The sequence below is a fragment of the Streptomyces sp. NPDC101178 genome (assembly GCF_044767965.1).
Lineage (GTDB): Bacteria > Actinomycetota > Actinomycetes > Streptomycetales > Streptomycetaceae > Streptomyces.
The window spans coordinates 267,548-325,218 of record NZ_JBIWOZ010000004.1 but is presented as its reverse complement, the minus strand read 5'-3'; the positions used below and the strand labels follow the sequence as shown (position 1 = coordinate 325,218).

Genomic DNA, 57,671 nt, shown 5'->3' with positions numbered 1-57,671 from the left:
CTTGTGGAAGGTGAAGGCGCTCGGGTACGGGGCGGACTGGGCGCGGATCAGGCGCTCCAGGTCCTCCGCCGGCCAGTTCCAGTCGATACGGATGTCCTCCTCGGCCCGCTTGTGGAAGAAGCTGGCCTTCGAGCGGTCCTGCGGGGTGAACTCGGTCCGCCCCGAGGCGATCAGGCCCAGCGCCTCGGTGGTGACCGGGGCGATGAGGTCGACCGTACGGTGGAAGAGGTCGGTGGTGGTGTCCGTCGGACCGACGGCTACCGAACGCTGGACGACGATGTCTCCCGCGTCCAGCTCCTCGTCCATGAGGTGAGCGGTGACGCCGACCTCCGGCTCCCCGTTGATGAGCGCCCAGATCAGCGGCGAGAAGCCCGCGTAGGCGGGCAGCAGGGAGTCGTGGATGTTGAGCGTGCCGTGGACCGGCAGGTTGTAGATCTCCGGCGGCATCCACGTCCGCCAGTTGTTGGCGACGATGATGTCCGGGGCCACCTCCTTGAGACGCTCCACCAGGTCACCGTCCGGCCGGTTGCGGATGATCACGGGGATCCCGTGCTTCTCCGCCAGGTCGGCCACCGAGTCGCTCCAGATCTTCTCGTAGGCGTGCTCGCTCTTCGGGTGTGTCACGACGGTCACCACGTCGTGCTCGGAGTCCAGCAGCGCTTGCAGGGTGCGGTGCCCCCAGGTCTGGTAACCGAACATGACGACCCGCATGGAGGTGCCTCCTTGGAAGAGCGATGACCGGCGACTCAGTAAAGCAAGGCTTACCTAAGAGCACAACGCCCCATGATTCACGGCGGGGTTGAGAGGCCAGGACGGCCGGAATCGCACCCTCACGTCGACAGGTGGGGGTCGGCGGGTTAGCTTGGCCCGGCCCGCTCTCCGGCCGCGCGCCGTGGGTCCGACCGCGACGGGGAGGGACCTCCCATGCTCTGTACGAGGCTGACGAACGCCCGCTTCCTCACGCTCGACCCGCGCCGTCCGGTCGCTCATGACCTCGGTATCTGGCGCGGCCGGATCGTCGGCGTGGACGAGGCGGTGACCTCGCTCCCGGCCCGCGAGGTGGTCGACCTCCAGGGCGCCACCGTGCTGCCCGGCTTCATCGACAGCCATGTCCACCTGGCCTGGGCCGGGTTGAAGGCCCGTACGCCGAGCATCGCCCCGTGCGAGCGGATCGACGACATCCTCGCCGCCGTCGACGAGGCCGCCCGCCGTCCCGCACCTCCCGGCGCCTGGCTGGATGTCGCCGGTTACGACCAGCGGGCGCTGGGCCGCCATCTGACCGCCGCCGAGCTGGACCGGGTCAGCCACGGCCGCAAGGTCCTCCTGATGCACGACTCCGGACACGCCTGCGTCGTCAACACCGCCGTCCTGGAGCTGCTGCCGGCCGAGGTGGAGCACGAGGAGGGCTTCCTGGCCGAGAGTGCCATGACCGCCGCCCGCCGGCTGCGCCTGCCCTACTCCCAGGAGGAGCTGGCCGACGCGATCGAGCACGCCGCCCGGGGCTGCCTCGCCGAGGGGATCACGGCCTGCGCCGAGGCGGGCGTCGGCGGCGGGCTGCTGGGCCACAGCCCCGTCGAACTCGGCGCCTACCAACTCCTCCGCGACCGGGGCCGACTGCCTCTGCGCGTCCAGCTCATGGCATCCGGCGACACCCTCCGTACCCGCGCGGCCCACGCCGACGACGGCTTCACCCAGGGGCTGGACCTCGGGCTGCGCACCGGATTCGGCGACGACTGGCTCTCGCTGGGCGCACTGAAGATCTACACCGACGGCGGCATGATGGCGCGCACGGCCGCGCTCACCTCCCCGTACGAAGGAACGGACGGCGGCACCGGCCGGTTCCAGGACGATCCCGAGCGGCTCACGCGCCTCATCATCGACGGCCACCTCGCCGGCTGGCAGCTCGCGATCCACGCGATCGGGGACCGCGCCGCCGACCTCGCGCTCGACGCCTTGGAGCGGGCCCAGAAGCGGAAGCCCCGGCCGGACGCGCGCCATCGCATCGAACACGCCGGGCTGATCCGCCCCGACCAGCTGCCCCGCTTCGCCGCGCTCGGCGTGAGCGCGGTGGTCCAGCCCAACTTCCTGCGGTACTTCGGCGACGACTACGCGACGGTGATGGGGGAGCGGCGGGCCGGCTGGATGTACCGGGGCCGGGGCTTCCTGGACCACGGCGTCACCCTCGTCGGCTCCTCCGACCGGCCGGTCACCGACGGTTCGCCGCTGCGCGCCATCCAGTTCATGGCCGAACGGACCTCCCTCTCCGGCCGGCTCATCGGCGGCGACGAGGCTATCGGTGTCGCGGAGGCCGTACGGGCCTACACCGTCGCCGGCGCCCACGCCTGCCGCTGGGACGAGGTGGCCGGCACCCTCTCGCCGGGCAGGCGAGCCGACTTGGTGGTCCTCGGCGACGACCCGCACCGGGTGGACGTCGGACGGATCGGTGACATCGAGATCGTGACGACGTACGTGGACGGGCGGGACACCCGGGAGACCGCCGGGACCTGAGAGGCCCGGGTGCCAGGCCCCGCCGCCTTCGTCAGAGGATCTCCGGCAGAGGCGATCCTCGCCAGGAGATCTGGGAATCACCTCCTTTTTCGTGTTATTCAGGGTGAATAGGGACATCGGCCCCGTAGGTTGGGGAGAACCGCCACTCGACTGGCGTCCCACGTCACCCCGACACCGCAACCGGACGAGCGCCGGGCCACCGTGTTCCACCGGTCGCCCGGCGCCCCGCGCGCCGCTGTTCACGAACGAGGAAAGGCAGGACAGGTGAACGTGCTTGGGATCATCGCCTCCGGTCTGGCCGCGCTGTTCATCACGGTCGCACTCGCCAAGGGTGTCCGCCGTACGGCGCTCCGCTCCGGCGCCGGCCGCGCGCCGGACGGGCGCCCCTCGCGCGCCGGGGTGGTACGGAGACTGGGCGGCGCGACGGTCGTCCTCGGTGTCGGTGCGGCTGCCGCCGCCGGCACGGCACTCGGCGCGGCGGACGGCTCCGGACGGGCCGTCACCGGACTGCTGGCCGGGGCCGGGACCGTCGCCGTGCTGGGGCTCGTCCACGATGTGCGGCCGCTCGGGGTGCCGGTGCGGATGGTGGTCCAGGCGGCCGCCGCCACGCTCGCCGTCTGCCTCGCCGGCCTGTCGCCTGTGGCAGGCGTCCTGGCCGTGGTCGGGATCGTCGCCGTCACCCAGGCCTTCGCGCTGCTCGACACCTCCGACGGAGCCCTGGCGGCCGTCGGCGTGGTCACCGCCGCCGGGCTGCTCACCTGCGCCGCCGTCGACGGCCGGTCCGGCCTCGCCCTGCCGCCCGCCGTCCTCCTGGCGGGGCTCATCGGCTTCCTCCTCCACAACTGGCACCCCGCGCGCATCCGCCCCGGCGCCTCCGCCTCCCTCTTCACCGGCTTCGTCCTCGCCACTTCCGGCGCGCTCATCCACGTGGCGGCCCCACCGGAGCGTGCCGCCTGGGCCGCGCTGCCCGTCCTCGCGACCGTCGCCCTCGCCGACACCGCGCTCGTCCTGATCTCCCGCCGCCGCGCCTCGCGCCCGCTGCTCCAGGACTGCGGCGACCACATCGCGCACCGGCTGCGCCGGATCCGGGTCACCGTGCCCGGCACGGCCGTGCTCCTCGGCCTGTGGGCGGGCGTGGCGGTGGTGATCGGCACGCTGGTGTACGCGGGCGTGCTGCACCCCGCGCTCGCCCTCGTACCGCCGGTCTGCAGCGCGCCGGCCGTCCTCGCCCTGCTGAGGATCCCGGCGTACACCGCTCCGCCCAGGCCCGCCGCCCGCCGCCCGGCCACCGGCACGACGGCACCGACCGCACCAGCCGCGCCGGCCGGCACCTCACCAGCGACCGCCGCACCGGCCAGGACGACCGCCGGCCGCCCCACCGTGCCCCCGCCGCCCACCGGTCGCCCTGCCGTCGGCGTCACCGCCGACCAGAGCTGACCCGAACACGCCCACCCGCGCCCCTCACGCCCGCCACCGGCCGAGCGCGGCCCGGGCCGCCGTCCGCGCGTACGGGGACACCATCAGGAACGGCGCCCACGGCCAGGTGTGGCGCAGGCAGTACACCCACCACTGGCGCGGCGGCAGCTCCGTCACGGAGGTCACCCGGCGCAGCGCCTCCCGCACCCCGATCCCCGGCTCCCTGGAGCCGGGGACGCCCGGGCCCTCTGCGCACACACCGACGGCCCGGGGCGCGACGACGGCGGGTACCCCGGCCCGCCGGGCGCGGAACCCGTGGTCGTAGTCGCCCATCCGGTGACGGAACACCTTGTCGACGTCCCCGACCAGGTCGTACGCGGCCCGCGAGAGCAGCACCACCCGGCCGTCGTACGTGTCGCACGGCTCGGGCCGCTCCCCGCCCGGCTCCACCAGTGCGAGCGACCGGCCGCGCCGTCCCGAGTACACCGTGACGCCGTCCGCACCCCGCACCGCACCCACGACGACCGCCCCGGACCCGATGGCGTCCGCCGCGCCCAGGAGCTGGACCAAGGCGTCCGGGAACAGCTCGACCCGGTCGTCGAGCCAGAGCTGATGCGTCCACCGGTGGCTCGGGCCGCCCGGCCGGCCGCGGTGCGACCCACCTCCTCCGCCGCCGCTGCGGCTGTTGCGGCTGGCGATGCGCATCGCCTGGTTGCGGGAGACATCGGCGCCCACCGTCATGACCTCGACGGTCGGATGGAGGAGCCGGACGGCCTGCGGAGTGCCGTCGGTGGAGCCCGCGTCCACCAGGTGCACACCCATCGTGGCGTGGGCCGGGAGGCCCTGCTGGTTCGCCAGGGCGCTCAGCGCCGACAGGGTCCTGGCGCGCCGGTTGTGACTCGTCATCAGCACGGCCAGGTGGACGGAGTGCACGGCGGAGCTCCTCACTGCACGAATCTCATCATTCATGCATGAAAGCTGATAATCCGCATAGGCTGAGTGGGTGAGCGCCGCACCGATGGAGTACCCCTTTCCCCCGGAGCCCGGTCCTATGGCCCCGGACCGGACCCGCCGGGCGGTGCGCGCGGTGGCGCTCGTGCTGGCCGCGCTGAGCGTGCTGACGGTGGCGCTCACCTCGACGGTCCGCGCCACCGTCCTGTCGCCGGACTACTACCGGTCCGTCCTGGACGAGGAGTCGGCGTACGACCGGCTCTACAGCGAGGTGCTCGTCGACCCGGCGATCGCTCCCGTCACCCGTGACCTCCTCGCCCATCTGCCGGTGCCCGAGGCGCTCGTGACCTCCAACATCAAGGTCGTCCTGCCACCGGAGACGGTCCGCTCGCTCACCGACCAGCAGATCCTCGCGCTCACCGGCTACCTGCGCGGCGACACCGACGAACTGCGGCTCGCCGTCGACATCGACCCGGTGCTCGCCAACCTGGCCGACCTCGCCCGGATCTACTTCGGTGATCTGGTCGCCGGCCTCCAGGGCCAGGAGGAGCCGGACTTCGCCCGGTTCACCGACGACCTCGCCACCTCCCTCGAAGCTCTCAGACAAGGCCGCGCGCCCACCCTGCCCACCCTGCCGCTCACCGACGACCAGGCCGCCCGCGCCACCGACGCCCTGCTGAGGCTGGTGCCGGAGCTGGACCGGACCCAGCTGCGCCCGGAACTCGAAGTGGCCCTGGGGCGGGGTGACGTATCGTCCGCGCTGGCCACAACCGCGGCCGCCGCACTGGCCGACGGGTCACGCACCGCGGCCGCCGACCTGCGCACCACGCTCCAGGGCGGTACGTGGGACCTCACCGCGACCCTCGCCGCCGCGGGCAACGACCTGGACGCCCTGGAACAGGCGCGCGAACGGGTCCAGTGGCTGACCTACCTCCAGATCCTGGCCACCGTGCTGGCCCTGGCGTCCCTCGCCACGCTCTGGGCCACCGGCTCCGGCGTCCCGGCCCGGCGGCTGATGCGGCTGGGCCAGGCCATCGCCTGCGGCGGAATCCTCGCGGCGGCGGCCGTCCTGCTCACCCGGCCGGCCACCGGAGGCCGCTTCCTCGCCACCGAACCCTCCTGGCCGCCGAGCGTCACCGCCCTGGCCGAGGACCTCCAGCGCAACGCCGTGGACCAGGTGGTGACCACCGGACTGACCGCCGCGCTCACCGCCCTCGTCGGCGGAACCCTCCTCACCGCCGCCGGCTGGGCCTTCCTCGTGCGCCCGCGCACGCTCCCGGCGCCCACCGCCGTGCGCGGTGTGGCAGCGGGCGTCACCTGCGCCGCGCTGGCGGGCGCGCTGCTGGTCCCGCCCGTACTGGGCCCGTCCGCGCCCCGCCGTTGCCAGGGCAGCTCCGAACTCTGCGAGCTCCGCTACGACGAGGTCGCCCACCTCACGGCCCACAACGCCATGTCCACCACCGCCGACCGGTTCATCGGCCCCCTCCAGGACCCCGACATCACGACCCAGCTCGACACCGGCGTCCGGGCGCTCATGCTGGACACGTACCACTGGGAGACCCCGCAGGACATCGCCGCCCGGCTGGACAACCCCGAGTTCACGCCGGAGCAGCGCCGGCTCATCTCCTCCGCCGTCGACAAGGCCAACCCGCCGCGCGAAGGCCTCTGGCTCTGCCACAGCGTCTGCCGGGCCGGCGCGATCGAACTGACCCCTACCCTGAAGGACATCGGCGACTGGGTCCGCGCCCACCCCACCGAGATCGTGACGCTGATCGTCCAGGACGACATCGGCGCCGAGGAGACCGCGGAGGCGTTTGGCCGGGCCGGGCTCGACGACCTGCTCCACACTCCCTCCGAGGACCCCGGCGAACCGTGGCCGACGCTGGGGGAGATGACCGACAGCGGCCGGCGGCTGGTGGTGTTCGCCGAGAAGGCGGACGGCCCGGCGCCCTGGTACCGCAACTTCTACCGGTACGGGATGGAGACCCCGTTCGCCTTCCGCAGCCCCGCCGAGATGAGCTGCGAACCGAACCGCGGCGACACCGGCAAACGCCTCTTCCTGCTCAACCACTTCGTCACCGACGGAGGCGGCAGCAGGCTGGACGCGGGCCGGATCAACTCCCGTGACTGGCTGCTGGAGCGGGCCCGGAACTGCGAGGCGGAACGAGGCAGTCCGGTCAACTTCGTCGCCGTCGACTACACGACCGTCGGTGACGCGCTCGGAGCGGTGGAGGAGTTGAACGACCACCGTGCGCAGAAGCGCCGGTGACGTGGCGTCAGCAGGTCGGGCAACGGGGTTCCGGGGGAACTCCGGGGCTGGTGCCGGAGGCACATGAGACGAACTCCGGGGCGGGTGTCAGAGGCACATGAGAGGCTACGTCTCCAGCGGCCCGCACTTGCGGACGGAGCCGCACGACGGCCGACAGAACGGGGAACCAGCGCACATGACCGCTCCGAGCGATCCCGCACCGCCCGGTGCCCCCGCGCCCGTCCCGTCGCCCGGCGCCGCGGCCTCCTCGGGAGGGCCCGGACGGCTGCTGGCCGTGAGCGACCTCCACGCGGCGGTCACCGACAACCGGCCCATCGTGGAGTCCCTCCGCCCCACCTCCGACGCCGACTGGCTCATCGTCGCGGGCGATGTGGCGGAGCGCCCGGACGACATACGGTGGGCGCTCGGCCTCCTCGCCGAGCGTTTCGCCAAGGTGATCTGGACGCCCGGCAACCACGAGCTGTGGACCCTGGACAAGGACCCGGTCCAACTGCGCGGCCAGGGCCGGTACGAGCACCTCGTCGAGCTCTGCCGCGAGCTCGGCGTGATCACGCCCGAGGACCCGTACCCGCTGTGGCCGGGCCCGGAGGGGCCGGTGGCCATCGCGCCGATGTTCCTCCTGTACGACTACACCTTCCGCGCCCCGGGGACGCACACGAAGGAGGAGTCGCTGGCCGTCGCCCACGAGTCCGGCATCGTCTGCAACGACGAGTACCTCCTCGACCCCGACCCGTATCCGACCCGGGACGACTGGTGCCGGGCCCGGGTCGCGGAGACAGAGCGCAGACTCGCCGCGCACGACCCGGAGATCCCGCTGGTCCTGGCCGGGCACTGGCCGCTGGTCCGCGAGCCCACGGACGTGATGTGGTACCCGGAGTTCGCCCAGTGGTGCGGCACCGTGCTCACCGCCGACTGGCACCGCCGGTTCAACGTCGCGGCCGTCGTCTACGGGCACCTCCACATCCCCCGTACGACCTGGTACGACGGTGTGCGCTTCGAGGAGGTCTCGATCGGCTACCCGAGGGAGTGGCGCGAGCGGGGCCATCCGCGCGGCCTCCTGCGCCAGATCCTCCCGTACGAGCGGGAGTCCGCATCCTCGGCCCCTACCGGCAACACCACCTCCGGAGGTTCCCTGTGATCGAGCGGATGCTGCCCGGTGACGTCTCCTGCGCCGCGACGCGCGAGGAGATCGTGGCGGACGGAGTCCTGTTCCCCGAGGAGGAGGAGCTGATCGCCCGGAGCGTGACGAAACGCCGCAACGACTTCGCGACCGCGCGGGCCTGCGCACGGCGGGCCATGCGCCCGCTCGGCCTGGAACCCGTCGCCGTACTCCACGGCAAGCGGGGGATGCCCCTGTGGCCCGACGGGATCGTCGGCAGCATCACGCACTGCGACGGATACCGGGCGGCGGCGCTGGCGCGCGCGGCGGACGTGCTGTCGCTGGGGGTCGACGCCGAGCCGCACGCTCCGCTGCCGGAAGGCGTGGGGGAGCTGGTGGTGCGTCCCTCGGAGCGCGAACGGTTCGCGGAGAAAGCCGGGGAGGCGGGAGGCGTCCACTGGGACCGGCTGCTGTTCAGCGCCAAGGAGAGCGTCTTCAAGACCTGGTATCCGCTGACCCTGACCGAGCTGGACTTCGACGAGGCGGACCTGACGTTCCACCGGGAGGACGACCTGGCGGGCGGCGGCGCGGCGGGCGGCACCTTCACCGCCCGGCTGCTGCGCACCGATCCGGCCGTGCCGCCGGTGCTGGACGGGACATGGCGGGTGGAGGACGGCATCGTCGCCACGGCGGTGCTGCTGCGGCCGGACTGGAAGGATTCCTGAGGAGCGGCTCTCAGGATCCCTCAGGTGCGGCGAGCGGCCGTCCCAGCCGGACGTTCCACCGGCCCGACCGGCCGCTCAGCTCGGTGAGGACCAGAGGCGCGACGTCCAGCCGCCAGAACGCCTCCACCGGCAGGACGAGAGCGTGCACGACGGCGGCCCGTACGACGGCGGGCTCGGCGACCGCGAGGACCCTCGCCGGCTCCCGGTCGCCGGCCCCGTCCCGGTCGCCCGCCCCGTCCAGCCAGCCGCCCACCCGCTCCGCCAGCGCCCGCAGCGACTCGCCCCCGTGCGGAGCCGCCGAGGGGTCGCCGATCCAGGCAGCCACCGCGTCAGGTTCGGCGGCGCCCACCTCGTCGAGCCGCCGGCCGCTCCAGCGCCCGAGGTCCCAGCCGCTGAGCGCCTGTTCGGTGCGGGCGGTGAGACCGAGCGCGGCGGCCGTCCCGAGGCACCGCCCGGAAGGGCCGCTCAGCACCGTGCCGGACGTCGGCACGGCGGCCGCCGCCGCCCGCGCACTCCGCTCACCGGCCCGGTCCAGCGGGGCGTCACCGTCGAAGCGGGCCTCCCGGAGCGCCGCGTTCATCGCCGGTGAGACCAACATCACCCGTACTGTCATGTTCCTGCCTCAAATCGTTCGGTGAAGACCCCAACGCCCTTGAACAGTGGGCGATTCGGGGCCCGAAGCTCCGCAGATTGCACCATGGCGGTGCCTGCGTACAGGCGGTATGGTCACGTCGAACTTGACGAGGGTGTGACGGAAGTCCGGTGAGAATCCGGCACGGTCGCGCCACTGTGTACCCGTACCTGTGCGGGAAGTCAGACCCAGCACCTTCGTCCGATGCACCACGACAGGGACGCGTGTTCCCACAGGAGGTTCCGCCATGGCGCAGTCCGCCGCTCCCGCAACCGGCGCACCCGCGATCACCCCGATCTCGGCGAAGGCCATCGCCCCCTGGGCCGTCTTCGTCGGCATCCTGGCGCTCGTGCTGCTGTACTTCGTCGGCGCCGAACAGGGTGCCACCGCCCTGATCTCGGGCGAAGGCGTCCACGAATGGGTCCACGACGGCCGTCACCTGCTCGGGTTCCCCTGCCACTGAGCCGCCTGCGGTATCCCGCAGGCGCGTGGTCAAGGAATCCAGGGAACCAGGAAAACAGGGAACGCCTCGTGAACTCCATATCTGTCAGAGCTCTGCTCGTGCGCGGCATGATCGCGGGCGTGATCGCGGGTGCGCTGGCGCTCGCCGTCGCGTACTTCCTCGGCGAGTCCCAGGTGGACGCCGCCATCGCGCTCGAAGAGGCGCACAGCCATGCCGACCACGGTGGTGGTGAGGAGGAGGAACTGGTCAGCCGCACCATGCAGGCGACCGGCGGCCTCGCCACCGCACTCCTGGTCTTCGGCGTCGCGGCGGGCGGGATCGCCGCGCTCGTCTTCGCGTACGCGCTGGGCCGCATCGGCGCCTTCGGCCCGCGCGCCACGGCCGCGCTGATCGCGGGAGCGGCCCTGCTCACCGTCTACATCGTGCCGTTCCTGAAGTACCCGGCCAACCCGCCGGCCGTCGGCAACCCCGACACCATCGGGCAGCGCACCACCCTGTTCTTCCTGATGGTCGCCCTCAGCGTGCTGCTGGCCGTCGCCGCCGTGATCATCGGCAAGCGGCTCGCCCCGAGCCTGGGCAACTGGAACGCGTCCATCGCGGCTGCCGCCGGCTTCGTCCTGGTGATCGGCCTCGCCTACGCCTTCCTGCCCTCGTTCGACGAGGTCGGCAAGGACTTCCCGGGCACGCTGCTCTGGAAGTTCCGGCTCTCCACGCTCGCCGTCCAGACCGCGTTCTGGACCGGCTTCGGCCTGATCTTCGGCTACCTCACCGAGCGGCTGCTGGTCTCCGCGAACGGCACCGACGCGCCGCGCGTGGCGACGCCCGTGGGCTGACCGTCCACGCTTCCGTCCTGTACAGAACCCGCCGGGGTGCCTCCGGCGGGTTCTGTCGTCTCCGGGTCCGGTGGAGGGGACAGCACGGCTACGGGTACGGGGGCCAGCTGGGGTAGCGGCGCTAACGTGGTGATGTTAGCGTTGATTTCAACGGGATCCACGGAACCGCCGCGACCCCTGTCGCCAGGAGTGATGTCATGACCGAACGGACCGAGACCCATACCCAGTCGGATGCCCGGCCGAAGGCCCGGTCCGAGTTCGAGCCCGAGGCCGTGTCCACCGCCGGCACGTCCCGCCGGGTGGCCGTGGTCACCGGCGGATCCCGGGGCATCGGCCGGGAGAGCGCCCAGCGGCTCGCCGCCGACGGCCTCGCGGTCGTCGTCACCTACGCGGGCAACCGGGCAGAGGCGGAGGCGGCCGTCGCGGCCATCACCGCGGCGGGCGGCCAGGCGATGGCGCACCAGGCGGATGTGGCCGACGAGGCCGCCGTCGCCGGACTCTTCGACGCCGCCGAGGAGGCGTACGGAGGTGTCGACGTGGTCGTGCACGCGGCTGGCGTGATGGCGCTCGCGCCGCTGGCCGAGCTTGACCTCGGCGAACTCGACCGGATGTACCGCACCAACATCCGCGGCACCTTCGTCGTCGACCAGCAGGCCGCGCGGAGGGTGCGTGCCGGCGGGGCCGTCATCAATTTCTCCAGCTCCGTGCTGTCGCTGGCCCTCCCCGGCTACACGGCCTACGCCGCCACCAAGGGGGCCGTCGAGGCGATGACCCTGATCCTCGCCCGTGAGCTGCGCGGCCGGGACATCACGGTCAACGCCGTCGCCCCCGGACCGACCGCCACCGCCCTCTTCCTGGACGGCAAGGACGAGGAGACCGTCGCGCGGATGGCCGCCCAGCCTCCGCTGGAGCGGCTCGGCACGCCGCAGGACATAGCCGAGGTGGTCTCCTTCCTCGCCGGCCCGGCCCGCTGGGTCAACGGCCAGGTCCTGCGCGCCAACGGCGGCATCGTCTGAGGGGCCGGGGCCCGCCTTGATAGCGTCCTCGCGATGAGTACGACGAACACACGGACCCGCATCCTCCAGGTGGCCGCCGAGCTGGTCGGCGAGTCGCCGGACGGTGACATCTCCACGCGCGCCGTGTGCGAGGCGGCCCAGGTCGGAGCCCCCGCGCTCTACCGCCACTTCGGGGACAAGGAAGGCCTCCTGTCGGCCGTCGTCGACCACGGCTTCGAGCGCTATCTCGCGACGAAACGGCAGCGCGACGAGAGCACGGACCCGGTGGAGGACCTGCGCCGCGGCTGGGACACCCATGTCGAATTCGCCGTCCGCAACCCGAACCTCTACCGCCTGATGAACTCACCGGCGATGCGGACGCCTCCCGCCGCGGCGCTGGAGTCGCACCGCATCCTGACCCGCGACCTGGAACGGGCCGCCGCCCAGGGCCGGATAAGGGTCGCGCCCGAGCTGGCCGCCCAGATGGTCATGTCGGCCAATGTGGGGGTGGCGCTGATGCTGGTCGCCCGCCCCGCGACCTTCGACGACGCCGACCTGTCCCGCCGGGTGCGCGACGCGGTGCACACCTCGATCCTCACCCCCGACGCGGCACCGGGCGCGCCGGAGAAGGCCGAAGTCCCCTCGGCCGCAGCCAGGTTGAGCGCTCTGCTGCGCCAGGCGCAGGGTTCGGGGCTCAGCACCGCCGAGGCGGCGCTGATGAAGGAGTGGCTCGACCGGGTGGCGAACACCGGCCCGGCGGACTGACTTCGCACGCCGTCAGGAGGAGCTGGGGGAGGAGGCGTCGCGCTCGCGCAGGCCGTCCTCCATGAGGCGGGCGGTGGTCTCGACGATGCCGGCAAGGTCGTCGCGTACGTCGTGCTGCTTGCTGCCGTACGGGCCGTACGCGGTCACCGAGAGGAGCAGGTCGCCGTTCCGCAGCACGAGAGTGCGGCCGGGGCGGCCCTGGTCATCGGTCGGTGTCGCGTACGCGGCGTCGTGCACCCGCTCCGGCCCGCGCCCGTGCGCCCGGTCGAGGTCCTCCTTGACGCGGTAGGCGTGACGGGCGGGTTCGGCGTCCTCGTACACGGTGGCGGTCGCGCCGAGCGTCCACGACGCCCCGTCAGGGCCCGTGAGGCCGGCCAGGCAGCCCGTCTGCCGGTAGCGGGGCCGGCTGCCGTTCTCGCCGATGTCCTCCCGGATGTCCGGGTCGGCGGAATCGGTGGTCGAGCCGACGGCGAACCCTTCGGCGAGCCGCGCGCCCGTGAGCAGTGCGCACGGGCGGCCGGTCCAGCTGTGCACCCCGGGTGAGCGGGCGGCGGACGTGCCCGAGGCCCCGGCTCCGGTCCGGCCGCTCCCGGAGCAGCCGGACACGGTCGACGCCGCAGCCACCGCCACCGCCACCGCCGCGATCAGCGCGGCCGCCCGCACCCGTCCTAACTCCGCACCCCTGGATCCGCGCATCCCCCGCCCCTTCGTCCCGAAAGGCTCATTATCGGTTGCTCGTACCAGTGGGTAAAGGAGGACAGGGCCGCTCCGGATCGGCGCGGCCCCGTCGTCGGACGCGTCGTCGTGCGCATCCTCCTGCGGGCCGAGGTCAGCTCTCCCGGGGCCCGAAGTCGCCGTCGAACGCGGCGGCCATCCGCAGCTGCGTCGCCGCCTCGGCCCGCCGCCCCTGGCGCTCCAGCGTCCGGCCGAGCATGAGGCGCGCGTAGCTCTCGACCGGGTCGAGCTCCAGGACCGCGCGCAGCTGCTCCTCGGCCCGGCCGAGCCGGGCGGAGTGGTAGAAGGAGCGGGCCAGCAGCAGCCGCGGCGCGACCTGCTCCGGCGCCTCCTCGACGAGCCCGCCGAGGATCCGGGCGGCCGTGAGGTACTCCTTGGCCTCGAAGAACATCTGCGCCCGGTCCCACCGGTCGGCGGCCGTGCCGAACTCGTAGTAGGTGTCGTTCACGTGTCCTCCTCGTCATCGTGCGGGCCACGAGCCCGGTGCCGATCCGCCGGGCCTCCCGCCATCCGTTCAGCCAGCACAACACCGCATAATGGTTGAACATTCCACTAAAACTTTGGCGTGGATGCCGACGCTCCATGCCCGTACGGGAATAGGTTGAGCGCCATGAGCAATCTCGATCGCCAGGCCACTCCCTCCGTCTGCGGAGGGCGCGGCTTCGTCGTCGCCGAGCCGGTCCGTGAACTCCTGAATCCGCGCCGCGTACCGCTCGGCGAGTCCACCGAGGTGCGCCGCCTGCTGCCCAACCTGGGCCGCCGCATGGTCGGCGCGTGGGCGTTCGTCGACCACTACGGGCCGGATGACATCGCGGACGAGCCCGGTATGCAGGTGCCACCGCACCCGCACATGGGCCTGCAGACCGTCAGCTGGCTCCACGACGGTGAGGTCCTGCACCGCGACAGCCTGGGCAGCCTGCAGACCGTACGCCCCCGCGAACTCGGCCTGATGACCTCGGGCCGCGCCATCAGCCACTCCGAGGAGAGTCCGAAGCCGCACGCCAGGTTCCTCCACGGGGCCCAGCTCTGGGTGGCCCTCCCCGACGCCCACCGCAACGTCGAGCCGCACTTCCAGCACCACACGGATCTCCCCACCGTGACCGCCCCCGGCCTCACCGCCACCGTGATCCTCGGCGAACTGGACGGCGCGGCCTCACCCGGCACGGCCTACACCCCGCTCGTCGGCGCCGACCTCACCCTGACCGGGGGCGCCGAGACCCGCCTCCCCCTGGACCCGGACTTCGAGTACGCGGTCCTGTCGATGTCCGGAGAGGCCGAGGTCGACGGCGTACCGGTCCTGCCCGGCTCGATGCTCTACCTCGGCTGCGGCCGCACCGGACTACCGCTGCGCGCCCTGTCCGACGCGGGGCTGATGCTCCTGGGCGGCGAGCCGTTCGAGGAGGAGATCGTGATGTTCTGGAACTTCATCGCCCGGTCCGGTGAGGAGATCGTCCAGGCGCGAAAGGACTGGGAGGAGGGCTCGCGGTTCGGTGAGGTGCGCGGCTACGACGGCGCCCGCCTGCCCGCCCCGGAGCTTCCCGCCACTCCGCTGAAGCCCCGCGGTCGACTGCGCTGACCTGGGGAGACCTGAAGAACGGTCAGTCGCGCTCCCACCGGCCGCCGCCGTGACGGGCCCCCGGGTCCACGGCCTGCCCTGCGGCCGAGGTCCGGAGGTCTGCGGGATGTGACGGAAGGTGCACCGAGTCTCGTGTTCAAGGTTGTGCGTCAGGGTTCATTCGGATCGGTGCTGACGGAGTGAACCCTTCCGAGTGGCTTGTGAGTCTGCTGTCCGACGGTGACTCCGGGCCTGAGCTGGTAGCGGCCAGGTTGAGGCCGACGCCTCACCGTGCCTGCCGCGGCCTGATCCGCAGTCGCACGCCGAGAGCGCCGTAGCCCGGGAAGCAGCTGTGCCAGGTGGAAGCTGCCCGCCCGGCGAGCGCCGAGGCCATCACTCGCCGGGGTGGTGTCGGTATTCCGTACGTCGCGCAGTCCTGGCCTCCGCGCACAGGGCGGAGGCGGCAACGGGCATGCCCGGCATGGTGGTTCTACCCGGCTCCGGACCTCGACAGGGCTCTCGTGTGGCCGCGGGCCGGATGGTCCTGCGCGGCGGGCGGCTCGGGTGCGCGCGTGGTCTCGTCGCTGGTGACTCCCGATGGCCGGGAGCCCCACCTCGTAGGAGATACGCATGCGTGCAGCAGTTGTCACCGTCGCTCTTGTTGCGGCGGTGTCCTCGGTCATCCCGGCTTCGGCCGGGGTGTGGGCCGCCGCCCCGTCATCCGACCGGACCTCCCAGGAGAGTTCGGGACCAGGGGAGGCCGGGCAGCGGGCGGCCGCGGACGGTGACCTGACGGTCATCGGACTGACCAGCGGTCAGCGACTGGTGGAGTTCCGTACCGGCGAGCCCGCCAGGCTGTGGCAGCTGGGCAAGGTCAGCGGCCTCAAGAAGGACACCAAACTGGTCGGCATCGACTTCCGGGTGCAGGAGGGAAAACTGTATGGAGTCGGTGACAAGGGCGGCCTCTACACCCTGAACACCCGCAACGCCAAGGCTGCCAAAGTGTCGCAGCTGACCGTCGCCCTGGCAGGCACGTACTTCGGGGTCGACTTCAACCCGGCTGCGAACCGACTGCGTGTCATCAGCGACACGGGCCAGAACCTGCGTCACAACATCGACGACCCGGCCGCCCCGCGCACCACGACCGTCGACACCCCGCTCACCAACCCGACGACGCCCCCGTCGACGGCGAAGGGGGTGACCGGTGCGGCATACACGAACAACGACCTCAACGCCGAGACCGCGACGTCCCTCTTCGACATCGACACGACGAACGACCGTGTCTCGCTCCAGTCGCCCGCCAACTCCGGCACCCTCGCCCCCACCGGGAACCTCGGCGTCAACGCCGGTCCGAACGCCGGATTCGACATCTACTTCTCCCACCGGACCCGGACCAACCACGGCTTCGCGGCACTCAGCGTCAACGGCGCCTACCGCTTCTACGACATCAACATCCTCACCGGACAAGCGGTGGGCGTCGGCGCCTTCCCCAAGGACCACCAGGTCACCGACGTGGCCCTGCCGCTGAACCAGAGCTGAGGCGCTCGCACCGTCGGCCGGGAGGGGGGACCGCTGCTGTGGGGTGTCCCAGGAGTGGCACCCCACAGCAGCCGCTCCTCACGTTCCGTCACCGCAAGGAACTGGCGTGGCGGACCTTCGAGCCACCACACAGCGAGGATTCGCCACCGGACGGATGGTGGATTGGTTTCCGAGTGGATCTCCCACCGGTCGGACTGTTCGCCCTTGCCCGGATACCGGGCTCCGCCCCCTCGACACCGCCGGTGCGGCATGCCTGTACCAGGTCGACGTACCCACCGGGGCCGCCCGCGACCTCGGCGGCTTCTCCTGGCGGCGGCAGGTCACCGCGCCGTCCAGGATCTGGTTCCGCGAACATCGCGGCCCGATGACACCCGGCGTAGGCCCACTCCTGTAGCGGATGACCTCGATGTGGGCGCCGAGAGTCCCGTGCGACTCATCCGAGCGTGATGCGTCGGAAGCGGATCAGCGCGAGGAGCATGAACGCGCCGGTGATGACGATCGCGGAGGCCACGGCGTAGGGGAGTGCGTGCACGACGGGCCAGGCGTTGCTTGTGGGCAGGCCGGCCGGGGGCGGGTTGCCGAAGAGTCCGCGGACCGCGGTGGCCGTGGCCGAGACCGGGTTCCACTCCGCCACGGTGCGCAGCGGGCCGGGCATGGTGTGCGGGGAGACGAACGCCGCGGAGACGAAGGTGACGGGGAAGAGCCAGATCAGCCCCGCACTCTGGGCGACCTCGACGCTGCGGGCCATCAGCCCGATCGCGGCGCCCACCCAGGACATGGCGAAGGCGAAGAGCAGGATCAGCAGGTAGGCCGCGAGCGCGTCGGTGGGTGAGGCGCTGATGCGCCAGCCGACCAGCAGGCCGCACAGGGAGGTGACGACCAGGGTCACCGCGCTCATGGTCAGGTCGGACAGAGTCCGGCCGAGGAGCACGGCCATGGCGGGCATGGGGAGGGAGCGGAAGCGGTCCACGATGCCCTTGTCCATGTCGTTGGCCAGGCCCAGAGCGGTGAAGGCGGAGTTGAAGGTGACGGCCTGGGCGAAGATGCCGCCCATGAGGAAGATCCGGTACTCGGCTCCGCCGAGGCTGCCGCCGAAGACGTAGGCGAGCAGCAGGACGAACATCACCGGCTGCACAAGTGCCGCGATGACCGACCCGGGGGTCCGGCGCAGGTTCAGCAGGTTGCGCCAGGCGATGATGGAGGAGTCGCGGCCCAGCCGCTGGACCGCTGTCATCGCGCACCTCCCCCGACGGCCGCGACGCCGTCGGGGGCCGTTGCCTCGTCCGGCGCGATGGGATGGCCGGTGAGGGAAAGGAACACATCGTCCAGGGTCGGCGGTGCCAACCCCACGTCCTGGACGGTGATTCCGGCCAGCCGAAGGCAGCTCAGGGCGTACTCCAGACTCCGCGCGCCGTGGTCGGTGGCGACGGTCAGGCGTCCGGTGCGCCGGTCCAGGTCGGGGAGATGGTCGCCGAGCGTGGCCAGGATCTCCGTGGCGGTGCTGCGATGCCGTGGTTCCGCGACGGTGAGGGAGAGTCGCTCGCCGCCCACCCGCGCCTTGAGCTGGGCGGCGGAACCACGGGCCACCACGGTGCCGCTCTCGATGACGACGATGGCATCGGCCAACTGGTCCGCTTCCTCCAGGTACTGGGTGGTGAGCAGCACGGTGGTGCCTTCGGCGACGAGGTTCCTGACGGCCTGCCAGGTGTCTGCCCGCCCTCGCGGGTCGAGCCCGGTCGTGGGCTCGTCCAGCACCACCACGGGCGGTCGTGCCACGAGGGCGCCGGCCAGGTCGAGACGTCTGCGCATCCCTCCGGAGTACGTCTTGCTCGGCAGGTCGGCCGCGTCCTCCAGATCGAAGTCGCTGAGCAGCTGACCGGCCCTGCGGCGGGCGGCATGCCGCCCGAACCCGTAGAGCCGCGCGACCAGGTAGAGGTTCTCCCGACCCGAGAGCTTCTCGTCGACCGCGGCGTACTGCCCCGAAAGACCGAGGTCACGGCGTACGGCCTCGGGGGCGGCGAGGACGTCGTGACCGGCCATCCAGGCACGGCCGCCGTCCGGCCGCAGCAGCGTGGACAGGACTCTCACCGTGGTGGTCTTGCCCGCGCCGTTCGGGCCGAGGACCCCCAGTACGGTGCCGGGAGCCGCTTCCAGGTCCACACCGTTCAGCGCCTGCTTCTTCCCGAAGCGCTTGGTGAGTCCTTCGGCCCGTATGGCCGGGCGGGTCGGAGGGGAGGTCATGGACGCCTCTCGTAGGTGAGTGCACGGCACGGGTGCCTTGCGTGTCGGTGCCCGTGCGGGGCCGGGGCCGGGGTCATGCCACTCGCGCGCGGGCGCTCCTGGGCGTGATGTCGGTCCAGTGGACCTCCACGTACTCCAGGCAGGCAGTGTGCCCTGCCGGGCCGAAGACCTCGTCCCAGCCGGCGGGGACCGGCGCGAACGACGGCCACAGAGCGTGCTGGCCCTCGTCGTTGACCAGGACGCGGTGCTGGGTGTTGGGGTCGTCGAAGGGGTTCGTCATGAGCGTTCTCCTCGTTCGGTGTGCTGGTCGGCCGTGAGCACGGCCGTTACGGTGGTGCCGATCTGCTCCCGCGCGGCGGGCTGCATCATCTGGGCGTGCGCGCACGCCACGTCGTGGTTCTCGATGGGACCGGTGATGTAGGGGTCCCACAGGGACAGGTCGAAGGTGTTCGCGGGGCGGCCCTCTGTGGCGGTGAAGAACAGAGCCGGGCCCTGGAACACGCGGGGGGTGTACCTGCGCATCAGCCGGGCCTGACCGGCGAAGTTGTCGACCATCGCGTCGATCGTGGCCGGTTCCAGCGCCCCGAGGGGACTCCCGTTCGCCCGGAACTGGTCGCGTACGGCGCCTGCCTCGACCGGCCCGTCCCCGTCCAGGGCGTCCTGGCCGACTCCCATGTTGGCGAGGAGGGCGCGGAAGACGGTGTCCCGGCTCGCGCTGTCCAGGTCGTCCAGCGGGGCGAGCGGGAAGGCGTCCAGGATCGTCAGCAGGGCCACCTCCTCGCCCGCCTCCTGGAGCTGGACGGCGACCTCCTGCACGACGTTGCCTCCGAAGGACCAGCCGAAGAGGTGGTACGGGCCGTGTGGCTGGACGGCCCGCACCTCGGCGACGTACACGGCGGCCATCGCTTCGATGCTGTCCGGGAAGGGCCGGGTGCCGTCGAGGTTCGGGGTCTGGAGTCCGTAGACCGGCCGGTCGTTCTCCAGGTGGGGGAGCAACCCGGCGTACGCCCAGGCCAGGCCGCCTGCCGGGTGGACGCAGAACAGCGGGGGCAGGGATCCCTTGGTGCGCAGCGGCAGCAGGGTGGCCAGCGGATTGTCCTGGACACCGGCGCTGATGCGTTCCGCCAGTGCGGCGACCGTGGGCGCCTCGAACAGACTGCGGATGCTGACGTCCACCCCGAGTGCGTCACGGATGCGGCGGATGAGCCCGGCCGCCAGCAGCGAATGCCCGCCCAGTTCGAAGAAGTCGTCGTCGATGAGGACGCGTTCGAGCTCCAGCGTCTCGGCGAACAGCGTGCACAGCACGTCTTCCCGGGGGTTGCGGGGGCTGCGCCCGTTCCCCGCTTCGGCCCGTGGTGCGGGCAGGGCCGCACGGTCCAGCTTTCCGTTCGGGGTCAGAGGGATGGCGTCCAGGGCGACCCAGCCGGACGGGACCATGTACGCGGGCAACCGGGCGGCCGCGTGCTCCCGTATCGCGTTCAGCCGGTCGGTCTCGGACCGGGACGCACCGGAGGGATCCGTGGACTTCGTGGGGGCGGTGCGGGCCTGTGCGGCTGATCGTTCGGTGAGGACGATGTAGGCGGCGAGCCGCGACCCCCCTGGACCTTCGCCCTGGGCCACCACCGCCGCCTGGGCGGCGTCCGCATGCTCCGTCAGAACGGCGGCGACTCCTTCCGTCTCCACCCGGAAACCACGCACCTTGACCTGGCCGTCGGTACGGCCGACGAACTCCAGGGCGTCGTCGGACCTCCGAACGGCCCGGTCTCCGGTGCGGTACATCCGTGCGCCCGCCGGGCCGTGGGGGTCGGGCACGAAGCGGGTCGCGGTCTCCGCAGGCTGCCCGTGGTAGCCGAGAGCCAGGCTGTCGCCGGCCAGGTAGAGCTCACCGGTCACCCCGACCGGAACCGGCCGGAGCCGGTCGTCGAGGAGCCGTACCGAGGTCCCGTCGACCGGGGCGCCGAGCACGGGCCGTCCGGTCGCCCGGAGGTCCGCGGTGAGGGTGTCGACCGTCGCCTCGGTGGGGCCGTAGAAGTTCCAGGCCGTGAGGCCCGGCCGCGACCGCAGGTCGTCCCAGAGCGCGGCCGGGACGGCTTCGCCGCCCAGCGCGATCACGGACGGAGCAGGACTGTCCTCGGCGAACAGCCCGGCGTCCAGCAGCTGACGCACGTGCGTCGGCGTGGACTCCAGCACGTCGAATCCTTGGGCGCGAGACGCGTGGACCAGAGCCTCGGGGTCGCGTCGTGTCAGGTCGTCCAGCACATGCAGCCGGTGTCCGTCGATCATCCACAGCACCGGATCCCACGCGGCGTCGAAGGACAGGGCAGCCGTCAGCGCGACGTCGAGCTGTGGTTTGCCGGCTGCCCGTACGGCGGGTGCGAAGACATGGCGGCGGTGGTGCTCGAGCAGCGCGGCGAGGGACCCGTGGCCGACCAGGACTCCCTTGGGGCGGCCGGTGGAACCCGAGGTATGCAGAAGGTAGGCCGGCTCGCCGGGTTCCGGTCGCCTCCGCTCCCGCAGGGGCACGGAGCAGTCGCAGAGCGCGGCGGCGCCTTCCCGGGAGTACAGGTTCAGGCGGCGCCAACCGCCCTGCGCCCGGTCGTGCGTTCCGTCGGCGGTGAGGACGGTGTGTGGGCGGGCGTCCGCCAGTACCGCGTCGATCCTGCCCTGGGGGAGGGAGTCGTCGACCGGTACGTAGACCGCTCCTGCCTTGAGCACGCCGAGCAGGGCGGCGATGGAGTCGGTGGAGCGCGGCAGCAGAACGGCCACCGGATCCCCCGCGCCCGCACCAGCCCGTACGAGCAGTGCGGCGATACGGTCCGAGCGGATGTCCAGCTCAGTGAACGAGAGGCTGCCGTCCGACGCGGTCACCGCGATGTCGCCGCTCCGTGCTGCGGCCACCGTGGCCGCGAACCGGTTCAGCACGGTCGTGAAAGGTGCGGGGTCGGGCACGGACGAGCGGCTGCTCTCGCCGATGGCCAGCAGTCGTCGCTGCTCCTCGGAGCCCGTCAGCGCCAGATCGCTGACGGCCGTACCGGGATCGCGTACGGCGTGGGCGAGGAGGAGGGTGAAGCGCTCGGCGATCCGCACCGCCGTGTCGTCGTCGAACAGGTCGCTGCTGTACTCCAGTGTTCCGTCGAGGCAGCTCACGCCCCCCGTGGCCGAGGCCCGCTCGGTGAAGGAGAAGGAGAGGTCGAACTTGGCGCCTCCGGTGTCGACCGCCTCCAGCCTGGCCTGGAGACCGGGCAGGTCCAGGCGCGGCGGCTGGTGGTTGTTGAGGGTCAGCATGACCTGGAAGAGCGGGTGGCGGGAGAGCGACCGAGTCGGCCGGACGGCCTCCACCAGCCGTTCGAAGGGCAGTTCCTGATGTGCGTACGCGGCGAGGTCCGTCTCCCGTACCCGGGACAGCAGCTCGGTGAAGTCCGGGTTGCCGCCGAGGTCGGTCCGCAGAGCAAGCGTGTTGACGAAAAAGCCGACCAGCGGGTCGAGTGCCTCGTCCGTCCGCCCGGCGACCGGGGTGCCGACGAGCACGTCGTCGTCGCCCCCCATCCGGTGCAGCAGGGCCGCCAGGGCGGCGTGCAGCACCATGAAGGTGCTGCTGGCCGTCGACTTCGCCAGCCGTGCCACACCGGCCATGGTCTCCTCCGGTACACGGACCGCAACCGTCCCTCCGAGACCGCTCGGCGAGGTGGGCCGGGGGCGATCGGCGGGCAGGGTCGTCTCCTCCGGGGCAGCACTCAGCCGATCCTCCCAGTAGGCGAGTTGGGCCGACGCGGTGGACGCGGGATCGGCGAAGTCGCCGAGCAGGTCGCGCTGCCACAGGGTGTAGTCCGCGTACTGGACCGGCAGCGGGTTCCAGCTCGGCGCCCGGCCGGCCGTCCGTGCCGCATAGGCGCCGGCCAGGTCCTGAGCGAGCGGCCCCATGGACCAGCCGTCCGCCGCGATGTGGTGCACGGTCACCAGCAGCGTGTGCCGGTCCGCCGCGCTCCGGAACAGGACCGGCCGCAGGGGCACGTCCCGCTCCAGCTCGAAGGGCTCGGCCGCGGCCTCGCGCAGTGCCCTGCCGAGCTGGGCCTCCTCGACCGGCACGAGCGGAAGTTCCGGCCGTGCGTCACCGGGTGTGAGGACTCGCTGGCGGGGGCGGCCGTCACCGGGTTCGACGACCGTGCGCAAGCTCTCGTGCCTGGTCAGCACATCACCCAGAGCGCTCCGCAGAGCGTTCTGGTCCAGGGCGCCGGTGAGCCGCACCGTGAACGCCATGTGGTACGCGGCGGCCCGGGGGTCCAGCTGATGCAGGAACCACAGGCGCTCCTGCGCCGGGGAGAGCGGCGGCTGCTCCGTGTGCCGTGCCCGGTGCAGGGCGGGTCGTGCCGAGCCCGCCTCCGCGAGCCGTTCGGCCAGCGCGGCGGGGGTCGTCGACTCGAAGAGCGCCCGAACCGGGAGCTCGACGCCGAACGCGGAGCGAATCCGCCCGACCAGCCGCGTCGCCAGCAGGGAATGGCCCCCCAACTCGAAGAAGTCGTCGTCCGGGGAAACCTCTTCGTGCCCCAGACTCTCCGCGAACAGGGCACAGAGGATCTCCTCCGGGGCCGAGCGCGGGGCCCGCCCCGTCCTCTCCGGACTCCCCGCCGGTGAGGCCGACGGCAGGGCTGAGAAGTCCACCTTCCCGTGCGCGGTCAGCGGAAGGGAGTCCACGGGAACGATCAGCGAGGGGACCATGTGGGCAGGCAGTCGCCGCGCCACGAAGGCCCGCAGCTCCCGGGGGGACAGCTCTCGATGACCGGCCGGCACCACCCAGCCGACCAGCTGCGCCTCACCCGAGCCCGAGCCCGAGCCCGAGCCCGAGCGGACCGCGACGGCCGACCGCGCGATGTCCTCGTGCGAATCCAGTACGGAGGCGACCTCGCCGGTCTCGACCCGGAAACCACGGATCTTGATCTGCCCGTCGGCCCGGCCGAGGTACTCCAGTCGGCCATCGACCCGGCGCACCAGGTCGCCGGTCCGGTACATCCGCGAGCCCCGTGCTCCGTGGGGATCGGGCAGGAAGCGTTCCGCGGTCGCGGCGGAACGGCCCTCGTAGCCACGCGCGACGCCCGGGCCCGACACGTACAACTCACCCGTCACCCCGGGGGCGACCGGCCGCAGCCGCCGATCCAGGACGCGGGCCCGGGCGCCGGTCACCGGATGACCGAGGTGGGGCCCCACGCCCGGCAGGACACGGCCCATCACGCTGTCCACGGTGGTTTCCGTGGGCCCGTACAGGTTCCACACCGCGACATCGGAAAGGCCCGCCAGCTCCCGCCACAGCGGGGCCGGTATGGCTTCCCCGCCCAGCGCGAGCACCCGCGGCCGGGGGCGCCCGGGAGCGAACAGGCCGCACGCGCGGAGCTGTTCGAGGTAGGAGGGAGTGGTCTCCACGACGTCGATCGCACGCTCGTGGAGAAGAGCGGTCAGCGCCTCGGGGTCGCGGCGCGTCGCGTCGTCCACGAGATGCAGTTCATGGCCCGCGATCATCCACAGCAGAGGGTCCAGGGAGGCGTCGAACGTCATCGCGGCCGTGTGGGCCACCCGCAGGGGCAGCCTGTTGTTGGCTGCCTCCGCCGGGCCCATGAGCCGGTCGCGGTGATGGGCCAACAACGCTGCCAGCGAGTGGTGTTCGACCACGACGCCCTTGGGCAGCCCGGTCGATCCGGAGGTGTACAGCACGTACGCGGCGTCCCGGCCGCGCGGCGGCGCGGGCAGAACCGACACAGGAAGGGCGGTTTCCTGATCGGCTCCGTCGATCAGCAGAACCTCGACCGTGTCCGGGAGAACCGTCCGGGTCGCGGCGGTGGCGAGCACCAGATGCGGGGCGGCCGTGTCGAGAACCAACTCGGTACGGGCCGCCGGCTGAGCCATGTCCAGCGGTACGTACACGGCGCCGGCCCGCAGGACACCCAGCAGCGCCACGACGGCGAGGGAGGTCCGGGGCAGTGCCACCGCCACCCGGTCACCCGGTCCGACGCCGCGGTCCACGAGGGAGACGGCCAGCCGGTCGGCAAGTAGGCGCAGTTCGCCGAAGGTGAGGCGACCGTCGTCGGCGACGACGGCGGTCCGGTCAGGCTGGACGGCCGCGCGCGTCGCCAGGACGTCCAGCACCGTCCAGTCTCCGCCGACAGCCTCCGTGGTCGCGCTGAGCGGCCTCGTCGTGGTGCGCGGAAGCTCGTCCAGTGCCGCGGCGCGCTGTGACGGGGTGAGGAAGTCGAGGTCCGTGACCGGACGGTCCGGCTCGGCGAGCAGAGCGCTCAGGAGGCGGGTGAAGTGCGTGACGAACCGTTCCGCCGTCGCCTTGTCGAAGAGGTCCTCGTCGTACTCCAGCTCACCGGTGATCCCCTGCGGACGGCCTTCCTGGTCGTGCTGCTCGGACAGGTCCCAGCTGAGGTCGAACTTGGAGCCCGTCCGCCCGACGGACAGCTCGCGGCTGACCGAGAGACCGTCCAGGTGCGGGCGGGGCGCGGGTGTGTTGTTGAGGCTCAGCATCACCTGGAACAGCGGGTGGCGGGCGAGCGACCGCGGTGGTGTCAGCTCCTCGACGACCCTTTCGAACGGGATGTCCTGGTGCGCGTAGGCCGCCAGGTCGGCCTCCGCCACCCGGCCCACCAGCGTGCGGAACGACGGCGCACCGGAGACGTCTGCCCGAAGGACCAGAGTATTGACGAAGAAGCCGACGAGTTCGCCCAGTGCCTCGTCCGTACGTCCCGCCACCGGGGTGCCGACGGCAATGTCCTCACCCGCGCCCAGACGCGACATAAGACCGGCGAGCGCGGCGTGCAGCGCCATGAAGGAACTCGCCTCGGACACCCTGGCCAGCTCGACCAGCATCCGGTGGTCGTCCGCCGTGATCTGCACGGGCACGGTCCCGCCCCGGCCGGTGGGCCGTTCCGGACGTGGCCGGTCAGCGGGGAAGACCGACTCCTCCGGCAGCCCCGCCAGAGCTTCCGTCCAGGCAGACAGCTGGCGGCGGGCGAGGCTGTCCGGCGCCTCCGGATCGCCGAGCAGCTCACGCTGCCACAGCGCGAAATCCGCGTACTGCAGGGGCAACCGTTCCCAAGCGGGCGCCTGCCCGGCGCAGCGTGCGCTGTAGGCGGCGGACAGGTCCCGCATGAGCGGTCCCATGGACCATCCGTCCGCGGCGATGTGATGCAGGGTCACGACAAGGACGTGGTCCTCGGTGTTCACGGAGAACAGCCGGGCGCGCAGCGGGATCTCGCGCTCCAGATCGAAGGGAACGCCGTCCGGGGTCGCCGGTTCGCCGGCAGGCATGACGGTCAGCAGCGGGCTCGGAATCCGCTGCGGCGGGAGAACGCGTTGGAGGGGGCCCTCCGGGGCGGCCGTCACGACCGTGCGCAGCGCCTCGTGCCGCTCCACGACGTCGCGCAGCGCCAGCTCCAGGGCGTCTCGGTCCAGAGGACCGCGCAGGCGCAGGGCCACCGGCAGGTGGTAGGAGGTGCCCGCGTCGCCCAGGGTCTCCAGGAGCCACAGACGCTGCTGGCCGAACGACAGAGGGAGCCGCTCGGGGCGAGGGCCGGCCGCCGTCACTGGACGCCGGGCCGCGCCCGCCTCGCCCAGGGCCGGCACCAGGCCGGCGGGGGTGGGCGAGGCGAAGAGGGCACTGATCGGAATCTCCGCCCCGAACTCTCGGCGGATCCGGCCGATCAGCCGCATCGCCAGCAGGGAGTGCCCGCCCAGGGTGAAGAAGTCGTCGTCCCGGCCGACCCGCGACAGTCCCAGGCTCGCGGCGAACACCGCGCACATCCTGGCCTCCTCGGCGGAGCGCGGTGCGCCGCCGTCGGAGGCGACCGGGACGGCCGGGGGCAGAGCCGCCACATCGAGCTTCCCGTTGGGAGTGAGGGGGAGACGCTCCACCGTCGCCCAGGCGGTCGGAACCAGCGGGCCGGGCAGCAGAGCGGCGACCGTGTCGCGTGCCTGAGCGTGGGCGGGGGCATCGGGGCCGGGCACCAGGAAAGCGGCGAGGCGTTCGGGTCCGTCGGGCGCGGTCGTCAGGGCGACGGCGGCGTCCTCGATGCCGGGGAGGGAGCGCAGCGCGGCCTCGATCTCCCCGGTCTCCACCCGTACGCCCCGCACCTTGATCTGCCGGTCGCTGCGTCCGAGGAACTCCAGGGAACCGTCGGCGTCCCACCGCGCGAGGTCACCGGTGCGATACATCCGCGCCCCCGGAGCGCCGAAGGGGTCGGGCATGAAGCGCTCCGCGGTGAGCCCTGGCCGCCCCGCGTAACCGCGGGCCAGTCCTTCACCGGCGAGATACAACTCGCCCACGGATCCGCGCGGCAACGGGTGCAGGGACGGGTCCAGCACATAGGCCCCGGCTCCGGAGACCGGACGTCCGATCACCGGTGAGCTGCCGGTGATCCTTGCGGTCACCGCGTTGACGGTGGTCTCCGTGGGGCCGTAGAAGTTGAACACCAGCAGCTCGGGATCGGCTGCCAGTTCCTCCCACAGCCCCTCGTCGACCGGCTCGCCGCCCAGGGCGATGACGCGCGGACGGTGGTTCCCCGAGGTGAGCAGGCCCGCGGTCATCATCTGCCGCAGATAGGTGGGGGTCGTCTCGATCGCGTCGATGTGGTGGTCGACGAGGTACCGAACCAGGGCCTGGGGGTCGCGGCGCACGTCGTCCGCGATCACGTGCAGTTCGTGTCCGGCGACCATCCACAGAACCGGGTCCCAGGAAGCGTCGAAGGAGGTCGCGGCGCTCAACGCCACGCGCAGCCGTCGTTCCAGGGCCTCCTCGGCCAGGTGGTGGGCCTCCCGCCGATGGTGCTCCAGGAGGTTGCTCAGCGACCGGTGTTCGACGACCACGCCCTTGGGCCTGCCGGTGGAACCGGACGTGTAGATGACGTAGGCGGCGTCATGAAGCCCGGGTCCGGGGACCTCGAAAGGCTCACCCACGCCGTGCGGGATCGTGCCCGGGTCGACACGCGAGATCCAGGCGCGAGGATCGACGGCGCGCGCCGATGACGGGGTCGCCACCAGCGCCACCGGCTGTGAGTCCTCGATCATGAAGGCGAGCCGGTCCGCCGGATAGGAGGGGTCCAACGGCAGGTAGGCCGCCCCCGTCCGCATCACGGCGAGTATCGCCACCACCAGGTCGATCGACCGGGGCAGTCCCACCGCGACGCGGGTGCCCGGGCGGGCGCCCTGGGCACTGAGCTCGGCCGCCAAGGCGTTCACCCGCCGGTTGAGTTCATCGAAGGTGAGCGTCGCACCGTCGCAGACGACGGCGGTGCGGTGCGGGGTCTCCCGCGCCTGCCGCTCGAAGAGTTCGGGCAGGGGGGCCGATATCGCCGCGCCCTCTCCCGACTGCAGGGCGGCCCCGAGGCCGAGGACCTGGCGCTGTTCGTCCTCGTCGACCGGGCTCAGGGCCCCGACGCTGCGCTCCGGGTCCGCCACGAACGCGTCGAGCACGCGGCAGAGCCGCTCGTGCGGTCCCACCAGGTCCTGTCGACCGTGGCGCTGGGCGTTGCCCAGCAGATCGATGTCCAGGCCGCCGTCGCCGAAGGAGGCGTGCACAGCCACCGCCAGATCCTCGACCGGGCCGATCGACAGGTTGTGCAGGGTGGCCCGGTGGGGGCCAAAGCGCAGGGTGTCGTCGAAGGCGAGGATGTTGACGGACGGCCCGGTCAGCGGAGCCCGTGTTCCGGTCAGCCCCGACTGGTGGCGCAGAGCCTCCGCCGGCCTGCGCTGATGCCGGAGCACCGACCTCGCCTCGGCGGAGGCCCGCCGGGCCAGATCGCTCACGCGGTCGGAGGGGGAGACGGAGAGCCGCATCGGCAGGATCGAGCTGAGCATGGTGGGCGTCGACCGTGCGGCCGGAGTGCGGCGACCGGTGACGGGCAGACCGAGCACGACCTCGCCGAGCCCCTTCTCCCGGTGCAGGCACAGCGCCAGCGCCGCCATGACGAACGTCGGCCACGCGGTCCCGGCCCGCTTGGCGGCGGCCTTGAGCCGGTCGGCCTCAGCCCGGCTGTAGGTGCGCCGGACCGACACCGTCCCGTACGTCCTCCCGTCGCCCGTCCCCGCTGGTAGCTCGGGCTGGTGGGCTCCGGCGAGGTGCGCCGTCCAGAACCGCTCGTCCTTCACGGCCTGTTCGGAGGCCAGGTAGGCGTCCTCCTCCTCGATGAGCGTCGTGAGGGAGGCCGTCGGACGGTGTTCGGGCGCCTTACCCGGCGCGAGGGCGAGCGCGGTGTAGACCTCGGCGATCCGGGAGAGGGCCAGGACCGCCGCGTAGCCGTCGAGCGCCAGGTGGTGCACCTGCTGGTGGAAGAGGTGGTGTGAGGGAGAGAGCCGGTAGAGGGTGACCCGGACCAGAGGGCCCGCCGACAGGTCGGCGGGCTCCGCCAGGCAGAGCCGCATGCGCCGTAGAGCCTCGCCGTACGGGTCCTCCTGGCCGGAGAGGTCCACCAACGGCACGTCCAGCGAGGCACGTTGCTCCACGCGTTGGAAGGGAACCCCGTTCCGCTCGCCGAAGGTGCTGCGCAGTGCTTCCATCTCTGTGGCGGTGTGGTTGACAGCCCGACTCAGGAGCTTGGTGTCGACCGTGCCTTTGATGTCCGCGTACTCAGCGATGTTGTACGAGGGATCCGAAGGGGCGAGTTGTTGCGCGAACCAGACTCCCTGCTGAGCGGCGGTCAGGCGCACGGTGCCCGCCGGAGGTCCGTTGTGGGATAGGTCGGTCACGCGGATTCACCTCGGTGGGGGGATGCCTGCGACGTCAGGCGCCAGGGCGCGCGGGTGCGACAGGACGGAACTTGGAGGGAGGGGGGGAGTGACGGCGGGCGCCGTCCGCAGGGGTGGGCGTCTGGATGTGTGTCTGCACGTCGACTGAGGGGTGTGTCAAGCCTTGGGCTCTCACACATCGCGAATGTGAAGCATTCGCTTTGATGGGCTGATACAGCCAGGCCGCCTCCTCGAAGCTGACGTTGCCCCAAGTGGGCTGTCACGCAGGTGATTCGAAGTCACAGCAGCATCGGATTGCCCATGTGACGCACGGCACGTTGGGACAGGTGCCTTTTTGCAGTTCGCTGGCGCGTATGAGCCAATCGCCTGGCGGATTTACGCCGACGACCCATCCGCAGGGCGGTGTCGCACCGAAGACAACAGTGTCCGGGCGTCTTTCCGGATCCTGTTCCCCACCAGAATCGGAGAAGCCCGTGAATCTCTCTGTACCCGCCCTGCGCTGGCAGTTGGTAGGAGCCCTCGTCGGTGCCACGCTGCTGGTGGCTGCCCCCGCGGCATCTGCGGCCCCCTCTCCCCGGGCCGCCCCCGGCCAGGCCCAGGCCGTGCCCGGCGAGGTGTCCGCTCCTGGGCCGGCCGCCTTCTACCGCGGCATACAGGGAGGGAACCTCTGCCTGCTGGCTCGCTGCACAGTCGGCGATGCCGGAACCGGAGGCCGCCCTGGGCCCAGTAACACCCAGGGATTCAACCTTTGCCTGCTCGCCTTGTGCACCGTGCGCCCCTGAGTGGCGCCAGGCATGCGGAGGGCCCCGAGTCGGTGATGACTCGGGGCCCGGACCGTTCGGGATCTCTCGCGCGGTGCGCGGGAGGTGTCTCAGCTCTTGGGCATGAGGACGGTGTCGACGATGTAGACGGTGGCGTTGGCGGTGGGGACGTTGCCGCAGACGACCTTGGAGGTGTCGTTGACGGTGTAGTTCTCGCCGGAGCCCGTGGTGGTGAGGGAGGACTTCTGGAGGGTGTCGTAGGTGCCGCTCTCCAACTGCATGGGGGAGAGCTTCTCGCCGACGACGTGGTAGGTGAGGATGCTGGTGAGCATCTCCTTGTCGGCCAGGACCTTGTCCAGGTCGGCCTTCGGGATCTTGGCGAAGGCGTCGTTGGTGGGGGCGAACACGGTGATGTTCTGGGCGTTGTTGAGGGTGTCGACGAGGCCCGCCTTCTTCACCGCCGTGACGAGGGTGGACAGGGCGGGGTTGTTGGAGGCGGCGGTGGCGACCGGGTCCTGGGCCATGCCGTCGAAGGAACCCGCCCCGTCCTTCGGGACGGTGGCACAGGCCGGACCGAACGGGCCGTCCGCAGGGGTGGTGCCCTCTTCCGGTGCGCTCGACTTCTCCTCCGCGGGGGCGGAGGACGAGGCCTTGTCGGCGGCAGCGTCGGAGGAGCCGTCGTCCCCGCCGCATGCGGTCAGCGTGAGGGGCAGCACTGCGGCGGCGGTGAGGGCGAGGGCGGCGCGGCGGTAACGGAAGGCGGTCACGTGATTCTCCTGCGTGTTCGATTCGTAGCGCTGCGTATTCGTCGATGGGAAGGCATCGGCGATGTCGAGGTGTCCCGCAGTGCTGCTGTCAGGTCAGGTGTCGTCCCGGTACGGGGCGACGTGGGTCAGAGCGCTCGTCCGTGCAGCGGGTCGGGGGTGATGTCCGCTGTGTGGCGGATCGGTTGTGCTGCTCTGATCGTCATGTCAGCTATTCGGAGCCGATGCGCGGTCGGATTGGTCCGCAGGGAAGAAACTTCGTACGGTCGCGCCCTCGCGTCTGGTGATCCGTCAGGGATTAGCCCGACCGGGTGTCGTGCCGGGAGCGACCAATCCGGTGTCCGGGCGGTGGCGAATACCCCAATGTGAGCGGATGTTTGGAGGAAGCACCGCACACACCGGGGTTTCCATCGGAGATGGTTGCCTCACCCGTCCCCCACGGTGGTAAGGCGCGTGGGAGACGCCTGTCGCGGGGTGTCACTCTCCTGGATGCCCCGCGACATGCCTCCCTGCGAGAAGGCGGCCGAGGCGGCTAAGGAGCGATCAGCCGAAGAGCGGGGGAAGTAGGGGATCCAGTCCCCCTTGGCCCATCGCCTTGCCGACGGTGCCTCGACGGCCTGAGCTCCTGGGAGCACGGATGAAAGGCGCGCCGAGGAGCGTGACGCCTCATCGCGTCTTCCTGCGTACGCCCAGGATCGGGAAACCCGAGCATGTGGATCGCCCCGTCAAAGGGAGGGAGAGGAGCTCTCGGGGGCGGACACGCTCCGCGTCGCAGCCGATTCGGCGCGACAAGTCGCGGAGCGCGGGAACGCCTTGCTGAGGCGGGTGGGCTCTGTGACCGCAGCAAGTCCGGTTCTCGGCTCGCTGTCATCCCGTGGGCACACCCGGGCTGTCGAGTGTGGCGTAGACGACAAGGTTGTCCCGGTACTCGTGGCGGCTGCGATCGTAGGTGCCCCAGCAGGTGATCAGGTGCAGGGTGGGCGGTCCCATGGTCGTGTAGACCTGGCTGTCGGGGAAGGCGTCCTTCCCGTACTGGCGCAGTGCCCGGACGGTGAAGGTCATGGTCGACCGGTCCTCCTGGACCATGGTCACTTCGTCGCCCGGGTCCAGAGTGGAGAGTCCGTGGAAGGCTCCGGGGCCGGTGGCCGAGTCGACGTGGCCGACGACGACCGTCGCGCCGGGGCCACCGGGGCGGGGTCCGTCGCTCCACCACCCTATGGTGCCCGGTTCGTCGGGGACGCCGAGACGGCCGTCCTGCTGGACGCGCAGGCCGGTCAGAGGCTGGTCGAGAGAGATGGCGGGTATGCGGATGCGGGCCGGTGCCGCGGGCGTCCGGTTATCGGAGGATGTCGCCCGGCCCGAACCGGGATGAACCGGGAGGCTTCCTCGGTCCATGCGTGGCGGAGCCTCCCCGGGGCCCGTTTCCAGCGTCGCGACACCGATGCAGGCCAGGGCTGTGCCGACGGCGACGGCGACGAACCCTGCGGCCTTTCGCCGTCCGGGTATGCGTCGCCGTCGGCGGCCGGTGGCCGTGCCGCCGTGGTCCGGTCGTCCGACCTGCCATCGGTGGGTCGGACGACCGGGGAGGAACGGGCTTCTCATACCTGGCCGGTGCCGCGTCGTCGGCGCAGTGTCAGTACTCCGGCGACGGCCAGGAGCGCCCCGCCGCCCAAGGCGGCTACGGGTGCGACGGGGAAGCCGTCGCCGGAGGCGAGGCCGCCCAGGCCGGCGCCGACGCCGCCGTCCGGGTGGAGCGAGTCGGCCTGGTTGACGGCCGCTGTGTTGGGCAGCGCCACGTAGGGGAAGGTGTCACCCGGCTCGCGGTAGGGCGTGTCGACTGCGTCGCCGGCTGCCAGGGCGGGCACGATCTTCCCGGTCTGCGCGGCGCCTTCGAGTGCCTGGAGCTCGATGTCGACGACATCGTCGTTGAGCCGACGGCCGTTGGGGAAGCCGGCCAGGTCCTCGCCCAGGACGCCGAGGCGGTTGGGCTTGGCGGCCGGCGGGACGGACATGTTCAGGCGCAGCATCTCGGCAGGAACGACCGCGGACTTGTCGACGTCCTGGTTGAGGCGCTGGGAGTTGAGGTCCGCCTTGATGGGGCCGCACTCCTTGCAGATCCCGGTGAGGAAGATCTCGACGAGGTCGTTGCGCGGTGCGGCGGGGGCGGGGACCTTGTAGATCTTCTCGATGAGCATGGGGACCATGGGGTCCTTGACCTTGTCGACGACGGGGGTGACCGTCGCGTCCTTCTCCGGGCTGAGCGCGTTGAAGGCGTCCTTGTACTTCAGCGGCACCACGACCTCGTTGACGAGCGGGTTGCCCAGGCGGGACACCTGCCGCCAGTCGTCGTCGTTTCCGTCCTTGGACGGTGTCCCCTGGGCGTCCGCCGCCTTCGCGTCCTCGGCGCCCTTGCCGCCGGCGCCCGCGACGACGGCTCCCCGGCGATCGGTGGTGGACCACACGCCGATGACCGGGTTGCGTGTCGCGTCACCCTTCAGCGCCAGCGCCGACTTGGGCACTTGGACGGCGAGGGTGTTGATGTTGTAGCCGGCCAGCGTGTTGTGGCCGGTCTCCGAGAGGTCCCCTCCGTACAGGAGGTCGAAGATCCTCAGGTCCAGGAAGAACGGGTCGGACGCCTGTCCGGCGAAGGCTGTCCCACCGCCCGGCAGCGGAACCACGGCCTCCTTCCGCAGGGAGGCGTAATCGGGCATCGACGCCTTGCCGACGTTCGAGGGTGCGACCGGGGAGTCCTTGAGGAGCGTCTTGGTGTTTCCGCTGTTGTCGGTGATCTTCAGGCTGTAGGTCTGCCGGAAGTTCAGGGTCTCGTCGTTCACCGACTTCACCACCCCGGTGTTGTAGAGGAACTGGTCGGCTTCGTCACGGACGTGGTCGGTGAACTCCCACGTGTACGTCGTGTCCGGCTTGCCGTCGCCGTCCGCGTCGATCTTGATGTTGTAGCGGGCGTCCTCGGCGAACGGATAGAAGTTCGGACCGCCGTTGGGCTCTTGGAACGGGAGCCAGTTCGCCACCAGGGTGACGGTGTCGGGCTTGTCCGGGCTGGTGAACGCGTAGACGTCGGTGTTGTCCGCCCGAGGGTCTCCGGCGATCAGTGGCGCCTCACGGTGACTGGAGGCCGAGCTGGAGGCGGGGGAGAGGCCGGTGACCGCTGCGGCGGTCAGCAGGGACAGTGCGCCTGTTGCGGCCAGGGCGCGCTCCGTCCGGCGGGAAGCGGGGCGGCGTCGGAGCATGCGGGGAGAGGGCATGGGGGTCCATTTCCGGTGAGAGCCGCCTGCCTTCGGGTGTCCTGGCGGGCAGCTGGGAGCTGAAGCTGCTTCCCAGGCGACACGGGCCCGCAAGAAGTCACTCTGGGTGACGTTCAGCGCGGAAACGATCCCATTGTGTGACTCTGGGTCGACTTCAGGTCACCATGAGGCAGACGCCACCGCAACGGCGCCTGAGCTGAACGGGGACGCACCCGCCTTCCGGCAGGCCTGGACCGGATTCGGTTCGAGGGGCGCGAGTCAGGCGTACTGGATCTCTCCGGCTGTTGTCGCGGGCAGGGAGCGCAAGGAACGCACGAGTTCGGGATGCGTGGCGAGATGCGCGGCGATGGCGGGGTCGCTGCCTTCGAGAAACGCGAGGTGCCGTACGGCGTGTGCCACGACGTGCTCCATCTCCAGTCCTGGAGGCGTCGGGTGCCCCGGCCGAGCGGCGTAGGCGATCACGTGTGGCTCGGGGAGTGGGATACCGGGTCGGCCCGGGGCGGGGTCCGGGTGGACGAGATAGGTCAGGGTGATGCCGCCTTGGCGGGTGGCGCGCCAGCTGGTCGAGTGCACCACATGCCTGTCGTCGCCTTCGCCCAGGAGCGCGAGACCCCGCGCCGCCTGGTCCGGGCGCATTCCTCTGCGGAGTGCCGTGGCGAGTTGACGGTAGGTGAAGCCCTCGGTCGGATCGTGTCGCAGGAGCACCACCTCGACAGCGACCGGTGGCGCATCGAGCGTTTCGAGCGGCATGGTGTACGGCTCCCTCGTCGGCGGCGGACTCGCAGGTCGGGCCTTTTGGTGAGCTTATTGCACACTTTGCGCAAGTGCTTGTTTCGACTAGGAGCAGTCGCGGTTTCTAGGTCTCCGCACGGGAACCGGCCTGCTGGTCGTCGGTTGCCCCTTCCCACCGCCACTCGCTGCCCTCCGCTGAGTCACGGACCCGGACACCTCCGGCTGCCACGGCCTCGCGCACCGCATCGGCCAGCTCGAAGGCGCTCTCTGAGCGCAGCCTCGTACGGAGTTCCAGCAGGGGGGCCACGATCCGTCCGAGCGTGCGCTCCGGTTCGTGCAGACCCCGTTCGGCGGCGCCTGCGAGGCGCCGGATCATGCCATGCAGAACCGTACGGGCCCATTCCCCGCCTTGGTCCTCCTCCATGTCGGCGCTCCATGCCGCGATGACCGACTCCAGCTCCACCGTGATGTCAGCCATCTTCACGGCGTTCCTCGCCTCTTGGGCGGCGCTGAAACTCAACTCGGCCGCATCAACTGCCTCTTGGAGTGTGACTGCGTCGCTCCCGGGGCGGTGCGCGCCGTCCTCGCCGTCTTCAGGAGGCCGACGGGACGAGGGCACCGCCGCGGACGGCGTGCCCTTCACCAGGTTACGCAGCTGCTCCAGGGGCAGCGTGGTGCCGCCGGACACCCGAGTGCTGACTCCGTTACGTCGGATCGTCATGACGCCCCGCCCCCACACACGTACCAGCGAGGTGTCAAGATCAACGATGACGGCCGTGTGTTCGTCGATGCCAAGGACGGCACTGCTGTCAGGCAGTTCCTTTTCCAGAGAGGTGAGCCGGGGTTCGCCCAGGTAGCAGAATCGCGTGTCGTGCGTGCCGCCCTCGGTGTTGTCGTAGTGCGGGATCACCGCTACCCGCAGTCCGAGCGTGCCCATCAGATCCAGCCCGGGCAGCCACTCAGGTGAATGTCCGGCCTTGTAGATCTCGTAGACGGGCAGTGCCGCACATCCCACCGTGCATGCCGCCGCGGAAGCCATGACTGTCACGCCGTACCCGCGGCTCACTCGCTCGCGGAGAATCTCCCCGAGGCGCAGGGTGCTCCAGCGGTCCAGTGCGTACGACGGACTGCCGGGACCGGAGAAGACCCACGCGGACCTGCGGACCCGGTCGCGAACCTCTGCCGCGCAGCCGCTGTCGGAGAAGTCCTCGTCCCGGCGGTCCGGAGCGACCACGGTCGCCAGGTTCACCGAGCGGCGGAAGTACTCCCTGGCGCGGCTGGAGATGTCATCGCGGTTGACCTGAAACCCGTACGGCGTCTCCAGAATCACCGCATCGGCTCCACGGGGCAGGTGCGCGGTGACCTCCCGATGCAGTGTGACCATGGTCGGGCTCGTCTCGCCGGAGCCCATCAGTACGAGAAGTGCGTGCCCATCGTTCACGTCAACCCCGCCGCCTCCGCCCACGGTGAGCGGACCTTCTATGAGTACCCGGGGAGCACCCCCACATGCTGATGCTCAGTGCGCGGACACTTGGTCGGCCAGGTGCCGGGCGACACGGCCGGCTCGCTGTTGAGACGGGCCGTTGGTTCCTGGCTCCCAGCAGGCCGCCGGTGCTTTCGGCACCGGGTGTGGCTCGTTGCGACGATCCGCGGAGTCAGCCGTTCCCGGTGGCTGCCCGCAGCGTCAGGCCCAGGCCCACGGCGATGACGAGGATCGCGGTGATGACGGGACCGGTCCGCGCGAGTCTCCTCAGCAGGGGGTGGTGGCGGAGGGTCCGGGCCCGGTCGTGGCTCTCGATGCGTTCGCGCAGGCGTACGAGGAGGAGCCCGGCGAGAGTGAGGGTGGCGGCCATGCCGAGTCCGTAGCCGACGACGAGGAGGACACCGAAGGCGGTGCGCCCCAGGGCGACGGCGCCGAGCAGCACGACGAGGGCGGACGGACTGGGGACGAGGCCGCCGGCGATTCCCATGCCGATGAGGCCGGTGCGGCTTGTACCCCGAGCGTCCTGGGATGCCGTTGACGTCTTGGCCGGGTGGTGATCGTGGTCCGGCGGGGCGAGTGTCGCGACTGTGGGAGTCGTCCGGAGCTCCTCAGCAGGCGCGCTGTCGCCTGCGGACACTGGCTTGACGGGCCCGTGGTCGTGATCATGCTGGTGGCCTTGGCCTTGGCCTTGGCCGTGGCCGTGGCCGTGGTCATCGTGGCTGTGGCTGTGGCTGTGGCCCGGGCTGTGGCTGTGGCCCGGGCCGTGGTGATGGTGGTTGTGTTGCGGCCTGCCTCGGACCGCTCCGGTGAGGAGCCAGAGGCCGATGCCGGTGACGAGGAGCCCGCTGGCGGCACCGAGCCACATCAGGACGGTCTCTCCCGCGAGGTGGGTGGAGACGGGCAGGGCGAGGCCGAGGACGAGGACTCCGGCGGTGTGCGTCAGGGTGACGGTGGCCCCGACGGTGAGGGCGTCCCGCCTGGTGCCGCGACGGCCCGCGAGGTAGGCGGCCATGATCGTCTTGCCGTGCCCGGGCATGGCCGCGTGGGACGCCCCGAGGACGAGTGCCAGCAACAGGGCCAGCAGCCCCACGGGCAGGGTGATCTCCCGTGCGCCGACGAGCGAGTCGAAGGCCCCGGTGACCTTGGTGAGGACCCCGCTGATCACACCCGCGCCGGGGAGGTCCGCCACCACCGCTGGGACGGCCGACCGGCCCTGACCGGGCTCACTGCGCAGGGTCGCCGAGCGCTGGTCGAGCGGGGAGGCGAGGGGGTCCGCCGGATACTGACGCAGCTCGCGCGTGGCCGAGGTTGCCGGCACATCGGTCCGGGTGATCCGGACACCCTGGCCGGTGGCGGTCATCTCGTGCCAGCCGACGCGTTGGGTGTCGTAGCCCGTTTCGGCCCGGATGTCTGCGGGCTCGGTCAGGTCGGCCGGGCTGGTCAGTGAGCAGGTGAGGCGGCTGGTCTTGAGGCCCGCTTCCCCGTTCTCGTACACCAGGGTGGCTGAGGGCCGCTCCCACTCCGCCTGGACACCGCCCACGCTCAGGCGGAGCTGTTCGCTCAGATCCGAGCAGGCCTTCTCGGCGTGAACGCGCGATTCGTCTTCGCTGACCCTGCCGTCGTGATCGGTGTCGATGGCGGGTCGTTCCTGGAGGGCCGAGATCTCCGCGTGGTCGACCACGACGTGGGCGTCGATCCGGTCAGGCCGAAGGACGAGGCCGGTGTGGTAGTTGACGCTGAAGTTGCCCAAGGGATGGGCGGTGGCGGCAGGGGCGGACGCCACGCTCGCCACGGAGACGAAGGCGCCCGCGGCCAGGATGGTGAAGGCTCGACGCAGGAAGTTGTTCATGGTGTGGTGTCGATTCGCTGGAGCAGGTCGCGGGCGGCGCCGGCGTGCAGGGGGTGGAAGCCCGGCTCGCGCAGCGCCTCGGTCAGGTCGCGTCGGGCCGCTTCCGGGTTGTCGAGGGCGTGGTGGATGGCGGCGCGGTGGTAGTGGAAGAGCGCGCTGCGGGTGCCCTGGGCCAGGGCCATGTCGGCCTGGACGAGGGCTTCGGTGTTTCGGCCGGCTCGGTGCAGGGCCCAGGCGTACGCGTCGTGAACGGCGACGAAGGGGCGGTTGCGGAGGGTCTCTTCGGCCAGGGTGCCAGCGCGTCGCGGGTTGCCGTGATCGGCTTCGAAGAGGATGGCGTCGGTGTCCGCCGGCTCGCCGGCGGCTTCACGGATACGGTCCTGCGCGCGCAGGAGGTCGTAGTTCTCCGCGGCCCGTTCGCGGTGGCCCAGGGCCTGCTCCAGTTCGCCAAGACCCAACAGGTAGTGCGGCAGGGGGGCGATCGCGATTGCCGCCCGGTAGTCGGCGACGGCCTTGGTGGTGTCGCCCAGGGCCAGGTAGGCGCGGGCGCGGGTCTCCAGGAGGGCTGGATCCCTCGGGGCGGTGCTGAGGGCGGTCTGCGTCCTGGCCAGGGCTTCGCGGGGGTTCGCGTCCTGGAGGTCGAGGCCTGCCAGAACACTGTGGGCGAAAGCCTTGTCGGCCTGGGTGGCCGCTGCCGTCAGGGACCGCTGCATCAGGGTGCGGGCCCGGGAGGTGTCTCCCTTGAGCTCGAATGCGTAGGAGGCGCGGGCGAGGGAGGCGGCGTCCGGACGTAGATCCGTCATCTTCTGGACGGCCTCGTCGGCCTCGTCGTAGTGGCCGAGTTGGGTGTGGGCGTCGGCGAGGACTCCGTAGGCGGAGGAGCTGTAGGGCCCGCTGGTGGTGGCCTTGCGGGCCCAGCGCAGCGCGGTGGGGAAGTCGTGGCGGGCGGCGGCGAGGGCTCCCATGGCGGTCTCCGCGTCTGTGTTGTCCTCGCCCTGGACGGAGAGAGAGGTCCGTAGCGCCTTTTCGGCCCGGTCGTACGTGGCCGGGTCGGCGGTCGTACGGGCCTGCTGGACGTAGGCCATTCCCAGGGCGGCCCAGCCGCCGGGATCCTTCGGCAGCCGGACCACCCGGGCCTGGAGTGCTTCGATGGACCCACGGGTCGCCTCGTTCGGCTGTTCACGGCCTGCCGGACCGGGCACGGTGTTCCCGCCGGGAGTCAGCATGACCGCACCGACGGCGAACATCGCCGCCCCCAGGGCCAGGGTGACCAGGATGTTTCGTAGCCGCCTACCGCCGCGCGACGGGGCGGGCGGCCGTGTGGACGCGGGTGCGGTGTGGTCCGGGTGCACGAAAGGTCCTCCCCAGGGTTCGGTGGTGCCGGCGTCCGGGCCGGGGTGGTGCTCCCCGGCCCGGACGCCTTCGTGGCCTCGATCCGTCTTCAGCTACGGCCGGTTCAGCTGTCCTTGCCGCGACGGCGGAGGCGGAAGCCGCCGACGCCGAGGAGCAGCGCGCCCGCCCCGGCGAGCGCCGCTGCGTGGGTGGGCTTCAGGGCGGGGCTCGCCGGGGTGTTCTCCGTCGAGGCCTGCTCGGCGTTGCGGCCGGCCGCGCCGGGGCCGCGGTTCACGTTCTTGGTGTGCGGGAGGGCCACGTACGGGAACGACGTGCCGAACGGGACCTCGTTGGCGTTCACCTTGTCGCCGTCCGCGAGCGCGGGGACGAGGACACCGGTCTGGGCGGCGCCCTCGACGGCCTGGAGCGAGATGTCGATGACGTCGTCGGCGAGGCGGCGCCCGTTCGGGAAGCCGGCCAGGTCGCCCGCGAGGACGCCGAGGCGCTGGGGCTTCGCGGTGGGCGGGACCGCCATGTTCAGGCGCAGTTCCTCCGCCGGGACGATCTTCTTGAGCGGTGCGTCCTTGTTGAGGCGGTGGGCGTTGAGGTCGGCCTTGATCGGGCCGCAGGCCTTGCAGATGCCTGTCAGGTAGATCTCGGCGAGGTCGTTGCGGGGTGTCTTCGGGGCCGGGACGCCGTAGACCTGCTGGATGAGCTTGGGCAGGATCGGGTCGTACACCTTGTCGACGACCGGCTGGACGGTGCGGTCCTGGCTGGGGTTGAGGGTGTTGAAGGCGTCCTTGAACTTCAGCGGGACGACGACCTCGTTGACCAGCGGGTTCCCGAGGCGGGAGACCTGCTTCCACTGCGTCGCGGTGCCCTTGTCACGGGAGTCCTTGACCGTGGCGCCGCCACGCTCGGTGGTCGACCAGACGCCGATGACCGGGTTGCGGGAGGGGTTGTTCCGCAGGGCGAGCTGCTTCTTGGGGATCTGGATGGCGATGGTGTTGACGTTGTACCCGGCCAGGGTGTCCTGTCCCCGCTCGCTCAGGTCGCCGCCGTAGAGGAGGTCGAAGACCCGGAGGTCGGCGAAGAACGGGTCCTCGGCCTGCCCCGCGTACGTCGTGCCGCCGCCCGGCAGACCGAAGGTGGCCTGCTTGCGCAGCGCCGCGTAGTCGGGCATCGACGCCTTGCCGGTGCGGGAGGGGGCGGCCGGCACTCCGGACAGCAGGGTCCGGCTCTTTCCACCGGTGGTGACGACGAGGTCGTAGACCTGGCGGAAGTTCAGGTCCGGGTCGTTCAGCGAGGTGACCTGGCCGGTGTTGTAGAGGAACTGGTTGGCGTCGTCGCGGTAGCTGCTGCGGAAACGCCAGCTGTACGTGGTGTCGGCGACACCGTCACCCGTGTTGTCGATCTTGATGTTGTAGCGCAGGTCGTCGCCGAACGCGTAGAAGTTCGGGCCGCCGTTGGGCTCCTCGAACGGGATCCAGTTCGCCACCATCGTGACGGTGTCGGCCTTGTCGGGGCTGGTGAACGCGTACACGTCGGTGTTGTCCGCCCGCGGGTCCCCGGCGATGAGGGGAGCCTCGCGGTGGCTGGAGGCGGCGCTGAGGCCCGGGGCGAGGGTCATCGCTCCGAGTCCCGCGGCCAGCGTGCCGGCCCCGAGCACGAGCAGGGACCGGTCCAGGACGCGTCGTGAGCGCGGCTTTGTCTGAGAATCCTTCACGCTGTTCCTTCTGTCTGCTGGCTCCCCGCCTGGCATGTGTGAGGGCATGCGGAAGCGAGGGTGGGCGGATGATTGGTGTGGCGTTTCGGCGCAGCGGCGGGAAGGCTCGCCCTGACCGGGGTGACAGGAATGGAGCGGACCACCGAAGTGGTCCGTGACCTGATCCCTCGTCAAACAGCTGCGCGTGGGAGGGCCGCGCATGGAGGAAAGACGCGTCGAAGAACCGCGCAGCCGTAGACAAGCACGTCGAAAGCGCCTCTCGTGCACACTTGGGCCCGATTCGTGGGTCGGTCGGGTGCCCCACGAAGAGAGAAAGGGCCGGTGGGAGGGGAAATGAGTGCGGCCGGTCTCGCGCGAAAATTTGCTTTGACACAGTCGCGGACCGCTGGGCCGAAAGGGTCACGGCCCTCCTATTGCAAGTCATTCGCAAGAGGAAGGCTGTGGCAATTCCCTCCATCGGCCTATCGCGTTCATCGGACAATCGGAAGGCGAGGGGTATCCGGTCCGCCGCATCGGCGGTCGGAGCATGCAAGCACTGCATGAAGGCGGAGTCCCGAAGGACCTGCGATCGACTTCGCCGGCCTCCACCCTGGGCCGCCACCAATCCGTAAGTGATCGCCGCTCATCCCGGTTGATGGCCCCGATGGGGTGACTTTCAGGGGCTTCTCCCATCCGCGGATGCCCAGACTCCGAACCCGTCAAGAAACCCGCTCACAAGTCTGCGGGACACCAGTACTCCCTTGGAGCAATATGCTTTTCGCAAGACCGGTCCACAGGGAGATGCCGTCTGAGGGGGCGGGCTGCCCCGGCTGTTCCGTTGCGAGTGGTCCTCCCTGTTCGGCGAGGTGAGGATGCTCACCGGGCGAGGCCGAGGTCGACGGCCTGCCCGCACCGCCGCCCGTCGCGCCGAAGCCTCGGGGGAAGACGCGCTGAAGCGCGGCGAGTTGTGAGGTGTCTCCGGGAGCGCTGCGGTCGCCCCCTACAACTCGGGTATCACCCAGGGCCGTTGCGTCATTCCCAGGGTGGAGACAAGCGCGGCCCGCTGACGGATCCCCGGACGCAGCCTCTTCCTGAAGGGTCCTTCCTGTCCGAACACATGCGACCGGAAGGATCGATCACGTGCGCAGACGACGTCTCGCGCCGCTGTTGGCCGTGACTCTCACGGCCACGCTGGCTCCCGCGCTCGGCACCTCCACGGCCAACGCCGCCCCGGCCGCCGCCCCATCGGCCGCCCCCTCGTCCGCCGCCGCCTCGCCCGCGGCCAGAAGCGGCACGCTGGACCCGTACACGAAGCAGAAGCCGAAGTGGAAGCGGTGCGACGCCGACGCTCCGGCGGATTTCCAGTGCGCGACGATCAAGGTCCCGCTGGACTACCGGGCCCCCGGCGGCAAGCGGATCGACCTGGCGATATCCCGGATCAGGACCGCCGAGCCCGGCAAGCGCCACGGCGTGCTGCTCTCCAACCCCGGCGGCCCCGGAGGCTCGGGCACCTACATGCCGCTGGTGCTGCGGAAGGAGCTGCCGAAGTCCGCCCTGCGGAAGTACGACCTCATCGGCTTCGACCCGCGCGGAGTGGGCGACAGCAGCCCGGTCACCTGCGGCCTGACACCCGACGAGGAGGAGTGGCTGCGCCCGTACAAGGAGGAGACGTACGCCAAGGACGTCGCCTGGGCGCGCAAGGTGGCGGACAAGTGCCGGGCGAAGGCGGGCGCCACACTCCCGCACATCACCACGCGCAACACCGCCCGCGACCTGGATGTGCTCCGGGCGGTGCTCGGCGAGAAGAAGATCTCGTACCTCGGGTACTCGTACGGCACCTACCTGGGCGCCGTCTACACCCAGCTCTTCCCGGGCCGGGCCGACCGGTTCGTCCTCGACAGCGCGGTCGATCCGGCACTCGCCTGGCGGGGCATGGTCCAGTGGTGGGCGTGGGGCGCCGAGCCCGCCTTCGACCGCTGGACCGCGTGGGCCGCCGCGCGTTCGCAGACGTACGGCCTCGGTGACACGCCGAAGAAGGTCGACCGGACCTTCTGGGAGCTGGTCGCACGCGCCGACGAGAAGCCGATCGACCTGGACGGGCTGCTGGTCACCGGCGACGACATCCGCAGCGGTATGCGAGGAGCGGTCTTCAGCCCGCTGACCGCGACCGAGGCGTTCGTGGAGCTGAAAAAGGCGGCGGACGGTCAGCCGGCCGCCGCGGGGAAGCTCACGGCGTTCACCGGGAACGCCGCGGCGGCGCGCAAGGCCGCCGAGGTGCCGGCGGACAACATGACGGCGAGCTTCTGGGCCGTGGTCTGCGGCGACAACTCGGCCGCCTGGCCGCGAAACCCCGAGCGCTACCGGCAGGACGCCATCGCCGACAAGGGCTGCTACCCGCTCTTCGGAGACTTCGCCTCCAGCGTCAAGCCCTGTGCGTTCTGGAACAAGTCCGTGGAACCGGCGACGAAGGTGAACAACGATGCCGGCTCCCTGATCGTCCAGAACGAATGGGACTCCCAGACCCCGCTGCCCAGCGCCCAGGCCCTGCACAAGGACCTGAAGCGCTCGAAGATGGTCACCGTCCTCGGCGGCGAGGGCCACGGCGTCTACCCGAGCGGCAACGCGTGCACGGACGGCACGGTCACCGGATACCTGCTCACCGGGAAGCTGCCGGCGAAGGACGTGTTCTGCCGGGCGACCGCCGAGTCGAACGCGGAGGCATGGCAGAACCAGCGCCGGGACCAGATCCCCGGCTCCTCGCTCCCGGAGCGCGCCCCGGACCGGTTCTGAGCCCGGTCGTACGGAACAGAGCCGTGTGACGCGGCGCGAGAGGGGCGGGACCCGCGCAACGAGGGTTCCGCCCCGTCGTCCGGATCGGGAGACGGCGGTCGTACGTCGTCGTCTCAGCGCACCCGGTCGCGCGGCCCCACCGCGTGCGCTTCGATCCCGGGCGTCGCCAGCAGCGCGGAGATCAGTTCCGGGGACCCGCCGACATAGGTGCTCACCAGGTCCACGTCCCCGCCGACGCACCACGCACGGTCCTCCGGCCACCACAGGTCGGGCAGCTCGGCGAACTCGTCCAGCTCCACCGGGGACACGACATCCGCCAACGGGCCGGAGAGCAGCACCTCTTCGCGCCCCGGCGTCAGGAAGGTAGGGAAGCGGTCGAAGTCCCACCGCCCGTACCCCTGCCACAGCCCGAACCAGCAGGTGTCGGCGGTGGCGGTGTGCCGGGCCAGAACGGGGATCAGAGCCTGGGCCACGTCCGGCGGGGTCGGGCCCTCGGCCATTTCCCCGTCCTCCGTCACCGGGTGGACGACACGGGCGTAGGCGGCGAAGCAGGGGCCGGAGATCCCCGCCACCCGGCCGAAACCGCCCTCGGCCTCCGTCCGCCCGGTCAGCCACTGTGCCGGGCCGAGCCCGTCGGCGCGTACGCGCAGCCGGCCGTAGAGGCCGGGTGCCGCGTCGCGGTCCACCCGGGGGTGGTCGTCCATGGGTTGAGGCCCCCGCCCGTCGGATCGGGCCGCCCGCTGTACGGCGTCCCTGTGGTCGGTCCTCATCGTAGGCGGGGTGCGCGGCTCTGACCTCGGCCGGCCTCCACCGACCGTTCTCGCGGCGGGTGCCCCTGGCTCAGGACTGTCTGCCCAGCCAGGTCGGCAGGGCCGGCGGCCTCACGCGGCGGCTGACGATCAGCATCGGCGGTCTGCCCACTCCGGCCCAACTCTGCGCGCCCGCCGACCACATGACCGTACGACTACCGCACGGCCCCGGCGCCTGAACAGCCGGCGCCAAGGACGAGGACACGGCTCCCACTCGATCGGGTGGATCTTGCTCATGGTCCACACGGCTCGGGCCACAAGCGTGGCCGCCGACGCGATCATTCGGCGGTGATCTCATCGATTCGGACGGCACGCCGTCCCAACTCCCTGGTCCCGGCCGGGATCGGCGCACTCGCTCTCCTCACGCTGCTCCCCACCGTCCCGGCCGCCGCCGCACCCGCACAGGACCCGGCCGCCCGGACCACCGCGCAGGCACCGCACCGCCCCACCACCCCGGTCGAGCGCCGGACCGAGACCCGACTCGACGCCCTGCGGAGCGACCCGGCCCGGCTGAAGGCCTTCTTCGCGGCGCTGCCCAAGGGCGGCGACCTCCACAACCACCTGTCGGGCGCGGTCACCACCGAGTACCTCATCCAGCTCGCGGGCGAGAACGGGCTGTGCATCGACGAGACCGACACCGCCGTACGTCCGCCCTGCGGACCCGGTACGCGTCCGGCCGCCGACGCTCGTACGGATGCCGCGTTCCGCCAACGCATCGTCCGCGCCTGGTCGATGCAGGACTTCCCGGCCGACCGGTCCGGGCACGACCACTTCTTCGATACCTTCGGCAAGTTCGGCGAGGCGACGCGCGATCGCGGGAAGCTGCTCGCCGATGTCGCCAACACCGTGGTGGAACAGAACCAGTTCTATCTGGAGACCCTGGTCACCCCGGCGTCCGACAGCGCGCGGAAACTCGCCGAGTCCGTCGGCTACGACGCCGACCTTGCCGCCTTCCACCGCAAGCTCGTCGCCGGCGGAAGGCTCGACAAGGTCGTCACCGAGGCCGTGCGCGAGGCCGACGCCGCCGACGCCCAGTTCCGGAAGGCCGCGCACTGCGACACCCGCCGCCCCGACCCCGGCTGCGCCCTCCCTGTGCGATGGATCTCCTAGGTCTCCCGCGGCAGTTCCGACGAGCGCGTGTTCACCCAGATGGCCGTCGGCCTGCGCCTCGCCGAGCGCGACGCGCGGTTCGTCGCGGTCAACCTCGTCCAGCCGGAGGACGGCGAGAGCGCGCTGCGCAACTACAGCCTCCAGATGCGGATGCTCCAGTACCTCCGCACCCAGTACCCGGACGTCCGGATCACCCTGCACGCCGGGGAGCTGACACCCGGACCGGTCAAGCCCGAGGACCTCACCTTCCACATCCGCGGGGCCGTCCTCGTCGCCGGCGCCGAGCGCATCGGCCACGGTGTCGACCTGGTCCACGAGGACGACTGGCGCGGACTCGCCCGGACCATGACCCGGCGCGGCGTCGCCGTCGAGGTGCCGTTCAGCAGCAACAAGCAGATCCTCGGCGTGACCGGCGACGACCACCCGTTCAACGCCTACCGCCACTACGGCGTTCCCGTGGTCCTGGCCACCGACGACCCGGGCGTCTCGCGCATCGACATCAGCCACGAGTACCAGTACGCGCGCGAGACCTACGGGCTCCGCTACACCGAGCTGAAGGACCTGGCCCGCGCCTCGCTGGAGTACGCGTTCCTCGACGGCGACGGCCTCTGGGCGTCCGGATCCGCCCGCTCCGGCTACCGTCCGGTGCGCGCCTGCGCCGGAGCCCGGCCCGGCATCCTCCCGCCCGCACCGGACTGCGTCCGGTACCTGGAGGGCGACCCGAAGGCCGCGACCCAGTGGCGCCAGGAGGCGGCGTTCGCCGGATTCGAGCGGCGGTACGGCGGATCGCGCTGACGCGACACCGCCGCTGAGGCACGGGGGCGCGGGCCGCCCGCCATGAACTGCGGCCCGCGCCCCCCACGGCTACGCTCGAAAAATGGCAGACAGCGGAGACCGGCCCGAGCCGCCACCGGACAGCCCGGAAGGCGCGGCGGACCCGGCGGCCCACGCGCTGCTCGCCGCCGCCGTGGACGCATGGGCCGACGCGATCGTCGCGAACGACGCCGAGCGGATCGCCGCCTTCATGGCCGACGAATGGACCACGGACGTCTTCGTCCGGGGCGGCGGCCACTGGCGGTGCGTGCTGAGCCACATCACGCCCGCCGCCCCGCCCGAGGGTTCATGAGCCGCCTGGGCTACCCGGCGGCCGCAGCCGTCTTCGCCGTCGGTATGGCCGGAACCACCCTCCCCACCCCGCTGTACGGGCTCTACCGGGAGGAGCTCGGCTTCTCCGAGCTGATGGTGACGGTCGTCTTCGCCGTCTACGCGCTCGGTGTCATCGCCACGCTGCTCCTCGCCGGGAACATCTCCGACGAGGCCGGCCGGCGGCCCGTCCTCCTGGCCGCCCTCGGCTTCTCGGCGGCCAGCGCGCTCTGCTTCCTCCTCGAAGGCGGGCTGCCCGCGCTCTTCGCGGGCCGTCTGCTGTCGGGGTTCGCCGCCGGGCTGCTGAGCGGGGCCGCGACCGTCACGGTGATGGAACTCGCGGCACCGGGACGGGCGGCGAGAGCCTCTCTCGCCGCCACCGCCGCCAACATGGGCGGCCTCGGGTGCGGCCCGCTGCTGGCCGGGCTCCTCGCCGAGTACGCACCCTGGCCCCTGCGCCTGCCCTTCCTGGTGCACCTGGCGCTGCTCGGCGCGGCCGCCGTACTGACCTGGCTGCTGCCCGAGACCGTCACCTCCCGCGTACGACGGCCATGGCTGCGCCCGCGGGGGATCGCCGTCCCGCCCCAGGTGCGCGGCGTGTTCGCCCCCTCGGCGCTGGCCGCCTTCGCCGGGTTCTCGCTGCTCGGCCTCTTCACGGCGGTCGCGCCGGCGTTCGTGGCCGAGACGCTCGACGTGCACAACCTGGCCCTGACCGGCCTCGTCGTCTTCACCGTCTTCCTCGCCTCGACGGCCGGGCAGGCGCTCATGGGCCGGGTGGGGGAGCGGCGGGCGCTACCGGGCGGGTGCTTCGTCCTGGTCGGCGGACTGGTGCTGGTGGCGGCCTCGTTGCTGCTCGCCTCACTGCCCCTGCTCGTCGCCGGTGCGCTCTGCGGCGGCCTGGGGCAGGGGCTGGCGTTCCGGGGCGCGGTGACGGCGATCGGCGCGGCGGCACCGGCCGAGCACCGGGCCGCGACGGTGTCCACGTTCTTCGTCGTCGCCTACCTGGGCATCTCGCTGCCGGTGGTCGGCGTCGGCGCCCTGACCCTCTGGATCGGACTCAGGGACGCCGGACTGACCTTCGCCGCGTGTGTGCTGGTCCTGGCCCTGGGCGTCGGCCTGCAGCTGACCCGGAGGCCCGCCGCCCGCGCGTGACAGACGCGGGAGCCGACACCGTGACGCCTCCTCACCCCTCGCTGCGGGACCGCCAGAGCAGCCAGATGAAGTACGGCGCGCCGATCACCGCGGTCAGCAGCCCCACCGGGATCTGGGCCGGCGCGATGATCGTCCGGCCCACCGTGTCCGAGACGACCACCAGCAGCGCACCGAGCAGCGCGCTCACCGGGACGACCCGCACATGCCGCCGGCCCACCAGGGCCCGGGCCGCATGCGGTGCGACCAGGCCGACGAAGCCGATCACGCCGACCGCCGCCACGGCCCCGGCGGTCAGGACGACGGCGATGGACAGCAGCCCCAGCCGGGTGGTGCCCAGGCGGAGACCGAGCAGCCGGGGCGTGTCGCCGTCCAGACCGATGAGGTCCAGGTCTCGGCGCATCACGGCCAGCACCGGCAGCGCGGCCGCCAGCGCCACCAGGACCGGGACCAGCTCCGGGAACGTACGCCCGTACGTCGATCCACCGAGCCAGGCCAGCGCCTTCGTCGCGTTGTACGGGTCGGTGAGCACGATCAGCAGGGAGACGAACGCGCCGCCGCCCGCCTGGACACCGATACCGATCAGCACCAGCCGGTTCTGCTCCAGCCCACGCCGTGCGGCCAGACCGAACACCAGCGCGGCGGCGGCCGCCGCACCGGCCAGCGCGGAGCCGCCGATCAGCCAGAAACTCGCCAGCGGTACGACGGTGAGGACGGCGACCGCCCCGACCCCCGCCCCGCTGACCACGCCGAGGACGCCGGGCTCCGCGAGCGGGTTGCGCGACACGGCCTGGACGACGGCGCCCGCCACCGCCAGTGCCGCACCGGCCAGCAGGGCGGCGGCGACCCGGGGGACGCGGGTATCGAGGACGTACGTCGTGAACTGCCCGGACCTGCCCGCGAGCCAGTTGACCACATCACCCAGGAGCAGCGTGGCGTCGCCGAGGAGCGTCGCGGCGACCACCGCACCGAGCAGCCCCACGGCCGTCACCACCACGGTGACGACGAACGCGCGCCGGCCGCGCAGCCGCGCGAACGCCGTCGAGCCGGTGTCCGTGCCCATGTCCCGCGACCGGTAGGCGAGGAAGACCAGGACGAGCGCGCCGAAGCAGGTCGTGACGATTCCGGTCGGCACCTCCGCGCCCGCCTGGGCGCCGAACACCGCACGCAGCAGCACATCCGCGCCCAGCACCACGAGCACGCCCGCGAGCGCCGACGCCGGGATGAAGGCGTGGTGGCGGACCAGGACCGGAACCCACGCACTGAGCAGCCGGACCACGGCCGGCGCGCACAGCCCGACGAAGCCGATCGGCCCCGCCACCGTCACGGCGACCGCCGCGAGCAGCACGGCGAGGACCACCACGACGGAGCGCGTCAGCCGGGGACTGACGCCCACGACAGCGGCGCCGTCGTCCCCGAGCGCCAGGATGTCCAGCCGCCGGCCCATCAGCATCAGCCCGGCGAACGCCACCAGCGCCACCGGCGCGAGCCGGTCGATCGACTGCATGCCGATCTGCGCGAGCGAGCCGTTGCCCCAGGCGAACAGACCGGTCGTCTGCTGGGAGCGCAGCAGCAGGAGCATCCCGCTCAGCCCGGAGAGCGCGAGGGTGAGCGCCGAGCCCGCCAGCACCAGCCGGATCGGACCGGCGCCCGCCCGCGACAGACCGAGGACGATGCCCGCCGCGAGCAGTCCGCCGAGGAAGGCCGTGCCGCCCGCCGGGAGCGCGGGCAGCGTGATGCCGAACGCGGCGACGGCGACGACCGCGAGATACGCCCCCGCGTTGACGGCGAGGGTGTCGGGCGAGGCCAGCATGTTGCGCGAGACCGACTGGAGGGCCGCGCCCGCCGCGCCGAGCGCGCAGCCGACGAGGAGCCCCGCCGCGAGCCGGGGCAGCCGGGAGTCCAGGACCACGGCGGCGCTCTGCTCGCCGGCGCTCCGGTCGGAGGCCGGGCCGGTGAGCAGCTGCCAGAGCGTGTGCAGGTCGACGGCGGCCGTGCCCTGGCTCACGTGGACGACCGCGAGGGCGCCGAGCGCCAGGAGCGCGGCGAGCGCGAGGAGGAACAGCCGGCCGCGGCGGGCCGGGCGGCCGGTCGCGGCCGGGGACGGTGTCCCGGTCGGACCGGCCGCGCCCGCCACCGTATCGACGGCGGCGGGCGGGGCGGGAGTGGTGCGGGTGCTCATCGTCAGGCGGTCAGCGCGCCGACGAGCGCGTCGATGTAGTCGCGCATGGACGCGGTCCCGCCGAACATCCAGATGCCGTCGGGCAGCCGGTGTGCCTGGTCGTTCTTCACGAACGGCAGCGACTTCCAAACCGCGTTGTCCTTGAGCCCGTCCTTGAACGGGTCGCCGCCGTCGGCGTCGTTGGCGATGTACGCGAACCGCGCGTCGCCGATCTTCGTCAGCCCCTCGACATCGGTGGCCGCGAGCCCGTAGGCCTTGTCGCCCTTGAGCTTCCACGGGTCGACCAGGCCGAGTTCGGTGTTCACGTCGGAGAGCAGCGAGCCCTTGACGTACGGCCGCACCGAGACCTGGTTGCCCTCCTTCCAGCCGTCGGCGAAGGCCACTTCCTTGCCGCCGAGACCGGCCGCGGAAAGCTTCTTCTTCCCGTCCTCGACCGCCTTGCGGAAGGAGGCGATCTCGCTCTTGGCCTTCTCCTCGGTGCCGGTGGCCTCGGCGATGAGGTTGACGTTGTCGACCATCTGGTCGATCTGCCGGCTCGCGTCGGCCGAGCGCACCACGACGACCGGCGCGGCCTTGGAGAGCTGCGCGATGGCGGAGTCGGAGAGGTCGGTGGTGGCGACGATCAGGTCGGGCTTGAGAGCGGCGACGGTGGCGACGCTGGGCTCGCCGCGGGTGCCTATGTCCTTGACGCCCTTGGTGAGGGGCGCGGAGGTGTCGTACGCCGTGTAGCCCTTGACGTCGGCCACGCCGACCGGCTGCACGCCGAGCGTCACGAGCGTCTCGACGACGTTCCACTCGGTGCCGACGACCCGCTTGGCCGGACCGTCGAGCGTGACCTTCTCGCCGCGGGAGTCGGTGACCGTCACCGAGCTCTCCTTGGCGGACTCCTCCTTCGGCGCCTCGGTGGTGCCGCAGGCTGAGAGGGCGAGCGCGGCCGTGGCGGCGAGAGCGGGCCAGGCCAGGTACTGGTTCTTCTTCATGAGGGTGTTCAGGGCCTTCCGGTACGGAGGTGGTGGCGGCCCACCGCGCGGGTGCGCGGGATGCCGGTGGAGGGGTCCGGTTCGACGTCGATCCGGATGCCGTAGGTCTGGGTGAGCCGCTCGGAGTCGTAGACCTCCGCGGGGGTGCCGGAGGCGGCGATCCGCCCCGAAGAGAGCAGGACGACCTGGTCCGCCACGGCGGCGGCCTGGTCCAGGTCGTGCAGGACGACCCCGACGGTCACGCCGTGGGTGTCGGCGAGGTCGCGTACGAGGTCGAGGATCTCCACCTGGTAGCGCAGGTCGAGATAGGTCGTCGGTTCGTCGAGCAGCAGGACGTCGGTGTCCTGCGCGAGACAGCAGGCGAACCAGACGCGCTGGAGCTGGCCGCCGGAGAGGCTCTCGACACCGCGGTCGGCGAAGTCGGTGAGGTTGGTGACGGCGAGCGCGTGGTCGATCGACCGGGCGCCGTCGGGGTCGCCGCCGCGCAGCCGGCCACGGTAGGGGTGGCGGCCGAACCCCACCACGTCCCGCACGCTGAGTCCTGCCGGGGCGTTGCGGCTCTGGGCGAGCAGCGTGATGCGGCGGGCGAAGTCGTTACGCGACAGGGCGAGGGCGTCGACCGGTTCGGCGTCGTCCGGTGTGGCCACCGTCACGGTGCCGGTACGGGCCTTGTGCAGCCGGGCGACAGCGCGCAGCAGAGTGGACTTCCCGCTGCCGTTGGGCCCGATCAGGGCGGTGACCCGACCGCGAGGCAGCCGCAGGTCGGCCCCGTGGACGACATCGGCGCGGTCGTACGCGACGGTCATGTCGCGGGCGTCGAGGCCGATGCGGACGGCGGAGCCTATGAGGCTGTCGGAGCCCGCGGCGGGTCCGGGCGCGGTGCGCCGGTGCGGCGGGCTGTCTTCACGGGCGTGGGCAGGAGCGATCACGACGGTGAGGGTAGCCTAACCTTAATTTTGCGCCACACCCGGTATGCGGAAGGCTCGATTTCGGCGGTCGCGAGAGGTCGCCGTCGGTCGCTCCCGGATCCGGGCGGACGGGACCGCGAGGGTCCGGATGGGCCTGGAAGGCGTTGGTTTCCAGTCGAAGCGGCTCGCGGAGGTTTCCTGCCGCTTCCATGTCACCGCAGGTCAGGCGGTCGTTTTCCGTTGAGCCGTCGCCGGTTGTCCATATGCTGGACGCGCTCCACGGGTCGTGTGAGCTGCCCGAACGACCATCCGGTCGGCTCGAACGAACGTCTGCGGCCGGAAGCGGGCTGTCGATGTGCGCCTACTTTCCGCATACGCAAGACTCCTGACCGCAATCAGCACCCGAGCGAGGAGTTTTCACTCATGCGACACAACCGTCACGCGATCTTTGCAACCGCCGCCGCGAGCGCCCTGGTCTTCGGCGGACTCGCCGCCACCTCCGCCCACGCGGCACCGGCAAAGGCCGAGAGCCTCTACGCGCCCTCCGCGCTCGTCCTCACCGTGGCCCAGGGCGAGGACCCGCTCACCGCGACGGTCCAGCGGGCGGTCACGCTCAGCTGCGCCCCGACCGCCGGGGGCACCCACCCGGCCCCGGAGGCCGCGTGCGCCGAACTGGATACGGTCGGCGGCCAGTTCACCGCGCTGGCCCGGACCTCGCCCGACCGCATGTGTACCCGGCAGTGGAATCCCGTGACGATCACCGCCCACGGCGTGTGGCACGGCAAGCGCGTCACGTTCTCGACCACGTACGGCAACGCCTGCGAGCTGGCCGGCAGCATGAACGACAGCGCCGTCTACTCCTTCTGAGCTTGTTCGGCACCCTCGGGAGCATCCTGCGTCACCCGGGTCCCCGGGTGGCGCAGCGCGAACAGGAACGCGACGGCCAGGACGATCGCCATCCCGTAGAACACCCACTGGTTGGCCTGGGCGAAGTCCATCCGGATCGCCTGCATCGAGTCCTTCACCGCATCGGCCACCGGACCACTGCCTGAGGGGCCGCGGGTGTCGGCCTGACCGGTCACCGCCTGCGCGACCGACTCCGCGGCATTGCCCGCCGCACCCTCCGGCACACCCTTGCCGACCAGCGTGCCCTCCACGTTGGTGACCGTACGGTGCGTCAGCACCGTGCCGAAGACGGCGAGTCCGATGCTGGCCGCGAAGTTCCGCACGGTCTGGGTGATCCCGGTTACCTCCCCGTACGAAGCACCGATCGCCCGGTTCACCGCGTCGGTCGAGGCCGGCGCCAGCAGCAGCCCGATCCCGGCACCGGCCATGGCCGCGTACAGCCACTGGTCGTGCATCGAGAGCGTCGTCAACTTCTGCGCCCACAGGAAGAACCCGACCGCGCCGAGCGCGGTGCCCAGCTTCAGCGCCGGACGGGCACCGCGCTTGTCCAGGATCCGGCCGCCCCACTGGGAGGCGATGCCGAAGCCGATGAAGAAGTAGAGGAGGTAGAGCGCCGCCTGGTTCGGTGAGGCGCTGAGCGAGACCTGCGCGTACACGGAGGCGAAGAAGAAGACCGGCACGAACGCCATCATCGAGAAGAACAGCACCAGGTTGTCGATCTGGAACGCCCGGTCCCGGAACACCTGGAGCTTGATGAGCGGGAACCGCGCCCGCAGTTCGAACCAGCAGAAGAACGCCAGCACCAGCAGCCCGACCACGATGCACGCCCAGGTGGCGACGGAGCTCCAGCCCCAGGTCGACGCCTGTTGCAGCCCCAGCACCGTCAGCCCCATCCCGACCGCGACCAGCGCGGCACCGGGCAGATCCAGCGGCTCGCGCCGCGACCGGTCGGGGATGCGCGCCAGCAGCGTCAGCACGATGGCGATGACGGCGACGGGGACGTTGACCCAGAAGATCGCGCGCCATGTCCACGAGGTCAGCCAGCCGCCGAGCAGCGGCCCCACCGCGGTCAGCGCCCCGGAGAGCCCGAAGAACAGCGCCAGCGCCCGCCCGCGCCGCTCCACCGGGAAGACCGCGATGACCACGGCGAGCGCGGCCGGGAACATCAGAGCCGCGCCGATGCCCTGCACGGCACGGAACCCGATCAGCCAGGCCTGCGCGAAGTCCCCGGCCGGCACCGCACCGCACATCGCGGAGGAGATGACGAACACCAGGGTGCCGATCAGCATCACGCGGCGGTGCCCGTAGATGTCGGACAACCGCCCGCCCAGCGCGAAGAACGCCGCCAGGGTGAGCAGATAGGCGTTGACCACCCACTGCATCTGCGTGGAGGTGAGGCCCAGTTCATGGATGATGTCCGGCGCGGCGATGGCGACGATCGTCTGGTCGATGAACGTCATCGACACGGCGAACAGCATGGCCGCGAGCGCCAGACTCTGATTCGGGGTTCCGGCCCGGCGGCCGGTGGCCGCCGGGCCCGACGACGCCGACTCGGGGCCGTCCCCCTTGGAGGTGTCAGTGCCCATACGTTCATGGTGCTCGGCCTGCCACGGTGCTGCATCCCGAGCGCCTCGCGCTCCGGCTCCGACCGGGGCGACGGCGGGCTACCTGCCGGTACCGGCGTACGGCAGCAGCGCCATCTCGCGGGCGTTCTTGATGGCCGCGGCGAGCTGCCGCTGCTGCTGGGCGCTGACCCGGCTCACCCTGCGGCTGCGGATCTTGCCGCGGTCGGAGATGAACTTCCGCAGCAGATCGGTGTCCTTGTAGTCGATGTACGTGATCCCGGCCGCGTCCAGCGGGTTCGGGCGGGCCTTGAGGGGCTTACGGGGGTCCTGCCTGCGTGCCATGGGGGTTCCTTGCGGGGGTGGTTGGGGGTACGGGGACGGCTTCCCGGTTCAGGCCGGGTCGAGGAGCGCGTCGAAGGCGGCGGGCAGGCTCTTCCACGCCTCCCGCCCCGCCCGGTACTCCTCGTCGCTGAGCAGGCACGACTCCAGCAGCCCGGTCAGCCCGTCGCGGTCGAGGCCGGGGGAGACGAAGACCAGGTGCTGGCAGCGGTCGCCGTGCTCGGGGTGCCAGTCCAGCGCGGCGGCGGCCCGCCGGTACGGCTCCACCATGGACCAGGCCGCGTCCGGGAGGGAGGCGAGCCAGGGGCCGGTGTTCTCCACACAGAGCGCACCGCCCGCCGCGTCCCAGGAGAGCAGCGTGTCGGGCCGGTCCGCGAGCCAGAATCGGCCCCGGCTGCGGGCCGCCACACAGCACAGGTCCTCCAGCGCGTCGTAGAGGCGCTCGGGGTGGAAGGGGCGGTGGCGCCGCCAGACGAGCGTGGAGACGCCGGCCTCGTCCGCCTCCTGCGGCAGCAGCGCACAGGCCGGATGCTGGCTCGCGGCCGCCGCCCGCACATCGAACCCGGCGACGGCGATGTCAGGCAACTCAACGGCATCGCTGTCGATCTGACGTGCCATCGGGTTCATCTGACGGATCAGGGCGTGGTCCTCGTCGTCGGCCGCCGGGTTGTCGGCCAAAGCGAGCACGGGAGCGTACTCCACCTGCCGGGCCCAGGTGTCGCCGATGGTCCGCCGGTCGGCGGGTGCCGCCGCGAGGCCGGCCTCCGCCAGATCGTCGCCGTTGGTCAGGCACGGCAGGACGAGGGTCGGATCGATGGCGGTGATCACATTGGTGACCTCGAAACTGTCGGCGCCGTGGACCGCGATGACCTCGGCCATCGACTTCGGCTCGACGGAGTCCCAGAGCTCCAGAACGGCCAGCCGGGTCAGCCCGCCGTCCGCCAGCCGTTGCAGCTCGGGGACCAGGTCCTCCCGCAGCGCGCAGCACGCGCAGTCGTTGACCAGGGGCGTCTCACCGGCGGACAGGGCGCCGGTGGCATCGCGCAGAGTGCGGCGTACCGTGCCGCCGGTCGCCGTGGACAGATCGTGGTGGAGCGCGACGCTGTACGGAACCTTCGCGAGCAGCCCCTCCACCACTTCGCGGCGGGCCTCGGAGTGCAGCCCGCAGACGATGACGACGGGCAGTTTCCGCCGCTCCTGTGCCGTCACCGGGCCTCACCGCGACCGTAGCGGCGCTCGAAGCGCTCGACGCGGCCCGCGGTGTCCAGGACGCGAGCGGTACCGGTGTAGAAGGGGTGGCTCGCGGAGGAGATTTCCACGTCGACGACCGGGTAGGTGCGGCCGTCCTCCCACTCGACGGTCTTGTCGCTGGTCAGCGTGGAGCGGGTGAGGAAGGCGAAGTCGGCGGCCTTGTCGCGGAAGACGACCGGGCGGTAGGCGGGATGGATTCCGGGCTTCATGAGCGGGTCCTAGCGGTTGCGGATTGCTGCGGAGCGGGAGGCTGAGGCCGGCGTGCGGCGGCCTCAGCGCTCCTCGCGGAAGTCGACATGCCGACGAGCGACCGGGTCGTACTTGCGCAGCACCATGCGGTCGGGGTCGTTCCGGCGGTTCTTGCGGGTGACATAGGTGTAGCCGGTCCCCGCGGTGGAGCGGAGCTTGATGACCGGGCGTACGTCGTTGCGAGCCATGGGCGCTACTATATGGCAATGGTTTCCATTTTCAATAATGGACGCATCGATGAGAGGCAGGTAACGCCCGTGTCCGCCCACTGCCAACTGACCGGCTCGCAGCCGGGATTCGGCAACGCCATTTCCCACTCCCACCGCCGTACGTCACGCCGGTTCGACCCGAACGTCCAGCGCAAGCGGTATTGGCTTCCCGGCGAGGGGCGCCATGTGCGGCTGACCCTCAGTGCACGGGCGATCAAGACGATCGACGTGATCGGCATCGAAGCCGCGGTCGCGCGCATCCGCGCACGGGGAGGGAAGGTCTGATGGCGAAGAAGAGCAAGATCGCGCAGAACGAGAAGCGCAAGGCGATCGTCGAGCGGTACGCGGCCCGCCGGGCCGAACTCAAGGAGGTCATCCGCCGCCCCGGAACTCCGGCGGCCGAACGTGCCGCGGCCCTCGCGGAGTTGAGGCGCCAGCCGCGCGACGCCAGTGCCACGCGCGTGCGCAACCGCGACAGCGTCGACGGCCGGCCCCGGGGGTATCTGCGCACCTTCGGCCTCTCCCGGGTCCGGATGCGCGAACAGGCGCACGCGGGATTTCTGCCCGGAGTGACCAAGTCCTCCTGGTGATGCGGGTCTGAGCGTACGAAGGGCGGGTGGTGGGGGGGGGGGGGGGCCCCGGCGCGGGGGGGGCGGCGCGGGGGGTAAGCGCGTGGCCCTCCGAGATAGGTACAGCGGCGGGTATGGTAATTGTGGCTTGGTGGGGGTTGATAACG

The 57,671-nt window shown here is 71.5% G+C and carries 44 protein-coding genes and 1 pseudogene (1 of these 45 cut by a window edge); 19 read left to right on the top strand and 26 right to left on the bottom strand.

Going from position 1 to position 57,671, the window contains the following annotated elements; all coding sequences use genetic code 11:
• Nucleotides 1–711, bottom strand: partial view of a methionyl-tRNA formyltransferase gene (locus tag ACIRR8_RS13845; RefSeq protein ID WP_404063302.1) — the 5' portion only. The gene continues 234 nt to the left of window position 1, outside the view; the window shows 711 of its 945 coding nt (coding positions 1–711); it begins with the start codon at nucleotides 709–711; its stop codon lies beyond the left edge, outside the window.
• Between the two features lie 213 nt (nucleotides 712–924).
• On the opposite strand from ACIRR8_RS13845, the gene ACIRR8_RS13840 reads away from it, so the two are divergent.
• Both ACIRR8_RS13840 and ACIRR8_RS13835 read left to right on the top strand, forming a co-directional pair.
• Nucleotides 925–2,508, top strand: coding sequence for an amidohydrolase (locus tag ACIRR8_RS13840; RefSeq protein ID WP_404063299.1), 1,584 nt, complete (start codon nucleotides 925–927; stop codon nucleotides 2,506–2,508).
• Between the two features lie 264 nt (nucleotides 2,509–2,772).
• Nucleotides 2,773–3,945: an MraY family glycosyltransferase gene (locus ACIRR8_RS13835; RefSeq protein WP_404063296.1), complete on the top strand. Its 1,173-nt coding sequence runs from the start codon at nucleotides 2,773–2,775 to the stop codon at nucleotides 3,943–3,945.
• Between the two features lie 24 nt (nucleotides 3,946–3,969).
• Here ACIRR8_RS13835 and ACIRR8_RS13830 read toward each other — a convergent pair whose 3' ends face one another.
• Nucleotides 3,970–4,857: a glycosyltransferase family 2 protein gene (locus ACIRR8_RS13830; RefSeq protein ID WP_404063293.1), complete on the bottom strand. Its 888-nt coding sequence runs from the start codon at nucleotides 4,855–4,857 to the stop codon at nucleotides 3,970–3,972.
• A gap of 118 nt (nucleotides 4,858–4,975) precedes the next feature.
• Between ACIRR8_RS13830 and ACIRR8_RS13825 the strand changes: the two genes are divergently transcribed.
• The 3 genes from ACIRR8_RS13825 to ACIRR8_RS13815 all read left to right on the top strand — a co-directional run bounded on the left by ACIRR8_RS13825 (nucleotide 4,976) and on the right by ACIRR8_RS13815 (nucleotide 8,968).
• The gene (locus ACIRR8_RS13825) at nucleotides 4,976–7,144 is read left to right on the top strand and encodes a hypothetical protein (protein ID WP_404064307.1); all 2,169 of its coding nucleotides are present in this window, start codon (nucleotides 4,976–4,978) and stop codon (nucleotides 7,142–7,144) included.
• Nucleotides 7,145–7,319: 175 nt separating this feature from the next.
• Nucleotides 7,320–8,282, top strand: coding sequence for a metallophosphoesterase family protein (locus ACIRR8_RS13820; protein WP_404063290.1), 963 nt, complete (start codon nucleotides 7,320–7,322; stop codon nucleotides 8,280–8,282).
• Nucleotides 8,279–8,968, top strand: a complete 690-nt coding sequence (locus ACIRR8_RS13815; RefSeq protein WP_404063288.1) for a 4'-phosphopantetheinyl transferase — start codon at nucleotides 8,279–8,281, stop codon at nucleotides 8,966–8,968. The genes ACIRR8_RS13820 and ACIRR8_RS13815 overlap by 4 nt, the downstream gene beginning before the upstream one ends.
• Nucleotides 8,969–8,978: 10 nt before the next feature.
• Here ACIRR8_RS13815 and ACIRR8_RS13810 read toward each other — a convergent pair whose 3' ends face one another.
• Complete coding sequence (locus ACIRR8_RS13810; protein WP_404063286.1) at nucleotides 8,979–9,581, bottom strand: histidine phosphatase family protein; 603 nt, start codon at nucleotides 9,579–9,581, stop codon at nucleotides 8,979–8,981.
• Nucleotides 9,582–9,846: 265 nt separating this feature from the next.
• Here ACIRR8_RS13810 and ACIRR8_RS13805 point away from each other — a divergent pair, with 265 nt between their 5' ends.
• The 4 genes from ACIRR8_RS13805 to ACIRR8_RS13790 all read left to right on the top strand — a co-directional run bounded on the left by ACIRR8_RS13805 (nucleotide 9,847) and on the right by ACIRR8_RS13790 (nucleotide 12,655).
• Nucleotides 9,847–10,062, top strand: coding sequence for a CbtB-domain containing protein (locus ACIRR8_RS13805; RefSeq protein WP_015612945.1), 216 nt, complete (start codon nucleotides 9,847–9,849; stop codon nucleotides 10,060–10,062).
• Between the two features lie 68 nt (nucleotides 10,063–10,130).
• The gene (locus ACIRR8_RS13800; protein ID WP_404063283.1) at nucleotides 10,131–10,895 is read left to right on the top strand and encodes a CbtA family protein; all 765 of its coding nucleotides are present in this window, start codon (nucleotides 10,131–10,133) and stop codon (nucleotides 10,893–10,895) included.
• Nucleotides 10,896–11,092: 197 nt separating this feature from the next.
• Nucleotides 11,093–11,911 carry an SDR family oxidoreductase gene (locus ACIRR8_RS13795; protein ID WP_404063281.1) on the top strand — a complete coding sequence of 273 codons (819 nt, stop codon included), beginning with the start codon at nucleotides 11,093–11,095 and terminating at the stop codon, nucleotides 11,909–11,911.
• Nucleotides 11,912–11,944: 33 nt separating this feature from the next.
• Nucleotides 11,945–12,655 (top strand): TetR/AcrR family transcriptional regulator, encoded by a 711-nt coding sequence (locus tag ACIRR8_RS13790; protein ID WP_404063278.1) that lies wholly within the window; start codon nucleotides 11,945–11,947, stop codon nucleotides 12,653–12,655.
• Between the two features lie 12 nt (nucleotides 12,656–12,667).
• Here the strand turns inward: ACIRR8_RS13790 and ACIRR8_RS13785 are convergent, their stop codons facing one another.
• Together ACIRR8_RS13785 and ACIRR8_RS13780 are read right to left on the bottom strand one after the other, a co-directional pair.
• Complete coding sequence (locus ACIRR8_RS13785) at nucleotides 12,668–13,318, bottom strand: hypothetical protein (RefSeq protein ID WP_404063275.1); 651 nt, start codon at nucleotides 13,316–13,318, stop codon at nucleotides 12,668–12,670.
• Nucleotides 13,319–13,484: 166 nt separating this feature from the next.
• Entirely contained in the window at nucleotides 13,485–13,838 is a 354-nt protein-coding gene (locus tag ACIRR8_RS13780) for a tetratricopeptide repeat protein (protein WP_404063272.1), read from the bottom strand.
• 162 nt (nucleotides 13,839–14,000) lie between these two features.
• Here ACIRR8_RS13780 and ACIRR8_RS13775 point away from each other — a divergent pair, with 162 nt between their 5' ends.
• Complete coding sequence (locus ACIRR8_RS13775) at nucleotides 14,001–14,966, top strand: pirin family protein (protein WP_404063270.1); 966 nt, start codon at nucleotides 14,001–14,003, stop codon at nucleotides 14,964–14,966.
• A gap of 609 nt (nucleotides 14,967–15,575) precedes the next feature.
• Entirely contained in the window at nucleotides 15,576–16,484 is a 909-nt protein-coding gene (locus ACIRR8_RS13770; protein ID WP_404063267.1) for a DUF4394 domain-containing protein, read from the top strand.
• Nucleotides 16,485–16,917: 433 nt separating this feature from the next.
• On the opposite strand, the gene ACIRR8_RS13765 is transcribed toward ACIRR8_RS13770, so the two are convergent.
• The 12 genes from ACIRR8_RS13765 to ACIRR8_RS13710 form a co-directional block, all read right to left on the bottom strand.
• Complete coding sequence (locus ACIRR8_RS13765; RefSeq protein WP_404063264.1) at nucleotides 16,918–17,718, bottom strand: ABC transporter permease; 801 nt, start codon at nucleotides 17,716–17,718, stop codon at nucleotides 16,918–16,920.
• A complete protein-coding gene (locus tag ACIRR8_RS13760) occupies nucleotides 17,715–18,725 on the bottom strand; it encodes an ATP-binding cassette domain-containing protein (protein ID WP_404063261.1) in 1,011 nt (336 codons plus the stop codon). The genes ACIRR8_RS13765 and ACIRR8_RS13760 overlap by 4 nt, the downstream gene beginning before the upstream one ends.
• Before the next feature lie 73 nt (nucleotides 18,726–18,798).
• The gene (locus tag ACIRR8_RS13755; RefSeq protein ID WP_382797060.1) at nucleotides 18,799–19,005 is read right to left on the bottom strand and encodes an MbtH family protein; all 207 of its coding nucleotides are present in this window, start codon (nucleotides 19,003–19,005) and stop codon (nucleotides 18,799–18,801) included.
• On the bottom strand, nucleotides 19,002–29,456 hold the full coding sequence (locus ACIRR8_RS13750; protein ID WP_404063257.1) for an amino acid adenylation domain-containing protein: 10,455 nt from the start codon (nucleotides 29,454–29,456) through the stop codon (nucleotides 19,002–19,004). Before ACIRR8_RS13750 ends, ACIRR8_RS13755 begins: the two co-directional genes overlap by 4 nt.
• Before the next feature lie 871 nt (nucleotides 29,457–30,327).
• Nucleotides 30,328–30,984, bottom strand: coding sequence for a fasciclin domain-containing protein (locus ACIRR8_RS13745; protein ID WP_404063254.1), 657 nt, complete (start codon nucleotides 30,982–30,984; stop codon nucleotides 30,328–30,330).
• A gap of 864 nt (nucleotides 30,985–31,848) precedes the next feature.
• Nucleotides 31,849–32,376 carry a class F sortase gene (locus ACIRR8_RS13740; RefSeq protein WP_404063251.1) on the bottom strand — a complete coding sequence of 176 codons (528 nt, stop codon included), beginning with the start codon at nucleotides 32,374–32,376 and terminating at the stop codon, nucleotides 31,849–31,851.
• A gap of 203 nt (nucleotides 32,377–32,579) precedes the next feature.
• Nucleotides 32,580–34,229: a DUF4331 domain-containing protein gene (locus ACIRR8_RS13735; protein ID WP_404063248.1), complete on the bottom strand. Its 1,650-nt coding sequence runs from the start codon at nucleotides 34,227–34,229 to the stop codon at nucleotides 32,580–32,582.
• 273 nt (nucleotides 34,230–34,502) lie between these two features.
• Entirely contained in the window at nucleotides 34,503–34,994 is a 492-nt protein-coding gene (locus ACIRR8_RS13730; RefSeq protein ID WP_404063245.1) for a hypothetical protein, read from the bottom strand.
• Between the two features lie 106 nt (nucleotides 34,995–35,100).
• The gene (locus tag ACIRR8_RS13725) at nucleotides 35,101–36,387 is read right to left on the bottom strand and encodes a hypothetical protein (RefSeq protein WP_404063242.1); all 1,287 of its coding nucleotides are present in this window, start codon (nucleotides 36,385–36,387) and stop codon (nucleotides 35,101–35,103) included.
• Nucleotides 36,388–36,631: 244 nt separating this feature from the next.
• Entirely contained in the window at nucleotides 36,632–38,308 is a 1,677-nt protein-coding gene (locus tag ACIRR8_RS13720; protein WP_404063240.1) for a nickel/cobalt transporter, read from the bottom strand.
• On the bottom strand, nucleotides 38,305–39,660 hold the full coding sequence (locus tag ACIRR8_RS13715; protein WP_404063238.1) for a tetratricopeptide repeat protein: 1,356 nt from the start codon (nucleotides 39,658–39,660) through the stop codon (nucleotides 38,305–38,307). The genes ACIRR8_RS13720 and ACIRR8_RS13715 overlap by 4 nt, the downstream gene beginning before the upstream one ends.
• A 104-nt stretch (nucleotides 39,661–39,764) precedes the next feature.
• Complete coding sequence (locus ACIRR8_RS13710; RefSeq protein ID WP_404063236.1) at nucleotides 39,765–41,366, bottom strand: DUF4331 domain-containing protein; 1,602 nt, start codon at nucleotides 41,364–41,366, stop codon at nucleotides 39,765–39,767.
• Nucleotides 41,367–42,485: 1,119 nt separating this feature from the next.
• Between ACIRR8_RS13710 and ACIRR8_RS13705 the strand changes: the two genes are divergently transcribed.
• A complete protein-coding gene (locus ACIRR8_RS13705) occupies nucleotides 42,486–44,135 on the top strand; it encodes an alpha/beta hydrolase (protein ID WP_404063234.1) in 1,650 nt (549 codons plus the stop codon).
• 113 nt (nucleotides 44,136–44,248) lie between these two features.
• Here the strand turns inward: ACIRR8_RS13705 and ACIRR8_RS13700 are convergent, their stop codons facing one another.
• Complete coding sequence (locus tag ACIRR8_RS13700; RefSeq protein ID WP_404063232.1) at nucleotides 44,249–44,839, bottom strand: hypothetical protein; 591 nt, start codon at nucleotides 44,837–44,839, stop codon at nucleotides 44,249–44,251.
• A 125-nt stretch (nucleotides 44,840–44,964) separates the two neighbouring features.
• Here ACIRR8_RS13700 and ACIRR8_RS13695 point away from each other — a divergent pair, with 125 nt between their 5' ends.
• The 4 genes and pseudogenes from ACIRR8_RS13695 to ACIRR8_RS13680 all read left to right on the top strand — a co-directional run bounded on the left by ACIRR8_RS13695 (nucleotide 44,965) and on the right by ACIRR8_RS13680 (nucleotide 48,349).
• A complete protein-coding gene (locus ACIRR8_RS13695) occupies nucleotides 44,965–45,123 on the top strand; it encodes a hypothetical protein (RefSeq protein ID WP_404063229.1) in 159 nt (52 codons plus the stop codon).
• 109 nt (nucleotides 45,124–45,232) lie between these two features.
• Nucleotides 45,233–46,849, top strand: a pseudogene (locus ACIRR8_RS13690) (adenosine deaminase).
• 82 nt (nucleotides 46,850–46,931) lie between these two features.
• Nucleotides 46,932–47,180, top strand: coding sequence for a hypothetical protein (locus ACIRR8_RS13685; protein WP_404063226.1), 249 nt, complete (start codon nucleotides 46,932–46,934; stop codon nucleotides 47,178–47,180).
• Nucleotides 47,177–48,349, top strand: coding sequence for an MFS transporter (locus ACIRR8_RS13680; RefSeq protein ID WP_404063223.1), 1,173 nt, complete (start codon nucleotides 47,177–47,179; stop codon nucleotides 48,347–48,349). The genes ACIRR8_RS13685 and ACIRR8_RS13680 overlap by 4 nt, the downstream gene beginning before the upstream one ends.
• Nucleotides 48,350–48,380: 31 nt before the next feature.
• Here the strand turns inward: ACIRR8_RS13680 and ACIRR8_RS13675 are convergent, their stop codons facing one another.
• From ACIRR8_RS13675 to ACIRR8_RS13665, 3 genes are read right to left on the bottom strand one after another with little or no spacing between them, the layout of a single operon-like run.
• Nucleotides 48,381–50,528: an iron ABC transporter permease gene (locus ACIRR8_RS13675; protein ID WP_404063220.1), complete on the bottom strand. Its 2,148-nt coding sequence runs from the start codon at nucleotides 50,526–50,528 to the stop codon at nucleotides 48,381–48,383.
• 2 nt (nucleotides 50,529–50,530) lie between these two features.
• The gene (locus ACIRR8_RS13670) at nucleotides 50,531–51,508 is read right to left on the bottom strand and encodes an iron-siderophore ABC transporter substrate-binding protein (RefSeq protein ID WP_404063217.1); all 978 of its coding nucleotides are present in this window, start codon (nucleotides 51,506–51,508) and stop codon (nucleotides 50,531–50,533) included.
• A gap of 8 nt (nucleotides 51,509–51,516) precedes the next feature.
• A complete protein-coding gene (locus ACIRR8_RS13665) occupies nucleotides 51,517–52,437 on the bottom strand; it encodes an ABC transporter ATP-binding protein (protein ID WP_404063214.1) in 921 nt (306 codons plus the stop codon).
• A gap of 402 nt (nucleotides 52,438–52,839) precedes the next feature.
• On the opposite strand from ACIRR8_RS13665, the gene ACIRR8_RS13660 reads away from it, so the two are divergent.
• On the top strand, nucleotides 52,840–53,283 hold the full coding sequence (locus ACIRR8_RS13660) for a subtilase-type protease inhibitor (protein ID WP_404063211.1): 444 nt from the start codon (nucleotides 52,840–52,842) through the stop codon (nucleotides 53,281–53,283).
• On the opposite strand, the gene ACIRR8_RS13655 is transcribed toward ACIRR8_RS13660, so the two are convergent.
• The 5 genes from ACIRR8_RS13655 to rpmG all read right to left on the bottom strand — a co-directional run bounded on the left by ACIRR8_RS13655 (nucleotide 53,271) and on the right by rpmG (nucleotide 56,914).
• A complete protein-coding gene (locus ACIRR8_RS13655) occupies nucleotides 53,271–54,908 on the bottom strand; it encodes an MFS transporter (protein ID WP_404063208.1) in 1,638 nt (545 codons plus the stop codon). The two genes, ACIRR8_RS13660 and ACIRR8_RS13655, sit on opposite strands and share 13 nt — an antisense overlap.
• A gap of 78 nt (nucleotides 54,909–54,986) precedes the next feature.
• Nucleotides 54,987–55,229, bottom strand: coding sequence for a 30S ribosomal protein S18 (gene rpsR / locus ACIRR8_RS13650; protein WP_404063205.1), 243 nt, complete (start codon nucleotides 55,227–55,229; stop codon nucleotides 54,987–54,989).
• A 48-nt stretch (nucleotides 55,230–55,277) separates the two neighbouring features.
• Nucleotides 55,278–56,435, bottom strand: a complete 1,158-nt coding sequence (locus ACIRR8_RS13645; RefSeq protein ID WP_404063203.1) for a CobW family GTP-binding protein — start codon at nucleotides 56,433–56,435, stop codon at nucleotides 55,278–55,280.
• A complete protein-coding gene (locus ACIRR8_RS13640; protein WP_404063200.1) occupies nucleotides 56,432–56,686 on the bottom strand; it encodes a type B 50S ribosomal protein L31 in 255 nt (84 codons plus the stop codon). The genes ACIRR8_RS13645 and ACIRR8_RS13640 overlap by 4 nt, the downstream gene beginning before the upstream one ends.
• A 63-nt stretch (nucleotides 56,687–56,749) precedes the next feature.
• Nucleotides 56,750–56,914 (bottom strand): 50S ribosomal protein L33, encoded by a 165-nt coding sequence (gene rpmG / locus ACIRR8_RS13635; protein ID WP_018487565.1) that lies wholly within the window; start codon nucleotides 56,912–56,914, stop codon nucleotides 56,750–56,752.
• Between the two features lie 69 nt (nucleotides 56,915–56,983).
• Here rpmG and rpmB point away from each other — a divergent pair, with 69 nt between their 5' ends.
• Together rpmB and rpsN are read left to right on the top strand one after the other, a co-directional pair.
• Nucleotides 56,984–57,220 carry a 50S ribosomal protein L28 gene (gene rpmB / locus ACIRR8_RS13630; RefSeq protein ID WP_015612995.1) on the top strand — a complete coding sequence of 79 codons (237 nt, stop codon included), beginning with the start codon at nucleotides 56,984–56,986 and terminating at the stop codon, nucleotides 57,218–57,220.
• A complete protein-coding gene (rpsN, locus tag ACIRR8_RS13625; protein WP_404063197.1) occupies nucleotides 57,220–57,525 on the top strand; it encodes a 30S ribosomal protein S14 in 306 nt (101 codons plus the stop codon). The genes rpmB and rpsN overlap by 1 nt, the downstream gene beginning before the upstream one ends.
• Nucleotides 57,526–57,671 lie beyond the last annotated feature (146 nt).

What these genes read in the sequence shown, in the direction of transcription:
- ACIRR8_RS13840 (WP_404063299.1), top strand. Translation starts at nt 925, where the DNA reads ATGCTCTGTACGAGGCTGACGAACGCCCGCTTCCTCACGCTCGACCCG.
- ACIRR8_RS13825 (WP_404064307.1), top strand. Translation starts at nt 4,976, where the DNA reads ATGGCCCCGGACCGGACCCGCCGGGCGGTGCGCGCGGTGGCGCTCGTG.
- ACIRR8_RS13820 (WP_404063290.1), top strand. Translation starts at nt 7,320, where the DNA reads ATGACCGCTCCGAGCGATCCCGCACCGCCCGGTGCCCCCGCGCCCGTC.
- ACIRR8_RS13810 (WP_404063286.1), bottom strand. Translation starts at nt 9,581, where the DNA reads ATGACAGTACGGGTGATGTTGGTCTCACCGGCGATGAACGCGGCGCTC.
- ACIRR8_RS13805 (WP_015612945.1), top strand. Translation starts at nt 9,847, where the DNA reads ATGGCGCAGTCCGCCGCTCCCGCAACCGGCGCACCCGCGATCACCCCG.
- ACIRR8_RS13795 (WP_404063281.1), top strand. Translation starts at nt 11,093, where the DNA reads ATGACCGAACGGACCGAGACCCATACCCAGTCGGATGCCCGGCCGAAG.
- ACIRR8_RS13790 (WP_404063278.1), top strand. Translation starts at nt 11,945, where the DNA reads ATGAGTACGACGAACACACGGACCCGCATCCTCCAGGTGGCCGCCGAG.
- ACIRR8_RS13775 (WP_404063270.1), top strand. Translation starts at nt 14,001, where the DNA reads ATGAGCAATCTCGATCGCCAGGCCACTCCCTCCGTCTGCGGAGGGCGC.
- ACIRR8_RS13770 (WP_404063267.1), top strand. Translation starts at nt 15,576, where the DNA reads ATGCGTGCAGCAGTTGTCACCGTCGCTCTTGTTGCGGCGGTGTCCTCG.
- ACIRR8_RS13765 (WP_404063264.1), bottom strand. Translation starts at nt 17,718, where the DNA reads ATGACAGCGGTCCAGCGGCTGGGCCGCGACTCCTCCATCATCGCCTGG.
- ACIRR8_RS13760 (WP_404063261.1), bottom strand. Translation starts at nt 18,725, where the DNA reads ATGACCTCCCCTCCGACCCGCCCGGCCATACGGGCCGAAGGACTCACC.
- ACIRR8_RS13755 (WP_382797060.1), bottom strand. Translation starts at nt 19,005, where the DNA reads ATGACGAACCCCTTCGACGACCCCAACACCCAGCACCGCGTCCTGGTC.
- ACIRR8_RS13740 (WP_404063251.1), bottom strand. Translation starts at nt 32,376, where the DNA reads ATGGACCGAGGAAGCCTCCCGGTTCATCCCGGTTCGGGCCGGGCGACA.
- ACIRR8_RS13735 (WP_404063248.1), bottom strand. Translation starts at nt 34,229, where the DNA reads ATGCTCCGACGCCGCCCCGCTTCCCGCCGGACGGAGCGCGCCCTGGCC.
- ACIRR8_RS13730 (WP_404063245.1), bottom strand. Translation starts at nt 34,994, where the DNA reads ATGCCGCTCGAAACGCTCGATGCGCCACCGGTCGCTGTCGAGGTGGTG.
- ACIRR8_RS13725 (WP_404063242.1), bottom strand. Translation starts at nt 36,387, where the DNA reads ATGGGCTCCGGCGAGACGAGCCCGACCATGGTCACACTGCATCGGGAG.
- ACIRR8_RS13720 (WP_404063240.1), bottom strand. Translation starts at nt 38,308, where the DNA reads ATGAACAACTTCCTGCGTCGAGCCTTCACCATCCTGGCCGCGGGCGCC.
- ACIRR8_RS13700 (WP_404063232.1), bottom strand. Translation starts at nt 44,839, where the DNA reads ATGGACGACCACCCCCGGGTGGACCGCGACGCGGCACCCGGCCTCTAC.
- ACIRR8_RS13685 (WP_404063226.1), top strand. Translation starts at nt 46,932, where the DNA reads ATGGCAGACAGCGGAGACCGGCCCGAGCCGCCACCGGACAGCCCGGAA.
- ACIRR8_RS13680 (WP_404063223.1), top strand. Translation starts at nt 47,177, where the DNA reads ATGAGCCGCCTGGGCTACCCGGCGGCCGCAGCCGTCTTCGCCGTCGGT.
- ACIRR8_RS13675 (WP_404063220.1), bottom strand. Translation starts at nt 50,528, where the DNA reads ATGAGCACCCGCACCACTCCCGCCCCGCCCGCCGCCGTCGATACGGTG.
- ACIRR8_RS13670 (WP_404063217.1), bottom strand. Translation starts at nt 51,508, where the DNA reads ATGAAGAAGAACCAGTACCTGGCCTGGCCCGCTCTCGCCGCCACGGCC.
- ACIRR8_RS13660 (WP_404063211.1), top strand. Translation starts at nt 52,840, where the DNA reads ATGCGACACAACCGTCACGCGATCTTTGCAACCGCCGCCGCGAGCGCC.
- ACIRR8_RS13655 (WP_404063208.1), bottom strand. Translation starts at nt 54,908, where the DNA reads ATGGGCACTGACACCTCCAAGGGGGACGGCCCCGAGTCGGCGTCGTCG.
- rpsR (WP_404063205.1), bottom strand. Translation starts at nt 55,229, where the DNA reads ATGGCACGCAGGCAGGACCCCCGTAAGCCCCTCAAGGCCCGCCCGAAC.
- ACIRR8_RS13640 (WP_404063200.1), bottom strand. Translation starts at nt 56,686, where the DNA reads ATGAAGCCCGGAATCCATCCCGCCTACCGCCCGGTCGTCTTCCGCGAC.
- rpmG (WP_018487565.1), bottom strand. Translation starts at nt 56,914, where the DNA reads ATGGCTCGCAACGACGTACGCCCGGTCATCAAGCTCCGCTCCACCGCG.
- rpsN (WP_404063197.1), top strand. Translation starts at nt 57,220, where the DNA reads ATGGCGAAGAAGAGCAAGATCGCGCAGAACGAGAAGCGCAAGGCGATC.